Genomic DNA, 57,671 nt, shown 5'->3' on the forward strand with positions numbered 1-57,671 from the left:
GTCGTCGCGGTCGTTGTGGTAGGCGGTGTCCACGCCCAGCAGGCGCAGGCGGCGGGCCAGGGTGCCCAGGTGGACGTCGAGGAGGAAGCGCACCGGGTCGAAGGGCACGGTCTGGGGCCACTGGTGGTCAGTCCTGCTGCTTGTCCGTCTCCTTGATCCGGTGCAGCGGGGTCCCGTGAGGCTCCTCCGACTCCACCCGGGGCGAGTCCAGGACGACGTCGCCCATCATGTCGAAGGCCAGGGCCACGGTGACCGCCGCGACCAGCAGGACCCCTCCGATCACCAGCAGGGGAACGGACATCCCCAGGACGATGCCGACGCCGCCCGCGATGAACCCCGCACAGGCCAGGAGCACCGCTACCCAGGAGCTCGGGCGCCCCCGGTGACTGCTGCTGGGGGCGACGCTGCCGCCCTGGCGCTGGAACCCGCGGATGCGGCCGAACCGACTGTCGCCGTCGGGGTGCTCCCGTTCCCAGGCCAGCCCCGGATCCTCCTTGTCGTTGGGGTCGGGAGTCGGGTGCTTCCTGCGCTCGATCATGTCGTCGAAGACCTCGACCGGGGTGCGGGGAGGAGGCGTCTGCCCCCGGTTGGTTTTTGCTTCTGCCTCACGGGCCCCAGTGGCCTCCTCAACCCCAGTAGTTTCAGGGGCCTCAGCGGTCTCGGGGTCCCTCTTCCGCTTGTTCGCTCGCATGGTGATCCCCCCGGGAACACGTTGGCGTTCGACGGACCGCGGCCGTCCGCCGCGGTATGAACCTCCTACGACCTGCCTACCCAGGAACGGAGGGAGGCATCAGCGCGGGTGCGAAACGGCCGGGCGGCCCGTCCCCGCGAGGCCCGACCGCCCCGGTCGCGGCGCCTCGGGGAGCACCTCCGGGGCGCGGCCGGGGAAGGGGTCGCGGACCCGCGGGATCCGGTGGCGCCCGGTCCGGGTCCCGGCACCCGGAGTGAGCGTTCCGGGAATGTTTCCCGCGCCCGCTCCCGTCCGCATCAGCGGTGTTCTTCGCCGGGTTTCGGCTGGTATTTCCCATCAAGGCAGAGTGACGTGCGGGAACATATCGGTCGGTTTTATTCGTTTTCCAGGGGGAAACGTGCGGGCGGACCCCTCGCCTCAGAGGGCGGGCGTATGGTTCCGGTCCTCTAGGATGTAGCCCCGAGGGCCCAGGAACCCCCGCAGTCCCCCGCGGCCACGGGAAAGCGGTCAGCGGGCCTAGATCTGATCTCCACGTGCGTGGAGCCAACCGCGATCTGCGAGGAGCGCATAGGAAGTGCCAGGGATACTCAACAAGCTCCTGCGCGCGGGTGAGGGAAAGATCCTGCGCCGGCTCAACAAGCTGAAGGACCAGGTCAACTCGCTTGAGGACGACTACGTCGACCTCACCGACGAGGAGTTGCGCGACCTCACCCGGGAGTACAAGGAACGCTACGAAGAGGGCGAGTCCCTGGACGACCTGCTGCCGGAGGCCTTCGCGACCGTTCGCGAGGCCGCCAAGCGGACCCTGGGCCAGCGCCACTTCGACGTGCAGATCATGGGCGGCGCCGCGCTCCACCTCGGCAACATCGCCGAGATGAAGACCGGTGAGGGTAAGACCCTGACCGGAACCCTGGCGGTCTACCTCAACGCCCTCGCGGGCAAGGGCGTCCACGTCATCACGACCAACGACTACCTGGCCCGGCGCGACGCCCAGAACATGGGCCGCATCTACCACTTCCTCGGCCTCGAGGTCGACGTGATCAGCCCGCAGATGACCGCGGTCGACCGTCGCAAGGCCTACCAGGCCGACATCACCTACGGTACGAACAACGAGTTCGGCTTCGACTACCTGCGCGACAACATGGCGCTCTCGCTCAAGGACACCGTCCAGCGCGGGCACTACTTCGCCCTGGTCGACGAGGTCGACTCCATCCTCATCGACGAGGCCCGTACCCCGCTGATCATCAGCGGCCCCTCGGAGCAGAACTCCCGCTGGTACGCCGAGTTCGCCAAGATCGCCCCGCGCCTGAAGCGCGACGAGGACTACGAGGTCGACGAGAAGAAGCGCACCGTCGGCATCACCGAGTCCGGTGTGGCCAAGGTCGAGGACTGGCTGGGCATCGACAACCTCTACGAGGCCGTCAACACGCCCCTGATCAGCTTCCTCAACAACTCGCTCAAGGCCAAGGAGCTCTACAAGCGCGACAAGGAGTACATCGTCAAGGACGGTGAGGTCCTCATCGTCGACGAGTTCACCGGTCGCGTCCTGGCCGGGCGGCGCTACAACGAGGGCATGCACCAGGCCATCGAGGCCAAGGAGCGCGTCAAGATCAAGGACGAGAACCAGACCCTCGCCAAGATCACGCTCCAGAACTACTTCCGCCTCTACGAGAAGCTCGCCGGCATGACCGGTACCGCCCAGACCGAGGCGGCGGAGTTCTCCCAGACCTACAACGTCGGCGTGGTGCCCATCCCCACCAACAAGCCGATGATCCGCCAGGACGTCAAGGACGTCGTCTACAAGCACGAGGACGCCAAGTTCCAGGCGGTCGCCGAGGACATCGCCGAGCGGCACGAGGCCGGTCAGCCCGTCCTGGTCGGTACCACCAGCGTCGAGAAGTCCGAGCTGCTGTCGCGGATGCTCAAGCGCGAGGGCGTCCCGCACGAGGTCCTCAACGCCAAGAACCACGCGCGTGAGGCCGCCATCATCGCCCGCGCGGGCAAGCTCGGCGCGGTCACCGTCGCCACCAACATGGCCGGTCGCGGTACCGACATCATGCTGGGCGGCAACCCCGACTTCCTCGCCGACGAGGAGCTCCAGGCCCGCGGCCTGAGCCCGCTGGAGACCCCGGAGGAGTACGAGGCCGCCTGGCCCGAGGCGCTGGAGAAGGCCAAGGCCGAGTACGAGGCCGAGCACCAGAAGGTCGTCGAGGCGGGCGGCCTGTACGTGCTGGGCACCGAGCGGCACGAGTCGCGGCGCATCGACAACCAGCTGCGCGGCCGTTCCGGTCGCCAGGGCGACCCCGGTATCTCCCGCTTCTACCTGTCCCTCCAGGACGACCTGCTGCGCCTGTTCAACAGCAGCCGTCTGGAGGTGTTCATGAACCAGCTGAACATCCCGGACGACCAGCCCATCGAGTCCGGCATGGTCAGCAAGGCGATCGCCTCCGCGCAGGCCCAGGTCGAGACCCAGAACTTCGAGATCCGCAAGAACGTCCTCAAGTACGACGAGGTCCTCAACCGCCAGCGCAAGGTCATCTACGCCGAGCGCCGCAAGGTCCTGGAGGGCCAGGACCTGCGCGACCAGGTCCTCAGCATGCTGGACGAGGTCCTGCGCGGCTACGTCGTGGAGGAGACCGCCAACGGCGACCCCAGCGACTGGGACCTCGACAAGCTCTGGCGGGCCTTCAAGCAGGTCTACCCGATCAGCTTCACGGTCGACGAGTTCATCGAGGAGAACGGCGACCTGCACACGCTGACGCCGGAGACGATCGCCGACGCCGTCGTGGAGGACGCCAAGACCGCCTACGAGGCCCGCGAGGCGGAGCTGGGCGAGGAGGCCATGCGCGAGGTCGAGCGCCGGGTCATCCTGCAGGTCATGGACCGCAAGTGGCGTGAGCACCTCTACGAGATGGACTACCTCCAGGAGGGCATCGGCCTGCGCGCCATGGCCCAGCGCAACCCGCTGATCGAGTTCCAGCGCGAGGGCTTCGACATGTTCCAGCAGATGCTGGAGGCCATCAAGGAGGAGTCGGTCGGCTACCTCTTCAACGTCGAGGTGCAGGTCCGCAAGAAGGAGGAGCCCGCGCTCACCTCCGCCTCCGCCGCGCAGACCGCCGCCACCGTCGGCGGGGGCGCCAGCGCCACGGCCGTGGCCACCGCGGTGGAGGAGGACGAGGAGGCCGAGGACGCCGCCCCGCCCGCCGACGAGGCCGAGCCCGCCGAGGACGTGGTCGTCCCCGGTTTCGGCGAGGGGCAGCCGAACAGGCTCCAGTACTCCGCGCCCAGCGAGGACGGCTCCGTCGAACGGCACAGCGAGGCGAACGACGAGTACGCCGGGACGCCGCGCAACGCGCCCTGCCCGTGCGGCTCCGGCAAGAAGTTCAAGAAGTGCCACGGTGACCCGGCGGGCAGGTAGCCCGAGGCGCCCGGCCGCTCCGCCGGCCGGGCACCGGTAGCCGAGAACACGCGCGTGGGCGCGGCCCGAGGGCCGCGCCCGCCGTCGTTCCCGGGTGACCCGGGGAAGGGCTCAGAGCTCCACGGGCGCCGAGCCGAAGGCCACCGAGAAGCGGTCGCACCAGATCACCACGCTGGCCATCCCGTCGAGTTCGGCGTCGGCCGGGATCTCGTAGTTGGCGTCGCCCTCGTTGCCCTTGAGCGGACCGAGCGCCACGTAGCGCCCGTCGCGGTACTTGGACCAGTCGCCGCCCGCCTCCTGGTCGGTGATCCACACGTGCAGGTCGGGACCGTCGCTGGTGGCCAGGTCCGTCAGGCGCACGTAGCGCGATCCGTCGGCCAGCTCCAGCACCGTGGCCGTGCCCGAGGTCGCGTGCTCCTGGGTGAGGAACCCGCCCTCGCCCAGCACCACGGGTTCGTCCGGAGCGGACTCCCCGTCCTCCGGCCGCTCCTCCCCGGCGGCCGGATCCGCCTCCCGCTCCGCGGCCGGGGGCGCGGCCCGAGGAAGCGCCTCCTCCACCGCGCGGGTCGTGAACAACCGCCAGGGCTGGAAGGCCCACAGGCCCGCGGCCGCCAGCAGCAGGGCCAGCCCCGCCGCCGCCCACAGCGGCCCGGAACGCCGCCACCCGGGTGTTCCGTCCGTCATCGTCTCTCCTCCCTCGTCGGTGGACTCACTCCTTCCGGGTTCGGAGCCGAGGCCGCGGGGGCGACCCGCGAACGGCGGTTCCCTGTTCCCGGGCCGAACCGGACCGGGACCGGGGGGCGCTGTGTCCGACAGGGATCTGTACGAACTCCGGCTGGGCGTCTTCGCCGAGCCGGCGGAGGCGGACCGGATCGTGCGCGGGGTCGACGCCATGCTCGCGGCCTCGGGCCTTCGCGCCCGCCCGGCGAGCGTGGCGGAGGCCGGAGAGGAGGTGGACCCCACCGGTACCTCTTCGGGGGAGGAGCCGTTGAGCATGAGCGTCGACGAGTTCTACGACGAGCTCCCGTACCAGTGGCGCAAGGAACATCCGGGAAGGCGGCCGGGAGAGCGACGCGTGTTCGAGGTGAGGGCGGGTGTGCTCACCGACCGCCCCCGGGGCCCGCAGGAGGCCCTGGGGCGGCTCCTGCGCCCTGACGAACTGCACGACGGCCCCTGCCCCGTTCCTTGGTCCTCCGGTGTCCACGAACCCGGCGACGAGACACGGGAGTACCCGGAACTCCGCTACGGCGCCCTGCGCGGCGCTAGGAGGGGCCGTTGCGGAGGGCGAGGGCGGCCAGCGCCTCCGCGCCGTCCTCCCACGGGTCGCCGTGCCCGACGAGCACGGTCCGCGCTCCGGTCCCCGCGATCGCGTCCAGGGAGGTCAGCGCGCGCTCCTCGTCCACCGTCGCCGCTCCGGACACGATCTGCGGGCCGTACGTGCCGCGGTACGGATCGAAGGTCACCACGGCGTCACCGGCGATGACCGCCCCGCGGTCCGGGAAGTGCAGCACGCAGTGGCCGAGGGTGTGGCCCGGTGTCGGGACGGCCCTCGGCGCCCCGGGCACCGGTAGCTCGCCGCCCTGGAAGCGGTGCACCTCCCTGACCGGTGTGGGCCACCACGCCCGTCGCCACAGGAACGACGTGACCGCGGGCAGGGCCTTCGGCTGCGTCAGGAGGTAGGGGGTGCGCGCACGTGCGTGCCCGTACTGGCGGGGGTGCCGTGTGAGCGGGACGTCGTTCTCGTGGATGTGGACGGGGACGCCCAGACGTGAGCGGAGCTGCTCGGCGAACCCCAGATGGTCGAAGTGCCCGTGCGTCAGCACCAGGGCGCGGATGTCCTCGGGGCGCCGTCCGAGCAGACGCGTGGCTCGCTTCAGGGAGCCCCACGAGCCGGCCACCCCGGCGTCGACGACCGTCAACTGCCGACCGTCCTCGACGATGAACCAGTTGACGTATCCGTCCCTCACGCAGTGGATGCCCTCCGCCACGTCCTTCCTGAACATCGCTCACCCCACACGGAACGGTGAACCTGCCCCAAAACCTCCGGATGCCCTGGTGTGAGCTGTCCCAAACACAGACGGTTCGGCACCCGTCCGCGCCGCGTCCGCCGCCGCGGCGCGGGGCCCGCCGCACCCGTCGGGCGGGACCCCGCGCCGCCGGGCCCCTCCGGGCCCGGAGCGGGGACGGAGGGTCAGCCGGAGGAGCCCTCCCCGGGCCCGCGGTCCGCCCGGCCCCCGGCCTCCGGGTCCGGTTTCCCACCGGTCGCGGTGCGCGCGGGCTCGCCCGGCTCGTCCGGATCCAGCTCCCGCCCCGGGGTGGGCAGGTCGAACCGGGTGATGAGCACGTAGAAGATCCCGAAGTAGAGACCGAAGTACACGAGTCCGAGCAACAGGATCAGTCCGAGCCCGGTCGTGTTGTCCTTGGTCGCGTTGAGCAGCAGGTCGATGAGTCCGGCGGAGAAGCCGAAGCCCAGGTGGGCGTCCAGTGCGTTCAGGACCGCCATGGAGATCCCGGTCAGCACCACGTGCACCGCGAACAGCACCGGGGCCACGAAGATGAACGCGAACTCCACGGGCTCGGTGATGCCCGTCGCGAACGCGGTCAGCGCCGCCGGGATCATGATCGACCCGATCTGCGTCCTCCGCTCCTTGGGCGCGGCCAGCCACATCGCCAGTGCCGCGCCGGGCAGGCCGAACATCAGCACCGGGAAGAACCCGGACAGCAGTCCGCCCGCGTCCGGGTCGCCGGCGAAGTAGCGGGTGATCTCGCCGTGCGTCACGGTGCCGTCGGGGGCGGTGTAGGTGCCCGACACGAACCAGATGAACGAGTTCACCACGTGGTGCAGGCCCATCGGCAGCAGCAGGCGGTTGATCACCCCGTACAGGCCCGCGCCCAGCGCCCCGGCGCCGATGATGCCCTCGCCCATGCTCTGGATCCAGCCGCCCACGACCGGCCACACCAGGCCCAGCGCCACGCCCATCAGCAGGCCCGCCAGCGCCGTCACGATCGGCACGAACCGGCGTCCCCCGAAGAAGCCCAGCCAGGACGGCAGCTTGATCCGGTGGTAGCGCTGCCACAGCAGGGCCGCCACCAGGCCCACCGCGATACCGCCGAGCACGTCGGTCGGGTTCTTCACCGCGTGGTTGATCATCGGCATGACCGCGTTGACGGCCTCGGGGTCGGTCAGGGGCTCCCGGGTCACCGGGTCGACCGGCAGGGGATAGGTGGTCAACCGCGAGCCGAGGTCGCCCGTGGGACCGTCGAAGGCCACCATGGTCCAGGTCGCCACCCGGTTGAAGACCACGTAGCCGACCACCGCGGCCAGCGCGGTCGACCCGTCGGAGCGCTTGGCGAAGCCCAGGGCCACGCCGACCGCGAAGAGCAGGGGCAGGGCCTCGAAGACCGCTTCGCCCGCCGTTCCCACGGCGCCCGCGACGGGCTGCATCCACCCCATGCCGGGGAGTCCGGCCAGGCCGTCGGCGCCGAGCAGGTCGTCCTGCCCCAGGCGGAGCAGGATCGCCGCGGCGGGCAGCACCGCGATCGGCATCATCAGGCTGCGGCCCAGCCGTTGCAGGACGGCGAACACGGAGGAGGAGCGCTTTCTCCGCTCCGGCTTCCCCTCGGTGGCGGTGCCGCCGCCCGACGGCGGCGGGGCGGACGGGGCGGGGGTCTGGTCCGAACTCATGGTGGGGGTTCCTCCCTCGGACACGCGCCTGGTGGGCGCGGGGCGTCAGTCGCCGTGCCGCCGGGGGTCCAGCCGGGAATGCAGCTGGTAGCGGTCGGCGCGGTAGGTGGACAGCGCGAGTTCCACGCACTGTCCCTTGGCGAAGCTGCGGCGCTGCATCACCAGCACCGGGCTTCCGGCGGGCAGGCCAAGGAGCCGGGAGTCGGCCGAGTCGCAGATCCCGGCCTCGATGGTCTGTTCCCCGGAATCCAACAGGATGTCGAACTCGTTTTCCAGAACCTCGTAGAGGGAGCGTTCGGCGAGGTCGAAGTCCTCCAGGCCCGGGACCATCGCGGCGGGGATGTTGGACCTCTCCACCGCCATGGGCTCGTCGTCGGCGGTACGCATCCGCTCGATGTGGTGCACCAGGGTGCCCGGCGCGATGTCGAGCATGCGCGCGGTGTGCCCGCTCGCCGGGATGACCTGGCGGATCAGCTCGCGCGCCCCGGGCTCGAAGCCGCGGGCGCGCATGTCCTCGCTGAAGGAGGCCAGGACCAGGGACATCTCGATCTTGGGCCGGGCGATGAAGGTCCCCTTGCCGGGGACCCGGTACAGCCGCCCCTCCGCCACCATCAGGTCGATGGTCTGCCGGACGGTCATCCGCGAGAGGCCGTAGGTGGCGCTGAGCTCGCGCTCGGAGGGGATCATGTCGTCCACACCCAGCCCCGCCTCGGTGATCCAGTCCAGGAGCAGGTCGCGTAGTTGGCTGTACTTGGGTAGCGGGTTGCTGGGGTCGATCGACATGGGTCGGGTGCCTTCTGGATCGGCGGGTGGAGTCGGCGTCAGACCCTAGCGCGACGGGAGCGCCCCGGGGAGCCGCCGGCCCTGCCCCAGGACCGGAGCAAGCTGGACATGACTGGTATAGTCCGGACTAGACCACACCTCCGTTCGTGTGTCAATCCACCCAGGCGCAGGCGGTTCGCGGCCTCCGCCTCCGACCCCTCCGCCCGCCGCCCACCGCCCGCCACACACAGGGGAAGGCCCTCCATGACCACCACGACGAGCGTGATGCGCTCCGAGATCGCCGAGCAGCCCGAGGCGCTGCGCCGCACCTTCGCCGAGCTGCTCCCGCTGCGCCCCGAGATCGAGGCCCTGGGCCGCTCCACCCGGCACGTGCTGTTCATCGCGCGCGGCTCCTCCGACAACGCGGCCGTCTACGGCAGCTACCTCCTGCAGGCCCACACCGGCCGCCTGGCCACCCTCGGCTCCCCCTCCATCGCCACCGCCTACGGGGCCAGGATCGACCTGTCCGACGTGCTGGCCGTGGCCATCTCCCAGTCGGGTGAGACCGAGGAGATCGTCGAGACCATGCGCTGGGCCGCCGACTGCGGCGCGCGCACCGTCGGCGTCACCAACGGCGCGGGGTCCCCGCTGGCCCTGGAGGCGGACGTCGCCCTGGTCACCCGGGCCGGGAACGAGGTCGCGGTGCCCGCCACCAAGACCTACAACACGCAGCTGGCCGCCCTCGCGGTCCTGGCCCTGGGTCTGGGGGCCGCCCTGGACCCCGGCGACCTGGGCCGGGTGGCCGAGGGCATCGAGGAGACCCTCGCGGCCCCCGCCGACGCCCTGGAGGAGATCGTCGAGCGGATGGTCGCCGTGCAGGGCGCGGTCATCTCCGGGCGCGGCATGGCCTTCTCGACCGCCCTGGAGGCCGCCCTCAAGCTCAAGGAGGCCTGCTACCTGCACGCCATGGGCCTGTCCTACGCGGACCTGCTGCACGGTCCCATCGCCGTGGTGGACCCGCGCACCCCCGCCCTGCTGGTGGCGGCTCCCAGCGGTCCGACCCTGACCGGCACCGTCGCCCTCGCCGAGCGCGCGCGCTCCGCCGGGGCTCCGGTCTTCGGCTTCGGCGGCGGCGCGGCCCTGGCCGGGGCCAGCGACCTGTCGGTCCCCGTGCCGGAGGTTCCCGAGTGGGTGGCGCCGATGAACCTCATCGTCCCCGCGCAGCTGCTCACCGAGCGCCTGGCCCGCCGCCTGGGCTACAACCCGGACGTGCCGCGCGGTCTGAACAAGGTCACGCAGACCGTCTGAGGCGGGGCGGCGCCAACACCCCGTTCGACCGCTCTCCCTGGTGCACGCGCCGTCACAGCCCTAAGCTCACCCCAAGCCCCGGGGAACCCCCCGTTTCCACGGCAGATCACGGAGGACACATGTCGGACAAGGCAGCGGCGATCGTCGCCGGACTGGGCGGTGCGGACAACATCGAGGACATCGAGGCCTGCATCACCCGCCTGCGCACCGAGGTGGGCGATCCCGGACTGGTGGACGAGAAGGCCCTCAAGGCGTCGGGCGCCCACGGGGTCCTGGTCTCGGGCAACGTCGTCCAGGTGGTGGTCGGCCCCGAGGCCGACGCCCTCACCGACGACATCCGGGACCTGATCGACTAGGGCGCTCCTCGCGCGGGCGCCCGTCGGGCCGGAGCGCGTGTGCGCAGGTCGGGCGGGCGGTGCCACAGCGGTGCAAGCACGGGGAAAGGTGCGGGAAAGGGCGCTCGGGCAGCATGCCCACGACACGGAACGGCTGCCGGGCGCGCCCCGGCACACCGTCCTTCCTCCTCACCCAAGGGAACCGTCTTGGTACACGCACTCAAACGCTCCGCCACCGCCCTGGCCGTCCTGCTGGCCGTGGTGTGCGCGACCGCCTCCCCCGCCTCCGCGCACACGCTCGGGTCGGCCGTCACCTCCTCGACCGGGTGCGGCTGGTCCAACGGCGCCTACACGATCCTGCACTCCTCCACGATCTCGGTCGTCGAGGAGGGGCGGCAGGGAACCGTCTATCTGCTGTGGAACGGCACCTACGGCCAGAACTGCGTCGTGACCCTCAAGACCGGCCCCTCCCACGGCACGCAGACCTGGACCTGGGCCAGGCTCTACATCAGGACCGCGAGCGGCGGTTACGAGACGCGCTACGACGAGGGGGATTACGCCCACTACGCGGCCAAGTCGGCGTCGACCCGGGGGGTGTGCGTCGCCTACCAGGGCGGCATCGAGGGGCTCAACGGCCAGGACGGCTACGCCGGCCGGACCGAGTACGGCAACTGCGGCTGACACCGCCGCCCCCGCGGCCCGGGGCGGCGGTACCGGGCCGCGGGGGCGGTCAGGAGCGGTCGACCCACGCGCTCCGGCCGCCCCCGGCAAGGTCCGGTGCACACAACAGGTTTTCGGTCCTGAACTGGACGGATGAAGCTCCGACGAACGGGAAGACCTCCCCCCATGTCAGACGCAACCAGCCCACTGCGCGTGCTCTCCCCCGTGTCCGGAACGGCGCTTCCCCTCGACACCGTGCCCGACCCGGTGTTCTCCCAGTCCATGGTCGGCCCCGGGGTCGCCGTCCATCCCGAACCCGGCCAGGAGGGCGGGCAGGAGGGCGTCCAGGACGCCGTGTCCCCCATCGCCGGAACCCTCGTCAAGCTGCACCCCCACGCCTTCGTGGTAATGGCGCCCGACCACCGCCGGGGCGTCCTGGTCCACCTGGGCATCGACACCGTCCAGCTGGCGGGGGAGGGGTTCACCCTCCTGGCCGCCGAGGGCGACGAGCTGGAGGCGGGCGCCCCCGTGGTCCGCTGGTCGCCGGGCACCGTGGCCGCCCAGGGCAGGCCGTCCGTCGTCCCCGTGGTCGCGCTGGACGCCTCCGCCGACGCTCTCAGCGACGCCGCCGACGGAGCGGTGGAACACGGTGACCCCCTCTTCACCTGGGCCTGACCGGGGGCGCGGGCCCGCGCCCCCCGGACGGGCGCGGACGGCGCGCGCACCGGGACCGGAGCGGGGCACGTGAACGGATTCCCCGGGTCGCATCGGCGGTTACGGGTCCCCTGACCTGCCGGAAACGGTATCCTCCGGCGGCGAACCCACGATCACCCGCCAGAGATGAAGTCCCACATGAGACTGTCCGTTCCGCGTGCCCTGGCCCCGGCCTGCGCCGGGCTCGCGCTGATCGCCACCGGATGCACCAACGAGGAGGTGGGTTCCTCGCAGGAGGACCGCGAACCCCAGCCGTCGGCCAGCGCCGAGCCCTTCGAGCCCGTGCTCGCGCCGCGGCTGCTCGCCGAGATGGACCTGGACGACAAGATCGGCCAGCTCCTCGTCCTGACCGCCCAGGGCACCTCGGCCGCCGACAACGCCGCCCAGATCGAGGCCTACCGGCCCGGCGGCCTCATCTACTTCGACGCCAACCTCGGCGACGCCGAGCAGATCGCCACCATGTCGACGGAGCTCCAGGACCTGGCGGCACAGCAGGGGCAGGGCGTGCCGCTCTTCCTCGGCATCGACCAGGAGCAGGGCATCGTGGTCCGCCTGCCCGTGGGCACCCGCTTCCCGGACGCCATGGCCGTCGGCGCCACCCGTGACACCGACCTGGCCGCGCTGCGCGCCTCCACCACCGCCGAGGAGCTGACCGCGCTCGGCATCAACCTCAACTACGCGCCCGACGCCGACGTCAACACCGACCCGGACAACCCGGTCATCGGCATCCGCTCCTTCGGGTCCGATCCCGACCTGGTCGCGGAGATGGCCGTCACCGAGGCGCTCGCCTACTCCGAGGGCGGCGTGGCCTCGGTGGCCAAGCACTTCCCCGGCCACGGCGACACCGACGTCGACAGCCACACCGGGCTGCCCGTCATCGACCTGGACCGCCGGACCTGGGAGGCCGAGCACCTGCCGCCGTTCCGGGCCGCCGTCGACGCGGGCGTGGACGCCATCATGACCGCGCACGTGCTCATGCCGGGGCTGGAGGGCACCGAGGACCCCGAACCCGCCACGATCTCCCCGGCGCTCATCGACGGCATCCTGCGGGACGAGCTGGGCTACGACGGCGTGGTCACCACCGACGCCCTCAACATGGAGGGCGTGCGCCAGAGCCACTCCGACGGCGAGGTCGCGGTGCGCGTCCTGGAGGCGGGCGTGGACCAGCTGCTCATGCCGCCGGATCCGGCCGCGGCGGTCTCCGCGATCCGCGAGGCGGTCGAGCAGGGCCGCCTGACCGAGGAGCGCCTCGACGAGTCCGTGCTGCGCGTGCTGACCCTCAAGGAGCGGCGCGGCGTCCTGGAGGCCGAACCCGTGGACGTCCAGGGCGCCGCGGCGGTCCTGGGCGACCCCGGGCACGCCGAGGCGGCCCAGCGCGTGGCCGACGCCTCGGTGACCCTGGTCCGCAACGAGGGGGACCTGCTGCCCCTGGACGAGGGAAGCAGCGTGAACGTGCGGGGCGAGGGCGCCGAGACGCTGACCGCCGCGCTCACCGAGGCCGGGGTGAACGTGGTGGACGGGCCCGCCGACGCCGTCGTCGTGGGCACCAACGGCGCACGGAACTCCCAGGAACAGCGCGGCATGGTCGAGTCCGCGCGCGCCCAGGGCCTGCCGGTGGTCGTGGTCGCCCAGGGCGGCCCCTACGATCTGGAGGCCTTCCCCGAGGTGGAGGCGTTCCTGGCCGTCTACTCCTCCGTGGACGTCTCCCGCACGGCCGCCGCACGGGCGATCGCCGGTCAGGTCAACCCCTCCGGCACGCTGCCGGTGGACATCCCCGGGGCCGGTGTGAAGGCCGGAACCGGCCTGTCCTACTGACCCGTGCCGGGGCCCGTGCGGGGCCCTGAGCTGGTCGCGGTGGTTGAAACGGGCGGGGAACGGGAAGAACCGTTGCCCGCCCGACCCCTCGGGCGACCGGGGGCGGGGCGGCGGTCCGAACGGACGCATGCGACCACCGACACCAAGGAGGGGATCGGATGGACGGCAACCCGGGAGTGAACGGCAGCCGTTTCGCGAACGGCGGGTACTCCGCCGACGGGAACCGGCGCGGAGTCATCTGCGACTGGGGCGGTGTGCTCACGCCGCCGCTGGTCGACGGCATCCTGGCCTGGCTGGAGGACGACCGCATCGACGTCGACCACTACCGCGAGGTCATGCGGCCCTACTTCGAGGACAGCTGCCAGGGCGAGAACCTCGTGCACGCCCTGGAGCGCGGTGAGATCGACCGATGCGAGTTCGAGCGCGAGCTGGCGGCCATGCTGCGCTCCACCCACGGCGGCCCGGTGGTGGCCGACGGCCTGATCGACCGCATGTTCTGCCGGTTCGACCCCGTACACGACATGTACGAGGCGCTGCGCGAGGCCCGCCGGAGCGGGGCAAGCACCGCCCTGCTGTCCAACTCCTGGGGCAACTGCTACCCCCGCGAACACTTCGACACCACCTTCGACACCGTGGTGATCTCGGGCGAGGTGGGGATGCGCAAGCCCGACCCGGACATCTACCTGCACACCTGCGAGCGGATCGGCCTGGGCCCCGAGCACTGCGTGTTCATCGACGACCTGGAGCACAACGTCCTCACCGCCCAGGAGCTCGGGATGACCGGCATCCTGCACACCGACGTGGACACCACGCGGCTGGAATTGGAGCGGTTCCTCACCCCCGACGGCGACGGCGCGCCCCCGGCCCCCGACCAGCGGGCGGCCTGACCCGCCCCGGCCCGCCCCTCCCCGGTCCCGCGCCGGGGCGCCGGGGCGGCCGAGCGGCCCGGCTTTGGCACACTTGACGTGTTCGCACCACGTTCCGGAGAGCCGCTCGCATGTACGTCTTCCTGCCCAGCACCATCCCCGCCCTGGCCCGCCTGCTGGAGGAGGGGCGGCTGGAGGGCGCCCCGCTGACCGCCTTCGCGGCCGACCCCGGGCCGGGCGAGGACGCGGAGGAGGCCGAGTACGAGGCCATGTACACCGCCGCGGAGGAGTCCCTGACCCTGTTGGCCGCCGATCCCGACGCACCCCGCCGCAGGGTCGTGCTGGCCGCGAACATGCCCGACCACGTCGTGGAACGCGCGGGCCGCACGGGTGAGGGCGTGGTCCGGGTGCGGGTCACCGGCGCCGTCCCCTACAAGAAGCTGGCCTCGGCGCACGTGGACGACGACGCCGCCGCCGGGGACGTGGCGGAGGCGGTCAGGGACCGGGCCTCCGGCGCCGCCGAGGAGCACGAGCTGATGTGGTTCGCCGTGCAGGAGCTGCGCCACCTCGTCCGGGAGGCGGGCGCCTGACGCCGGGCGCCCACAGGGAGGGGAGGGCGCTTCCGGCGGACCACCGGCCAACCCGTCACCGCCGTGCGCTCCCGTGCCGAACCGGGGGCCCTCGGGGGCGCGTTATCTCCGGGGACACCGCGTCCCGGAGGTCGGGGCGGCCGACGAGGAAGGCGTGAAGCACCATGGACGAACCCGTGACCGGCGCACCCACGGATACGCGGACCCGGGCGCTGGCCCCCTGGCCCGGCGTGGGCGTCGCCGCGGCGGCGGGGCTGGCCGTCGGCGCGCTGACCTCCGTGGCCCAGGGGGTGCTGCCCGGCCTCCTCGCGCCCCTGGCCAACTCCGCCGGTTCCTGGAGTCTGGCGGCCTTCCTGCTGGCGGCGCTGTGCCCCCGCCCCTGGACCGCGGCACTGGCGGGGGTGCTCTCCCTGTCCGCGATGGTGCTCGGGTACGACCTCGCCTCCCTTGCCCGGGGCTATGACGCGTCCCTGGTCTTCACGGCCTTCTGGCTGGTCGCGGCGGTCACGGTGGGGCCCTTCCTGGGCCTGGGCGGCGGTGCGCTGCGCGCCCGCTCCCGGCTCGCCCCCGCGGGTGTCGGGGCGATGAGCGGAGTCCTGGTGGGGGAGGGCGTCTACGGGATCGCCTTCATCTCGGACACCACCCCGGCCGTGTACTGGGCGGGGTCGGTCGCCGTCGGCCTCGGTCTGCTGGCATGGGCGATCGTGCGGGCCTTCCCGCGGGTGCGCCCGGCCCTGGCGGCGGTCGCGCTCGGTGCCCTGGTGGCCGTGTCCTTCGTCGCGGTCTACTCGTCCAACCCCCTCGCCCTGTTCACCGCCCTCTGAGGTCCGGGCGCGGCCGTGCCGCCGGGCGGCGCACCACAAGGTGACGGTCCTTGCGGCGCCTGGGGAAGCAGGAGCCCACCCCGCCGTCGACGGGGCCTTCACCTTGCTCGATCTTCCCCGGCCGGAGCCGGGCACAGCGCCGGCTCCGGCCGTGGTCGAGGCGCTGTAGGTTGAGGACGAGGACTGCTCCGATCAGCACGCGCCGGTCGTCGACGCCGTCCGTAACCCGGCTCCGGACCCTCAGGGCTCCCTCGCCTCACCCGGCTGGCCGCGGGATCCCGACCACCGTCCGTCCGGGGCCGCTGGCCGGTCCCGGACGGAGGTTTCCTCCCGTATCCGCTGATACGGCAAGATGGAGTCGTCCCCGACCGGTCCGTCTTTCGAGGAGTTCGCCATCAGCCGCCTGGTGCTATGGAACATCGACCTCACCCTCCTCGACGTGGGGAAGGTGATGAGGGCCGCCTACGCCGAGGCCTTCGAGAAGGTCACCGGTGAGCCGCTGGTCTACCTGACCTCGGCGGCCGGGCGCACCGACTCGGAGATGTTCTTCGAGTTCTGCGCCCGCAACTACGTGGACGTCGAACCGGACAACGACACCCTGGCCGACTTCCTCTCCACCCTGGAGGAGTCCTTCGCCCGCCGGTCCGACGAACTGCTCTCCAAGGGCCGGGCCATGCCGGGGGCGGCGGCTTCGCTGGCCGCCGTGGCCTCCCTGCCCGACACCGTGCAGACCGTGGTCAGCGGCAGCACCCGCGCCAACGCCGTGGCCAAGCTCGCCGCCTTCGGGCTCGACGCCCACCTGGACCTGTCCATCGGCGGGTACGGGTCGGTCAACTACCCCAAGTCCAGCCTGATCCAGTCCATCCGGCTGCACGCCGCGGGCGAGGGCGGGCGCCCCTACACCGAGCAGGAGACGGTGTTCGTCACCGACTCCGCCCCGGACGTGCGCGCGGCCGTCATCGGCGGCGCGGTACCGGTCGGGGTGCTCAACGGCCCCGCCACCGAGGGCCAGCTGCGCGAGGCGGGGGCCGTGCACGTCCTGCCCGACCTGACCGACCCGCGCGCCGTGATGGCGGCGGTGCACCAGGCGACGGCGGGCTGACGGGAACACGGGCCGCGGGGAGGACACGTTAACCACCGGTTCGACGGGTAGGTCCCGCCGTGTGTATCGCCGCAATCTGGTTCTTACGGTAAGCAACCTGCCTGTAACGGTGTTGGTCCTGTTCCCGGGGGCAAAAGGCAGTAGCCTGGTCAGCGGACGGGGCCGGGACAACGAGGTCCGCAGCCCCGTTCCCCTGCCGCCTGTGCGCACAGGTACAACCCCAACCACTGACGCCGTGGCCTTCTTGCGCCCCAAGGGGTTCACGGAACATCACACATCGGCACACAGGATCACAGGTCATATGACCGGGTGTTCCGCCAGCCCTCGTGCGACGTTGCTCACAAAGGAGTGAGAGATCCCTATGTCCGGGCAATCCGACGTCCATCTCCAGCAGCTGCTCAGCGACGCGGCCGCCAGGTGGTCCCCCGGGGAGCGCATCAGCCCCGAGGAGGCCGACGCGGTCAGGCGCTTCCTCCCCGTCTACTACCGGCACACCGACCCGGACGAGCTGAACGGGCGCCCGCCCGAGCAGATCTGCTGGGCCGCCGCCGCCCACAGGTCCTTCGGCGCCGAACGCGTCCCGGGACGGGCCAAGGTCCGCGTCTACACCCCCGACGCCGAGCGCGACGGCTGGGACCAGCAGACCAGCGTCGTGGAGATCGTCACCGACAACGCGCCCTTCCTGGTCTCCTCGGTCACCATGGCCCTGTCCGACCTGGGCGCGGGTGTCCGGTTCATCGTCCACCCCCAGATGACCGTGGGCCGCGACCTCAACGGTCGCCTGTCCCGGGTGGACCCGGAGATCGGCGGCGACGGGCTGCTGCCCGTCGACGAGTCCTGGATGCACATCGAGATCGACCCCCAGAGTGATCCGGCGCGCTTCGAGGAGATCACCGCGCGCCTGGAGGGGGTCCTGGACGACGTCCGCTACGTGGACGAGGACGCCGCCAAGATGAGCGACCGGGCCATCCGGATCGCCGACGAGCTGGCCGCCTACCCCGACCGCCTGGTGGCCGGGGGCGTCGACCCGCGCGAGATCGGCGAGAGCGTCGACTTCCTGCGCTGGGCCGCCGGACGCAACTTCACCATCATGGGCTACCGTGAGTACGCCCTGGTGACGGACGAGAACGGCGACGACGCCCTGCGCCCCGAACCCGGTTCGGGCCTGGGCATTCTGCGGATGGACTCGCCCGCCTCCACCAGCTTCGCGGCCCTGCCCCCCGAGATCCGCGCCAAGGCCCGCGAACCCTACATCCTGGTGCTGACCAAGGCCAACTCCCGAGCCACCGTCTACCGGCCCAAGTACCTGGACTACATCGGCGTCAAGAAGTTCGACGCCCAGGGCAACATCGTCGGCGAGCGCCGCTTCGTGGGGCTGTTCACCTCCCAGGCCAACACCACCAGCATCGCCCAGATCCCCATCATGCGCCGCAAGCAGGCCGAGGTGCTGGCGCTGGCCGGGTTCGAGGCCGACAGCTACGACGGCAAGGACCTCATCGAGCTGCTGGAGACCTTCCCCCGCGAGGAGCTCCTGCAGATCCCCGTGGGCGAGCTGTACAACATCGTGCGCGGCGTCCTGCGCCTGCGCGACCGCCGCGGCACCAAGCTGTTCATGCGCCGCGACCCCTACGGCGGACGGTACATGTCCTGCTTCGTGTACATGCCACGCGACCAGTACAGCACCCGGGTGCGCCTGGACATCCAGAAGGTCCTGGCCAAGGCGTTCCACGGCGCCACCATGGACCACAACGTGCTCATCGGCTCGGCCCCCATGGCCCGCCTGTACCTGGTGGTGCGCGCCCAGCACGGGCAGACCCTCGCCGACATCGACCAGGTGGCACTGGAGGAGGAGGTCCGCCGGGCCGCGCGCTCCTGGGACGCCGACTTCGACGAGGTCCTCACCCAGGCCTACGGGCCGGTGCACGCCACCTCGCTCCGGGACCGCTACGGCAGCGGGCTGACCGAGGCCTACAAGGTCGACAACAGCCCCGCCACCGCGGCCGCCGACATCGAGGAGCTGGAGCGGCTCCTGGCCCGCACCGACCCCGACCGGCGGCACGGCGAGTTCTCCGGGGTCCTGTACCAGCGCGAGGACGCCGACCCCGGGTGCTACCGGTTCCGTCTGTACCGGATCGGCGAGCCCATCTCCCTGTCGCGGGTCCTGCCCGTCCTGGAGAACCTGGGCGTGGAGGTCATCGACGAGTGGCCCTACGACATCACCGTGCGCGGCGTGGGCCGCGTGTGGGTCTACGACTTCGGACTGGGGCCGGTCCCCGACTCCGACCTGGCGCCCGGGCGGCTCAAGGAGCTCTTCGAGGAGGCCTTCGACGCCTCCTGGCGCGACCTGGGCGAGAGCGACCGGTTCAACGCCCTCGTGGTGCGGGCCGGACTGGACTGGCGCCAGCTCACCGTGCTGCGCGCCTACGCCAAGTACCTGCGTCAGACCGGGTCCACGTTCACCCCCGAGTACCTGGCCGACGTCCTGGTGGCCAACGTCGGGATCGCCAACCTGCTGGTCGAGCTGTTCGAGACCCGCTTCGACCCCGACCTGCCCGGTGAGGGCCGCGACGAGCGCTCCGAGGTGCTGGTCCGCAAGATCGAGGGCGAGCTGGAGTCCGTGGCCAGCCTGGACCACGACCGCATCCTGCGCTCGTTCCTGGCGGTCATCCGCGCCACCCTGCGCACCAACCACTACCAGCGGCACCCCTACCTGGTCCTCAAGCTCAACCCCGAGCAGATCCCGGACCTGCCGCACCCGCGGCCCCGGTACGAGATGTACGTCTACTCCCCGCGGGTGGAGGGCGTGCACCTGCGCTTCGGCGCGGTCGCGCGCGGCGGACTGCGCTGGTCGGACCGCTTCGAGGACTTCCGTACCGAGATCCTGGGCCTGGTCAAGGCCCAGATGGTGAAGAACTCCGTCATCGTCCCCAGCGGCGCCAAGGGCGGCTTCGTGTGCAAGCGCCTGCCCCAGGGCGGGAACCGCGAGGAGATGATGGCCGAGGTCGTGGCCTGCTACGAGCAGTTCGTCAGCGGGCTGCTGGACGTCACCGACAACCTCGTGGACGGGCGCGTCGTGCACCCCGAGCGCACCGTCCTGCACGACGGCGACGACTCCTACCTGGTGGTGGCCGCCGACAAGGGCACCGCCACCTTCTCCGACACCGCCAACGCCATCTCCACCGAGCGCGGCTTCTGGCTGGGCGACGCCTTCGCCTCGGGCGGCTCGGTCGGCTACGACCACAAGGCCATGGGCATCACCGCCCGCGGCGCCTGGGAGTCGGTGCGCTACCACTTCCGCGAGATGGGCGTGAACGTGCAGGAGGAGCCGTTCACCGTCGTCGGCGTCGGCGACATGTCCGGCGACGTGTTCGGCAACGGCATGCTGCTGTCCAAGCAGATCAGACTGGTGGCCGCCTTCGACCACCGCCACGTCTTCCTGGACCCCGACCCCGACCCGCACACCTCCTGGGCGGAGCGCAGGAGGATCTTCGACCTGCCCCGCAGCACCTGGGAGGACTACGACCCCAAGCTGATCTCCGAGGGCGGCGGCGTGTACCCGCGCACCGCCAAGTCCGTGCCCGTCACCCCGCAGGTGCGCGCGGCGCTGGGCATCGAGGACGAGGTGGAGACCCTCACACCGGACGAGCTGATCCGGTGCGTGCTCACCGCCCCCGTGGACCTGCTGTGGAACGGCGGGATCGGCACCTACGTCAAGGCCAGCACCGAGACGCACGCCGACGTGGGCGACAAGGCCAACGACCAGCTGCGCGTGGACGCCGCCGAACTGCGCGTGAAGGTCGTCGGCGAGGGCGGCAACCTGGGCCTGACCCAGCCCGCGCGGATCGAGTTCGCCCGTGAGGGCGGCCGGGTCAACACCGACTTCATCGACAACTCGGCCGGCGTGGACACCTCCGACCACGAGGTCAACATCAAGATCATGCTCGACCGCGAGGTGCGGGCGGGCAAGCTCGGCAAGGCCGACCGCGACCAGCTGTTCATCGACATGACCGACGAGGTCGCCGAACTGGTCCTGGACAACAACTACGCGCAGAACACCGTCCTGGCCGCCGCGCGCAAGCAGGACCACCAGATGCTGCACGTCCACGGCCGGTACATGCGCTACCTGGAGCGCAACAAGGTCCTCAAGCGCAAGCAGGAGGACCTGCCCTCCGACAAGGCGATCGCCGAGCGGCGCGCGGCGGGCCGGGGCCTGACCAGCCCGGAGTTCGCGACCCTGCTGTCGTACACCAAGATCAACCTCAAGGAGCAGATCGGCCTGTCCAACCTGGCCGATGACCCCTACCTGGCCCAGTGGCTGACCGACTACTTCCCGACGCCGCTGCGCTCGGGGCGCTTCGCCGCCGGGGTGGACTCGCACCCGCTGCGCCGGGAGATCATCGTCAACCAGGTGGTCAACCAGATGGTCAACCGCTCCGGGGTGACCTTCGCCTTCCGGCTCAACGAGGAGCTGGGCTCGGAGGCGGCCGACATCGCCCGCGCCTTCCTGGTGGTGCAGGACGTGCTGCGCCTGCGCCGGTTCTGGGGCCGGGTGGAGGAGCTGGACCACCAGATCTCGGTGGACAGCCAGCTCCTGCTGCTGCTGGAGACGCGCAAGCTCGCCGAGCGCTCCGCCCGGTGGCTGCTGCGCAACCGCACCTTCCCCTTCGACATCAGCAGCGAGATCGGCTACTTCTCCGACGGCGTCGGCGAGGTGCTGCCGCGCCTGGACGAGCTGCTGCGCGGCCGCGACCGCGAGGCCTACGTCGAGCGCCGCGACCGCTACACGTCGATGGGCGTGCCGACCGAGCTCGCCGAGCAGGTGGCCGTGATGGTGCCCGCCTACTCCACACTGGACCTGGTGGAGATCGCCCACCGCACCGGGCGCCCCGTGGAGAAGGTCGCCGAGCTGTACTTCGAGCTGGCCGACCGGCTCAACATCAGCTGGTGGCGCGAGCGGATCATCGACCTGCCGCGTGAGGACCGCTGGGCCACCACCGCGCGGGCCTCGCTGCGCGACGACCTCTACGCCGCGCACGCCGACCTCACCGCGCGGGTGCTGGAGAGCGGCCGGGCCGAGGCACCCGAGGAGCTGATCGCCGCCTGGCTGGAGCAGAACCAGGACCGGGTGCAGCGCGCCGGGATCACCCTGTCGGAGATCCAGGAGAACGAGCGCTTCGACCTGGCCACGCTGTCCGTGGCGCTGCGCTCCTTCCGGAGCCTGGTCGACTAGGCGGTGTCCCCTGTGGACCTCCGCTTCGCTCCGGTCCGTGTTCGGGCGCCCTAACGCGCGGGAATCCTCGGCGCCTACGGCGGGTCGGCTCGTCCCCCGCGAACCCGCCTTCGGTACCTCCAGAACCCCGCGGGTGCCCGAACACACCGCGGGGGCGGCGCGGACGCGCCGCCCCCGCGGTCACCGGGCGTCCCGTCCGTGCCACGGGCCCTACACTGGGGTCCGTGGCAGAACTGGACCCAGCAGAGAAGATCAAGGACCTCGCGGCGACCCTGGCGAGCGTCTCCGCCGTGTTGGACCTGGAGGCGATGCACACGCAGATCGCCGAACTGCGTGAGCAGTCCGCCGACCCCGAGCTGTGGGCCGACCAGGACAACGCGCAGAAGGTGACGCGCCGGCTCTCCTCGTTGGAGTCCATGGTCAACAAGATCAACGGCATCAGCCAGCGGCTCGACGACCTCGGCGTCCTCTACGAGCTGGCCGAGGCCGAGGAGGACGCCGACACGCGCGCCGAGGCCGACCGCGAGCTGGAGCAGCTGCGCAAGGAGATCGGCGAGCTGGAGGTGCGCACGCTCCTCAACGGCCCCCACGACGAGCGCGAGGCCATCGTCACGATCAACTCCCAGGCGGGCGGCGTGGACGCCGCCGACTGGGCGCAGATGCTCCAGCGCATGTACCTGCGCTGGGCGGAGCGGCACGGCTACCCCACGGAGATCTACGAGACCTCCTACGCGGAGGAGGCGGGCATCAAGTCCACGTCCTTCGCGGTCAAGGCCCCCTTCGCCTACGGCACCCTGCGCGGTGAGCACGGCACGCACCGCCTGGTGCGCATCTCGCCGTTCGACAACCAGAACCGGCGCCAGACCTCCTTCGCGGGCGTGGACGTGGTCCCCGTGGTGGAGCAGAGCGACCACATCGAGATCGACGAGGGCGACCTGCGGGTGGACGTGTACCGCTCCAGCGGCCCCGGCGGCCAGGGCGTCAACACCACCGACTCGGCGGTGCGGATCACCCACCTGCCGACCGGCATCGTGGTCTCCTGCCAGAACGAGCGCTCGCAGCTGCAGAACAAGGCCACGGCCATGTCGATGCTCCAGGCCAAGCTGCTCGCCCGCAAGCGCGAGGAGGAGCAGGCCGCGCTGGACGAGATCCGCGGCGACTCGGTGAGCAGCTGGGGAACCCAGATGCGCAACTACGTGCTGCACCCCTACCAGAGCGTCAAGGACGTGCGCACCGGAGCGGAGACCGGCAACACCTCGGGTGTGCTGGACGGCGACATCGACGAGTTCATCGACGCCGAGATCCGCTGGATGCGCAGCCGCGAGCGTTCCGAGGACTAGACCGGGGGACCGGTGCACGCGCGGGCCCGCGGGCCGGGCGGGACTCCCCCTCCGGGTCCGCGGCCGGCCCGGCCCGAGAGCCCTCCGGCGGCGAGCCGGCCGCCCGGCGCGGGCGGGGGAGGGACCAGAGGAGACGCGCCCGAGACACGCCCGGTGGTAACGCGCGCACCCCTCGTGAGACTGGTGGGACACATGTGAAGTTTGTGTCCCAATGGTGATGCTCACGACTCCACAGTTTTACCGAAACGACTATATGTGAACGTTATCATCGGTTGACACCTCCGATATGCTCGTGGCTGTTGTCCGACTAGTGCACCTTCAGGGCGTGACGCGACCTGGACAATCCGGGCCGCTCCCCCCTCTAAACTGTCGGTGGCCACGCGGCCGGTACGATCCCGCGCGGAGAGCCCTCCACTGCGGGTGCCCATACCTTCGAGAACCTTGTGATGCGCCTGTGATCCACTTCGACAACGTCACCAAGGTCTACCAGACCCAGAAGCGCCCCGCGCTCGACGGCGTTTCCATTGACGTAGACAAGGGCGAGTTCGTCTTCCTCGTCGGCCCGTCCGGCTCCGGCAAGTCGACCTTCCTCCGCTTGGTCCTCAAGGAGGAGAAGCCCACCGAGGGCCGTGTCCACGTCGCGGGCAAGGACCTGGCACGCCTCTCCAACTGGAAGGTGCCCCACCTGCGCCGCCGTATCGGCTGTGTCTTCCAGGACTTCCGGCTGCTGCCCAACAAGAACGTCTTCGAGAACGTCGCCTTCGCCCTGGAGGTCATCGGCAAGCCGCGGCGCTTCATCAAGAAGGTCGTCCCCGAGGTCGTGGAGCTGGTAGGCCTGGAGGGCAAGGCCGGACGCATGCCCAACGAGCTCTCCGGTGGTGAACAGCAGCGCGTCGCGATCGCCCGCGCGTTCGTCAACCGCCCGCAGATCCTGCTGGCCGACGAGCCCACCGGAAACATCGACCCCGCGACCTCCATCGGCATCATGAAGGTGCTGGACCGAATCAACCGCACAGGCACCACAGTCGTCATGGCGACCCACGATGCCGCCATCGTCGACTCGATGCGCAAGCGCGTGATCGAGCTGGAAGAGGGCCTGGTAGTGCGCGACCAGACGCGCGGCGTCTACGGCCAGGCGTACTGACCTCGTTGCCGTGAGGACCGGCGCGGCAAAGCCCCGAAGGATGGACCTTTAACAGATCATGCGAGCACAATTCGTTCTCTCCGAGACGTGGATCGGCCTCCGCCGCAACCTGACGATGACCATCGCGGTCATCACGACGGTGGCCATCTCCCTGACCTTGTTCGGCGCCGGTCTCCTGGTCAACCAGCAGGTCTCCGAGATGCGCAACTACTGGGACCAGCGGATCACGTTGACCATCTACATGTGCAACGAGATCTCTCCGACCCAGACCTGTCAGGAGAACGGCGCGGCCACCGAGGAGGACCGCCAGGCCCTGGAGGACACCCTGAACGGCCTGCCCCAGGTCGCCGACGTCAGGTACCTCACCGCGGCCGAGGCCTGGCAGGACTTCCAGGAGCGGCTGGGCTCCTCCAACGAGGCGCTGGCCAACGCCGCGCAGGAAGGTGACATCCCGGACAACTACCGGGTGCAGCTCACCGACCCCTCCCACTACGACACCGTGCGCAACGCGGTCGAGGGCTCCCCGGGCGTGGACACCGTCTCCGACGACCAGCGCGTACTCGAACAGTTCTTCGGGCTGCTCGACGGGCTGCGGGCGGCGGCGCTGGTGCTGGCTGGCGTGCAGCTGGCCGCCGCGGCGCTGCTCATCGGCAACACCATCCGCCTGTCGGCCTACAGCCGCCGCCGGGAGACCGGCATCATGCGGCTGGTCGGCGCGTCCAACTTCTACATCCAGCTTCCCTTCCTCCTGGAGGGCGCGGTCGCCGGCCTCATCGGCGGCCTGATCGCCGCCGGATTCATCGTGGCCACCCGGTACACGCTGCTCACCCAGATCGAGGACTGGTTCCAGTTCGACGTCGCCCTGGGCACGGGGTCGCTGCTGTACGTCATCGGGGTCTCGCTGATCCTCGGCGTCCTGCTGTGCACCATCACCTCGTTCCTCACCCTGCGCCGGTACCTCAAGATCTGAGCCGGGCCCCGGGAGCGGGAGGAATCGTCAGCCGGGGGGCCTCGTGCCCCCCGGACGTATGAAGGGACACACCTGTGGCACGGGAAACCGGGCGCAAGCTCATCGCGCAGAACAAGCGGGCCCGGCACGACTACCACATCGACGAGACCTACGAGGCCGGTCTCGTCCTCACCGGCACCGAGGTCAAGTCGCTCAGACAGGGCCGGGCCTCGCTCGTGGACGGGTTCGCCCACATCGACGGCGGTGAGGTGTGGCTGATGAACGTGCACATCCCCGAGTACTCCCAGGGCACGTGGACCAACCACGCCGCCCGGCGATCACGTAAGCTACTCCTGCACCGCGAGCAGATCTCCCGGCTGATCGGCAAGACCCGGGAGCCCGGACGCACCCTCGTCCCCCTGTCCCTGTACTTCAGCGACGGTCGGGCCAAGGTCGAGATCGCTCTGGCCCGCGGTAAGCGTGAGTACGACAAACGCCACGACATCGCCGAGCGCGAGGCGAAGCGGGACATGGAACGCGCGCTCCGCCGCCGCCGATGAGGCGTTCGAAAGGAACACACACGGTGTCCCCCCGTCCCCTTGGCCGGATCACGGCCGCTGGCAGCGGCCTGCTCCTCGCCGTCACCCTGGCCGCGTGCACTCCGAACCCCAGTCCGGAGGTGGCGGTCAGGTCCTTCCTGCTCGCCTGGCAGGGCGGGAACCACGCGGAGGCCGCCACCTACACCGACGGCGATCCCGCCCAGGTGGAGGAGGCGCTCACCGACATGCGCGAGCAGTTGGACCTGGCCTCCCTGCGGTTCGAGCTCGGGCCCATCACCCGCGAGGGCGACTCCGCCGACGCCGAGTTCGGCGTGCACGCCGACCTCGGCATCGGTGACCCGACCTGGAACTACACCGGCCGCATGCCCCTGGAGTGGGGCCCCGACGGCTGGCGGATCTCCTGGTCGGCCAGCGTCCTGCACCCCGACCTGAGCGAGGACGAGCGGCTCGCGGTCAGCTACGAGAGCCAGGAGCGCGGGCAGATCCTCGACCGGGAGGGCCGGCCGCTGGTCACCGCCGACAAGGTGACGGCCTTCGGCGTCTACCCGGCCGAGATGGAGGACAAGGAGGCCGGGGTCACCCAGCTCGCCGAACTCCTCGGCGAGGACCCCGACCCGCTGCTGAACCGGGTGCGCTCGGCGCCGCCCGAGCAGTTCCAGCCGCTCGTGCTCATGCGCGACTCCAGCGTCGACCAGAACCTGCTGAACCAGGTGGGCAAGGTCTCCGGCGTGGACACGCAGGAGGTCGAGGTCAACCTCTCCCCGGCGGTGGCGCCGTTCCTCCTGGGCGAGGTCGCGGGTACCGCCGAGCACAAGGTGTCCTCCCGGGTCCCCGGCTCCTACCAGGCGGGCGACACCGTCGGCCTGAGCGGCCTGCAGAACATCTTCCAGCACGAGCTGGCCGGATCGGGCACCACCCAGGTGGTCTCCCTGGACCGGTCCGGCGACATCACCGACGTCCTGGAGTCCTGGGAGGGCGACCGCAGCGGCGTCATCGAGACCACCCTGGACACGGGTGTGCAGCGCGCCGCGGAGTACGCCCTGGACCCGCTGCCCGGCGACGGCTACCTGGTGGCCGTGGACACCGCCAGCGGCGAGGTCCTGGCCGCGGCGAGCTCCTCCGACAGCACCGCCGACGACGCCGCGCTCACCGGCTCCTACGTCCCGGGCGGCGCCTTCACCCTCGTCTCGGCCCTGGCCGCCCTGGAATCGGGCGCGGTCCGGCCGGACAGCGTGGTGCCCTGCGGGTACTCCACCGACATCGGCGGGCAGACCTTCACCAACCCCAGCGCCGGGTTCCTGTCAGGCGAGCCGGACCTGGCCCGCAACCTGGCCTTCAGCTGCAACGTCGGGTTCGCCGACCTGGCCTCCCAGGTGGGGCCGCAGGCCCTCACCGAGACCGCCGAGCGGCTGGGGATCGGCGCCGAGTGGCAGCTGCCGGTTCCCTCCTCCCCCGGCGAGGTCTCGATCGGCGGCGGGGACGCGGACGTGGCCTCGGCCATGATCGGCGAGGCAGGCGTCCGGGTGAGCCCGCTGTCGATGGCCCTGGTCGCCGCGGCGATCGCGGACGGCGGCTGGCACGAGCCCGCCCTGGTTCCCGGCGAGGCCTCTGCCTCCGAGGGCTCGGTCCCGCTGGAGCAGACGCACCTGGAGGTGGTCCGCCAGGGTATGCGGGACGCCGTGATCAACCGGATGCCCGAGCTGCTCGCCACCGGGGGAGAGGTCTACGGGCAGGCGACCCGCGCCGAGCAGGGCGACACCTCCCTGCACTGGTTCGTCGGCTACAAGGACGGCGTGGCCTTCGCCGTGCTGGCCGAGGTGGAGCCCGACCGGACCATGTGGACGCAGTACGCCGTGGAGTCGGCCAGCACCTTCCTCGCCTCGATGGCCAACGGGGTGCCCGCCGAGGAGACCGGCGTCCCCCCGGAGGAACAGGGCCTGGCGGACGCCGAGGCCGACCTGACCGGCGTCGAGGGCGCGACCACCGGGGAGACGGGCTGGTAGCGGCCTCCGCGGTCGTTCACCGTTCTCCCCCGATGCGGCAAACAACGGGTCTCCGGGCAACCTCCCGGGGGCCCGTCCGCGTCTTTCCCTATGACTGGGCCGCGACAGGGGGTTAGCGGACCAGTATGAGGGACAGGACCTCATCTCGGGGGAGATCCTGTCGTTTCCCTAGGTCGGCCCGACCCTGCCGACCGCCCCTGCGGGCCGCGTCGACCGCCTCTTGAGTCCGCGCCCGCGGGGGTTTCTCCCTGTCCGGGCGAATCCGGCAGATTCATCCGTCCGAGCGGGAATCAGCTTGGCCCCCAACCCGTTGAACAGGTAGAGTGGCGGACGCGCAGCGTTCACCGCTCGCATGCCGGCCCTCCCGCCCCGGCGGGGAGGCCGTGACAATTCCACAGGGGGTGATCGGTTTCGACTTCGGTAGTCGTTCCAGGGGAAGCGGGTCGAGGGTTGCGTTTGTGACCTCGTTAATCCTGCATTCGCATAAACACAAGTGCCAATTCTAAGCGCACTGAGTTCGCTCTCGCTGCCTAAGCGATAGCGTCTCTGTCGGCCTGGGCTCGTCATCGGCCCAGATCCCGGCATCAGCTAGATGACTTACCGCTCAGATCAGGCCACGGGGCCTGAGCGGGACATCTACGTGGCTGGGCCTGTCAGCGATGTGTCCGTGCAAGCGCTGGGGCCGAGTAGAACGACAGCGCGGACTGCACCCGGAGAAGCCCTGGCTCGGTGCTGAAGGACGCGGGTTCGATTCCCGCCACCTCCACCTCACTCCGGAACGGCCTTGCTCGGGGGACTTCGTCCGCCCCGCAGGGCCGTTCCGTTGTTTTCGGGGGGCGACCCCCGAGTCGACGAGGCGACCCTGCCCGCGCGTGACCGCGCTCGCAGGGTCGCCTCGTCGTTTTTTCGGGGGACGGCCCCCGGGCCCCCTGTGCCGCTCGGCCGTCGCGCTCCGCGGCACGGCCTCCGTGGCCGTGCGCCACCTGGGGGCCTCCGCGGCCCGCGTTTCCTTTGTGGAACTCGCGGACAGCCCCCGGAAAACGGTTCGACGGCTTTGCGGGGGTCTGGCACAGTGACGCGGTATGACGGACCCCGAGTTTGTGACCGCCGAGGACCTACATCTCATGCAGGGTCTGGCGCAGCGCGTCACCGCCACCCGCCCGGAGCTGGTGAACAGCGACGCGGCGTTCGGTGAACTGGCCTGGAACTGGGGCAGGGGGCACGCCAGCGACGGCGGGAGCTGGTCGCGTCGGCTGTGGTTCTCCGGCGGCGAACTGGTGGCGTGGGGCTGGGCCAGGCTTCCGCGCCGTGTGAGGCTGAGCGACGGGTCGGTGAAGGAGGTCACCGGCGCCTACCTGGCGTACCAGGTCCACCCCGACCACGCCGGGCTGGTCGACGAGGTGATCGACTGGTACGACGACACGGCGGCGGGCCTCGAGCGTACGGTGCTGCCGAGCGCCGCCGACGAGTTCGCTCTGGGGCGGTGGGCGGCGCACGGCTACGGGACCGACCCCGCCTCGCTCGGCGACACCGGGGTCTGGACCCAGCTCAACGAGCGGGACCTCACCGACGTGGAGCAGCCGGTACTGCCGGACGGATTCCGGTTCCGCACCGCCGACGAGGTCGGGCCGGATGCCGTGGTCCAGGCCCACCTGGACGCCTGGGCCCCCTCGGCGTACACGGTCGAGAGCTACCGGGGCGTCCGGCGGACGAACGCCTACCGCGGCGACCTGCACCTCCTGGTGGAGGCCCCGGAGGGGACGATGGCGTCCTCGACGATCATGTGGCTGGACGAAGCGAACAGGACCGCCGGGTTCGAGCCGGTCGGTACGCACCGGGACTACCGGCGCCTGGGACTGGCCAGGGCGATGCTCCTGCACGGGATGCGCCTGGTGCGCGCGGCCGGGGCCACGCACGCGACGGTCGCCTGCCTGGGCGCGCCGGGGCACCCACGGGCGCGCGGGCTGTACCACGGTGTCGGGTTCCGGGAACTGGTGCGGGACGCGCCGCTCATCAAGACGGGGACCGCGGACTGACGCTCCGGCGGCCCGAAATACCGGGCCGTGTGGTGCTGGTCCGGTTATGGTCGGACCGATACGGATACCGACGGGTTCCGGGTGCCCCGGACAGAAAGCCGTTCCGATGCCGAAGAAGACAGCCGCCTCGCTCCGCGCCGACCGCTCCTCGCTGGCGCACAAGGTCGGCTACGCCCTGAGCAACCCCGCCCGTGTGGTGCCCTACGCGCGCCGCTGGGCCCGGGACCTGCGCCTGCGCCTGGCCCACCGCGACCACGTCGACTACTACCGCGCGGTGATGGCCTCCGACGCCGCCCGGGACCCCCGGGCCGCGGTGGGCAGCCGCAGCGAGGAGCGCTGGCTGGCGCTGGGGCAGATGCAGTTCGACTACCTGCTGCAGCACGGGCTGCGCCCCGAACACCGGTTGCTGGACATCGGCTGCGGCAACCTTCGCGCGGGGTGGCGGCTGATCGACTACCTGGACCCGGGCGGCTACTACGGGATCGACATTTCCCCGGACATCCTGATCGCCGCCAAGTCCGTGCTGGTCGAGCGCGGCCTCCAGGACAAGCTGCCGCACCTGGCCCTGACCCGCGACCTCACGTTCTCGTTCCTGCCCGAGGGCCACTTCGACGTGGTGCACGCGCACAGCGTCTTCTCCCACTCGCCGCTGGAGGTCATCGACGAGTGCCTGGCCCACGTGGAGCGTATCCTGGCACCGGGCGGGTTCTTCGACTTCACCTACGACCGGACCGAGGGCGCCGAGCACCACGTGCTGCGCGAGGACTTCTACTACCGGACCCGGACGCTGGTGGGCCTGGCCCGGCGGCACGGTCTGGCGGCCCGCTTCATGGAGGACTGGGAGGAGCTGCCGCACGGCCAGTCCAAGATCCGCGTCACGGCGGACTGAACCGGGCGAGCACGGCGGCCAGTCGCCGGCGTGCGGCCGTCATCGAGGGGCCGTACCAGGTCAGGTCGGCGCCCTCGACGAGGACGGAGGGCAGTCCGGGGAAGGCCTCCGGGCCGTCCTCGGGGGTGAAGCGGTAGGGCTCGTCGGGCAGTAGCACGAGGTCGGGCCCGTGTGCCGCGGCCCCGTGCGGGGACAGCGCCGGATAGCGCTCCCCGTGGTCGGCCAGCACGTTCACCGCGCCCAGCCGGGTCAGCACGTCGTGGGCGTAGGTGTCGCCGCCCACCCACATCCACGGGTCCCTCCATATCGGCACCGCCACCCGGGGACCCGCGGGCGCGGGCGCCGACCAGGCGGTCCCGGCCTCGGCCAGCCACGCGGGGCAGGGGAAGCCGCAGGCCGAGAACAGGCGGCCCAGCGATGCGAGGGCGCCCGCGACGGTACGGATGTCGGTCACCCACACCGGGATCCCGGCCTCCCGAAGCTGCCGTACGTGCCGTTCGCGGTTCTCCTCCCGGTTGGCCACCACCAGGTCCGGGGCCAGTTCCACGATCCGCCGCAGGTGCGGGTTCTTGGTGCCGCGCAGCCGTTCGACGTCCAGGCCGGGGGGGCGCGTGCACCACACGGTGGCCCCCACCAAGGTGTCGGGGGCGGTGAGCGCGAGCGCCTCGGTCAGGGAGGGCACCAGGGACACCACGCGCCGCACCGGTCGCGGTGGCGTGACGGGGTGCCCCAGGTCGTCTGTGGCCACGGGTCAGAAACCGGCCACGGGACGCGGGGCGTAGGGGCGCTCCAGTTCCTCGACCTCGTCGTCGGTCAGCTCCGGGGACAGGGAGGCCAGCGCGTCGTCCAGGTGGTGGGGCTTCGTGGCGCCGATGACCGGCGAGGTCACCGCGGGGTGGCGCGACACCCACGCCAGGGCGACCTGCGCACGGGGCACTCCGCGTTCGTCGGCGACGCGGCCGACGGCCTCCGCGATGGAGCGGTCCGCCTCGTGGTAGAGCCGCGAGCCGAAGGCGTCGCCCCGGGTGCGCGCGGTCTCGGTGCCCCACTCGCGGGTGAGGCGGCCGCGGGCCAGCGGACTCCAGGGGAGAACGCCGATCCCCTCGTCCAGGCACAGCGGCAGCATCTCCCGCTCCTCCTCGCGGTAGAGCAGGTTGTAGTGGTTCTGCATGGTGGCGAACCGGGTCCAGCCGTTGACGTCGGCCACGCGCAGCGCCTTGGCGAACTGCCAGGCGTGCATCGAGGAGGCGCCCACGTACCGGGCCTTGCCCGCCTCGACCACGTCGTGCAGCGCCTCGACGGTCTCCTCGATCGGGGTGGCGGGGTCCCAGCGGTGGATCTGGTAGAGGTCCACGTAGTCGGTGCCCAGGCGGCGGAGGCTGTGGTCGATCCCGGTCATGACGGCCTTGCGGGAGAGCCCGCCGCCGTTGGGTCCCGGGCGCATGCGGGCGAACACCTTGGTGGCCAGCACGATCTCGTCGCGGTCGGCGTACTCGGCCAGTGCCCGGCCCAGGATCTCCTCGCTGGTGCCGTCGGAGTAGGTGTTGGCGGTGTCGAAGAAGTTGACGCCCGCCTCGACGGCCCGGCGGATGAAGGGCCTGCTGGCCTCCTCGTCCAAGGTCCAGTCGTGGCTGCCCCGGGCGGGGTCGCCATAGCTCATGCACCCGAGGGCGAGGGGTGAGACCTCCAGCCCGGTCCGGCCCAGCCTGACGTAGTCCACGGGTCCGCCTTCCGTCGAGGGGTGTGCGCTCCCGACTCTAGGGCGGTGCGGGCGACTGGGTGGACACGCAGAGTCAGCAGAGGTGGAGTTTCGGCTGTCCTGAAGACGGGCGATCAGACGGCTTGCGCTACCTATGTTCCCCTTGTCGGAAATGTGAATCTACGTCGTAAGGCAGGAGGGGGTACGGAGAGCGGAAACGGACGGGGGCGGTGCCGACCGGCACCGCCCCCGTCCACGCGGACGTCAGGCCTCGACGGCTCCGACGAGCCAGGCGACCTTGTGGGCCGTGACCCCGAGGCTTCCGCTGCCGCCCAGATGGACCCCGAAAGAGGCGATGAACGCGTAGTCGTGCTCTCGTCGCTCACAGATCACGTCCTCGACCGCGCACGCGGATGACGGATTGCTCACTCGCAGGCAGGGCGACTCGCCTTCGACCACGTCCGCCCGCACGTCGTAGCGGGACAGTTCGTCGGCGAGTTTGCCGAGGTGTTCGTGTTCCTCGGAGGGCACGCGGGTCGGCTGCTCGTCCTTCGTCTGTCTCGACTCGGCCATGGCGCAGATCCTTTCGTGTCGAGCGTGGTGGCTCTCCTCGATTGCCCTGCTACCATTGTCACTCAGCGTTATATTACTAGTCCGTAACGAGGTTACGACACGCCGTTACGCCAGCCAGGAACCTGCGAACACCACCTCGCGCACCGCGAGGTCCTCGCCGAGCACGAGCAGGTCGGCGCGGCTCCCGGGCTGGATCCGACCCGTGTCCAGGCCCAGCGCCGCCGCCGGGACGGAGGTCGCCGAGCGCACCGCCCCGGGCACGTCCACGCCCAGCCCCTCCACGGCGTTGCGCACGGCCTGGGGCAGCACGATCGTGCTGGAGGCGATCGCCCCGTTCTCCACCAGCCGCGCCTCCCCGCCGCTGACCCGCACCCGCAGGTCGCCCAGCGTGTACTCGCCGTCCCCCAGGCCGGTCGCCGACATCGCGTCCGTCACCAGCGCCACCCGGTGCGCGCCCGCGGCGTCGAACACCAGCCGCGCCGCGCCGGGGTGGACGTGCACGTTGTCCAGGATCAGCTCGACCGTCACCCGCTCGTCCCCGAGGGCCGCGGCGATCGGCCCCGGGTCGCGGTGGTTCAGCGGGCGCATCGCGTTGTACAGGTGGGTGGCCACCGAGGCCCCCGCGTCGAAGGCGGCCAGGGTCTGCTCGTAGGTGGCCTCGGTGTGCCCCACCGCCGCCACCACGCCCGAGGAGGACGCGGCGCCGATCAGCTCCAGGGCGCCCGGCAGCTCCGGCGCCACCGTGATCATGCGCACGTGGCCCCGCCCCGCCTCGAGCCAGCGGTCGAACTCGGCGGTGTCGGGGTCCCGGAGCAGATCCGGATCGTGCGCCCCGCAGCGGGCGCGCGCGATGAAGGGGCCCTCCAGGTAGATGCCCGCCAGATCGCCCGCCTCGCACAGCTCGGCCAGCGCCGACACCTGGCGGACGGTGTCCCCGGGCGTGGCCGCGACCAGGCCGCCCACCAGCGAGGTCACCCCGCGGGCCCGGTTGAAGGCCACGATCTCCCGGACGCCCTCGGGGTCGGCCTCGGTGAAGGAGCGCCCGGCGCCGCCGTGGACGTGGGTGTCGACCATCCCCGGGACGACCCAGGCGCCCCCCGTGTCCCGGACGTCGCCGCCCGGAGCGGGTTCCCCGGTGCCGAGCGCGGCCACACGGTCGCCCTCCACCCGCAGCCATCCCTCGTGGACTCCGTCGGGGGTCACGACGCGCGCGTTGGTGAGCGTGACGGGGCTCTGGACCATGTTCGGGCTCTCTCCCTGGGTTCGGGCCGGGCCGGGGCGGTTCCGCGGGGCTCCCGGGCCGGGCGGGCCCAGGCGGTCCGGCCGCTTCCTGGCGGTGTGTGTCGCACATTACACAGGCGCTCGCGGTGCGCCCGGAAAGGGGTGCCGGGGCCGCCGAGGGCGTCCGTTTCCCCTGCGCAGTCGGGCGATCCCGTCCCCTGAGACGGCTGTCCGCGAGCCGGACGGCCCCCGCTCGGGCGCGGCCGGGCCGGGGAAGGCCCCCGCGTACGCATTGACGATAGCGGCCGGGGCGCCGCATCATGGAGGCATGTCCGCCGGTGAGCTGCTTGTCCAGCGCCTGCATGTCGATCTGAGGCAGCAGGCGAGCGCGCTCTGTCGTAGCTAGCGCCTTGCGGGGCCGTGCCCCGCGCCACGGGTGTACCCCGTGCCCCGATTCGCAGACACCGGACGCGCATCTCCCCTCTGGGTCCCGGGCCTCTCTCAGGCCCGAGCAGCGCCCCTGCCAGGACCGACACACCCCGTTGCGGACGACGAGGTCCGCTCTCCGTGTCGGTACGAGGAACGACGTCCTCTCCGGTGTCCGTCCCGATCACCGCCCCCCGACGTTTCTTCCTCCGGTCGAACCCGGCTCGCACTGACCGAACCCAGGAGTTCTCGCATGACCCGCTTCACCGTGCTCGTCGCCGCTCCCCAGACCCACTCCTCCGTGCGCACCGCCGCCCTGCGCGCCGCCTCCGAGGTGGCCCTCCGTGCCGGAGTCGACGCCCAGCCCGATGTCGTCGACATCGCCGAGCTGGGGGCCGAACTCCTCACCGACTCCTCCGCCGCCGTGGAGGACGCCCTGGACCGGGTGCGCCGCAGCGACGTCCTGCTCGTGGCCTCCCCCCAGGTGCACGGCACCTACAGCGGCCTGCTCAAGGTCTTCCTGGACCGCCTGCCCGAGCTGGGCCTGGGCCACACGGTCGCGGTGCCGCTGGCCGTCGTGGAGGACCTGCGCAACAGCCGGGGCATCGAGGAGGACCTGCGCGTGCTGCTGGCCGACCTGGGCGCCTGGGTGGCCGAGCCCGGCCTGATCCTGGCGGAGGAGGAGACCGGCAGGCCCGGCAGCGTCGTGCGCGCCTGGGCCGACGTGGCCGCTCCCGGCCTGCGCCAGGCGGTGTCGGTGGCGGTCTGAGCCGCGGCCTCCCGGTGACCGGGGCCCGTACCCGTCGCGCCACGGGTACGGGCCCCGGTCACCGGAGCGCGGTGCCCGCCCGGGCGCGCCGGGTCTCGGCCTCGGCCTCGGCCTGGGCGACGTTGCCGCGTACCAGGGCGATCACCGCCAGGGTCAGGACGAATCCGCCCACGCGCAGGGCCAGCATGGCCGGGTCCTCGGGCAGGCGCTCACCGAACAGCGCGGTGCCCGCCACCACCATGAACACGTTGCCCGCGACGTTGGCCACGGGTGCGGTGACCGAGGCGCGCGACCGCTGGAGCGAGGTCTGGAAGAGGACGATGCCCACCGCCCAGCCGACGGCGTACAGGTAGGGGTAGGGGGACAGCAGCGCGGGGACGACCGCGCCCCACAGCCCGTGGTCGGCCAGCAGGCCGCCCAGGCCCTTGCCCTGCAGCCCCGCGCTGCCCTGGGCGAACCCGGCGGCCACGCCCATGGCGGCGGCGGACATGTACCTGCCCCGGCCTCCGGCCAGGCCCACGACGGCCAGGCAGACCGCCACGGTGGCCAGGCTGACCAGGACCAGGCCGGGGGTGTGGGCGGTGGTACCGGTCTCGGCGCCGCCGGCGGTGGACAGGCTGAGCAGGCCCAGGGCCACCGGCATGACGCCGAGCGCCACGTACTCGCCCCGGGTGAGGCGCTCGCCCAGCGCGAGGGTGAGGACGAGGATGCCGCAGGCCACCCCGGCGGCGAAGGCGGGTTGGACCACCGACACCGGGGCCAGGCCCAGCGAGACGACGAGGCCGACGCTGCCCAGGGCCGCGAAGGCGCACCCTGACACCCAGCGGGGGTTGGTGAGCAGGACCCGCGCCAGGTGCAGGGGACGGTGGACCGAGATGGACTCCGCACCGTGCAGCGCGCGCTGTTCCACGGTCAGGCCGGCGGTGTAGACCAGGGCGGACAGCAGGGCGACCAGGAGTCCGATCACGGGGCGGGCCTGCTTTCTTGTCGGGGGTCGCGTCGGGGCCGTTCCGGGGGTTCGGGACGGGGCGGGGAGGCGAGAGGCCGGGGAGAGCGGTTAACGTCGTTGTGCGCGGCCCCGCCCGCCTGAGGCGGTCCGGGGTTGACGGTTTCCATATAACCAGTTCTAGTGTGGTCGGTGGAAGTCCGGGCCTGTGCCGGTTGAGTAGCAGGTCGCGGCGTGTGGATCAGGTCTGGAACCTGTTCTTGTAATGGTGCGCAGAGCGCGACGGCGAGGGATGGGGCACGGTGCAGGACCCGCGTGAGCCCGATGAGGAGGCCTCCGGGCCCGGGGCCGGGGAACCCGAGGGGCCGTATGCGACGCAGGAGACCACTGAGACGCCTGGGAGTTCTAGAAGACGTCGGCCGTTCGCGGAGCGCATGGCCGCCCGCTGGCGCCTCTCCCGCTGGAACTGGCGCACCTGGCCCGACCCGCGCGACCTGACCTGGCACGACCTCGTGCCGCGGCGGTACCGTTCCGCACGCTTCGAACCGGGCCCGTTGGGGTTGCTCGGCGTCATGCTCGCGGCGATGGCCGTCACCCTCCTGCTCGTCCAGACCGGTTCCGGGGAGCCCGGCGGCCGCACCGAGGAACTCACCGACGGGCCGGTGACCGTGCCCGGCCCGCCCGAGGGCGAACTGCGCGTCATGCTCGTGGGCGACTCGCTGACCCAGGGCAGCAGCGGCGACTACACCTGGCGCTACCGACTGTGGTCCCACCTGCGCGAGTCCGACGTGGAGTTCGACTTCGTCGGCCCCTACGACGACATGCGCGCGCTCGGCGAGCCGGGCTCCGCCAGCCGGGCCTACGCCGACCCCGGCTTCGACGCCGACCACGCCGCCCGCTGGGGCGCCTCCGCCCGCGAGCTGGCCTCCGACGTCGCCCAGGTGGCGGCCGAGCACGAGCCGCACTACCTGCTGCTCCTGGCCGGAACCGAGGACATCCTCGCCGGGGGCGGCGCCGACCGGGCGCTGGAGGGCGTCGGCGAGACGGTGTCCACGGTGCGCGTGGTGCGCGGACAGGCCCGCTTCGTCCTGGGGGAGCTGCCCCCGGTGGAGGGCACCGGGGACGACGACCGGATCAACGCCGAGATCGACCGCTTCAACATGGGGGTGGTCGACCTCGCCGACCAGCTGACCTCCGCGGAGTCGCCCGTGGTGGTCGCCCGAGTCGCCGACGGCTACGTCCCCTCCCGCGACAACTGGGACGAGGCGCACCCCAACGCGCGCGGGGAGGTGCGGATCGCCGCCGCCTTCGCCGACGCGCTCGCCGAACCGCTGCGGGTCGGCCGGACCTACCGCCGACCGCTCCCGGAACCGGAGGTCGGTCCGCTGACCCGGGCCGAGCCGGTGGCGGAGGAGTCCGACGAGGGCCTGCTGCTCAGCTGGGACGCGGTGCCCGGGGCGACCGACTACCGGGTGGTGCAGCGCCGGGTCTCGCCCGACCCGGACCAGCCCGGCGTGCTCCCGGTGGAGGTGGACACCGGCGGCGAACGCCCGTCCGCGCTGGTGGAGTCGCTCTTCAGCGGGGCCAGGTACGAGTTCGTGGTGCGCTCGCTCAAGGGCCGCGACGAGGGGGCCGAGTCCGAGCCCCTCCAGGTGGTCTGGGACGACGATCCTCCACCGGGGCCGTCCTGGGTGAGGGTCCTGGACGGCGGGGCCGCCGTGGAGTGGGAGGCGGTGGAGGAGGCCTCCCACTACGAGGTGTGGGTGCGCCCGCTGGACTGCTCCGTGACCGAGGAGCGGCGCTGGGACGTCGGCACGGCGGACGGCTCCGGTCCGCCGGAGCAGCCGGACCACGGGGACCGGCCCGACCAGGGGCACGGGAGGGAACCGGACCGCGGCGACCCCGAACCGCCCGCCCCCGACCCGGGGGAGGAGCCCGGGCCGGAGCCCGAGCCGACGACCTCGGCCGCCCCCGAGCCCGATGCCCCGGAGCCCGCCCCGGGCCCCTCTCCCCGCTGTGAGCGGCGCGACGGGCGCGGCCCCGGCGACGGGCGGGGGTGGCACTCACTGGGCTCGGCGGGCCGGGACCCGCGCTGGTCGGCGACCGTGTCCGGAAACTACGAGGTGGTGGTCCGCTCCTACCGCGACTACGTCGAGGGCGGCTACTCCGACAGCGTCCTGCTCTCGGAGGGCTGATGGCCCCCCTGCGCGCGGCGGCGGGCCGGTGGGCGGTGCGGCTGCTGCCGTGGGCGGCGGGGCTGCTCGCCGGGGTGCTGGCGCTCGGACCGGCGCTGGGGCGCGGGTACGTGCTCCGCTACGACATGGTGTTCGTGCCGGACCTGCCGCTGGGCACGGTGCTGCGGGGGGCGGACGGGTTCCCCCGGGCGATCCCCAGCGACGCCGTGGTGGCGCTGCTCTCGACCGTGCTGCCCGGGGACGTGGTGCAGGCGCTGGCGCTGCTGGCGGTGTTCACTCTGGGCGGCGCCGGTGCCGCGCGCCTGGCCGCGCGCGCCCTGGGCGGGGCGGGGGCGCGGGGCTGCGCCGGGGCGTCGGAGCGGGAGGGGCCCCCGGCCGTGCTGGCGGCCTCTGTCGCGGCGGGGGTGGCCTACGTGTGGAACCCCTTCGTGGCCGAGCGCCTGCTGCTGGGGCAGTGGGCGGTGCTGTTGGGCTACGCGGGGCTGCCGTGGGTGGTGGGGGCCGCCGCGCGGCTGGCCGCCGTCCGGCCCGCGGCGGGTGCGGCCGGTCTGGTGCGCGCGCTGGTCCCGGCCGCCGTGGGCGGGTTCTCCTCGGTGGTGCTGAGCGCCCTGACCGCGGGCCCGGTCGCGCTCCTGCGCCCCCGGTCGCGTGTGCCGGGCGGGCCGGGGGCGCCGCGCTGGTGGACGCGCGCGCTCCTGTTCGCGCTGGCGCTGGTGGTCGTCTCCCTGCCGTGGCTGCTGCCCTCCCTGGTCAGCGGCGCCGACACCGACCCGGCGGGGGTCGCGGCGTTCGCGGCCCGCGCGGACACACCGTTCGGTGCCCTCGGTTCCCTGGTGCTGCTGGGCGGGGTGTGGAACTCCGGCGCGGTTCCGGCGGGCTACGGCGAGCCGGTGACCGCGGCGGTGCGGCTGGCGCTGTGCCTGGCGGCGTTGGCGGGCTGGGTGTGGTGGCTGCGCCGCGAGCGACCGGAGGTGGGTCCCGGGCTGTCGGCGGCCGCCCTGGGCGGGCTGGGGATCGCCCTGCTGGGCACCACCGAGTCGGGCCGTGCCCTGCTGACCTGGCTGATCACCGCCTGGCCCGGGTTCGGGCCGCTGCGCGACGGTCAGCTGTACGTGGCGCCGCTGGCGCTGGTGCAGGCCCTGGGGCTGGCGGTGCTCGTCCGGGGGCTGGCCGACACCCGGGTCGCGCGCCCGGGCGCGGAGGCGGCGCGGGAGCCCTCCGGGGGCCTGTGGCGGATGGGGCTGGCGGTGCTTGTGGCGCTCCTGCCGGTCGTGGTCCTGCCGGGGCTGCTGTGGGGTGCCGCGGGGCGACTGGTCCCGGTCTCCTACCCGGCCGAGTGGCGGACCGCCCAGGCGGAGGTGGCCGCCGACGACGTGCCCGGCGCGGTGCTCGTGCTGCCCTGGAGCGCCTACCGGGGCCCGGACTGGTCGGGGAGCCCGGTGGTCGTCCTGGACCCGGCGACCAGGTTGTTCGACCGGCGCACCCTGTGGAACGACGACCTCAGGGTCGGCACCCCGGACGGGGGCGCGGTGGTGGTGGCCGGAGAGGACGCCCGCTCCCGCGAGGCCGCCCGGGTGCTGTCGCCCGATCCCGCCACGGGGCTGCCCGAACGGCTCGACGCCGCCGAACTGGGCGCTATGGGCGTGCGCCACGTGGCGGTCTCCGCCCCTGTCGATAACCCGTTCTGGTTCGGTGTGGAGGGCTTGTCCGTGGTGGTGAAGGGGGCGGACATGGTCCTTCTCAGGGTGTCGGACCAGCATGTAAAGGCTAATAAAGCTGACATTCCGGGGTTGGAAGTTACCAGCGGGTTAGTTACAGTTGGGGCAATCATCTGGTCTATGGCTAGATCAGGTTCTAGTCTCGTTTTCCAGCGCTTCGGACCCAGCGCGGGACCGGGCGCGCGGAAGGAGATCCCCAAGTGATCAAGGTAATCGCCGCCTGCGTGATCGGTGCGGCCCTGGCGGGTGGCCTGACCTTCGTGGCCACCAGTCTCGCCACGGACTCCACCGCCACCGCGGAACCGGTGAACGAAACCCTCTACAACTACGGCGACCGCTAGGCCGGCCGTAGGCGGAGGACGGCGGGCGCCCCACTCCCCGGCGGGGCGCCCCGCTCCCCGAACCCCCCGCGACCCCGGGTCCCGCACCGGGCCGCGTACCACCACTGACGTCCTGTCCACGGGCCTCGTCGGCGTGCGCTCCACCCTTCTCCAGGGCGGTCGCCCTCCGCCACGGCGCGAGTACCGGAGGTGCTCGCCGCCCGTTCGGACACCGCGGAAAGGAGAGCGTGTGGTCTTCCCGAAGGTCCACAGGGCCCGCCAGGGGGCGGGGCCCGTCGCGGCCACCGCGATCCCGGCCGCCGTCCACGCCCCGGCGGCCGCGGGAGACGGCGCGGGCGCCGCCCCCGCCGACCCGGGGCCGCGCCTGGACGGCGTCCGCCTGGTCATGGTCAACTGGCGCGACCCCTGGCAGTCCACGGCCGGGGGAGCGGAGGAGTACGCGTGGCGGATCAGCCGCCACCTGGCCGAGCGCGGTGCCATCGTCACCTTCCTCACCAGCCGCGAACCCCACCAGGCCCGCGTGGAGACCCGGGACGGCGTCGTCATCCGCCGCATGGGCGGCCGCTTCACGGTCTACCCGCGAGTGCTGGCCTGGCTGGCCCTGTGGCGGCGCGAGTACCAGCTGGCCTTCGACTGCATGAACGGCATCCCCTTCCTGTCCCGGCTCGTGCTGCGGCGCCGCACCCGGGTCGTGAGCGTCGTCCACCACGTCCACGACCTGCAGTTCAACGCCTACTTCCCCCGGCCGCTGGCCTGGCTGGGCCGCTTCGTGGAGTCGTCCGTGGCCTCGCGGGTCTACCGCCGCTGCACCACCGTCACCGTCTCGGAGTCCTCACGCCGGGCCATGCGTGACAAGCTCGGCTGGCGCGCCCCCATCGAGATCATCCACAACGGCGGGCTCCCCGGGGAGCGAAGACCCCTGGACGACGCCCCGGCCCGCGCCGAGATCGGCGACCCCGCCGTGGTGAGCCTGGGCCGCCTGGTGGTGCAGAAGCGCGTGTACCAGGTGGCCGACCTCGCCCACCAGCTCCGCGACGAGCACCCCGGCCTGAAGGTGCACATCATCGGCCGCGGCCCCGAGGGCGAGCACCTGGAGGAGCGGATCGCGCGCGAGGGAACCGGCGACCGCGTCGTCCTGCACGGCTTCCTGCCCGAGGAGGACAAGAACAGCGTCCTGGCCGCGTGCCACCTGCACGTCACCGCCTCGCTGTTCGAGGGCTGGGGGCTGACCGTCATCGAGGCGGCCCGGCTCGGCGTGCCCACCGTGGCCTACGATGTGGACGGACTACGCGACTCGGTCCGCGACGGCGAGACCGGGTGGCTGGTGCGCGAGGGCGAGGAGCTGCCCGACGTCGTCGTCCGCGCGCTCAGGGAGCTCTCCGACCCCCGCCGGGCCGAGGCGGTCCGCCGCGCCTGCCGCGCCTGGGCGTCCCGGTTCACCTGGGAGGCCAGCGGGGCCCGCATGGCCCGGCTCGTCGCCCGGGAGCTGGACCTCCCCGGCGGCACGAAACCCCACGACCCCTCCGCCCCGGGTGCCTCGGAGGCCCACGCCGCCCCCGGAGCCCCGCACACGCCACCAGGTAGGAAAACGACACGGTGACCCCGACGGAATCCACCGCCAGGCGCGAACCGGAGGATTCCCGCACACCGCCCCCCGCGGGGCTGGACCAGCGGCTGCTGGCGCGGTTGAAGGTCCTCACGGTGTGCCTGCTCCTGGGCGCCCTCGCGGCCAGCATCGACCCCGGCCGGACCGTCAGCGACACCAAGCTCGACCTGACGGCCAACCCCCTGGGGTTCCTGGAACGCGCCCTGCACCTGTGGGACGCCTCCTACTTCGGCCAGATCCAGAACCAGGCCTACGGGTACCTCTTCCCCAACGGCCCCTTCCACCTGCTGTTCGACCAGCTCGGCATGCCCGACTGGCTCCTCCAGCGCCTGTGGATGGCCGTCCTGCTCATCGCCGCCTTCACCGGCGTGTACCGGGTCGCCGGGGAACTGGGCATCGGCACCGTCAACACGCGCATCCTCGCGGGGCTGGCCTACGCCCTGGCCCCGCGCGTGCTGACGCTGCTGTCCTACAACTCCGCCGAGCTGCAGCCGATGCTGCTCATGCCGTGGGTGCTGCTGCCGCTCGTCCTGGGCGCCCGGCACGGCCGCTCCCCCGCGCGGATGGCCCTGCTCTCCGGGCTGGCCTTCCTGCTGTGCGGCGGCACCAACGCCGCCTCGGAACTGGCCGTCCTGGTCGTGCCCGGCCTGTACCTGCTCACCCGGGCGGGCGGCCCGCGCAAACGGCGGCTCATGGCCTGGTGGGCGGTCGCGCTGGTCCTGGCCTCGTTCTGGTACGTGGTGCCGCTGCTGCTCATGTCGCGGTACGTGTTCTCGTTCATGCCCTACACCGAGGACGCCGCCGTCACCACCGGGGTCACCTCGCTGCTCAACGCGCTGCGCGGCACCTCCAACTGGATGGGCTTCCTGCCCGACCAGGGCAACACCGCACTGCCCGCGGGCGCCGAGCTGTCCACGACCCCCTGGCTGATCGCGGTCACCGCCCTGGTCGCCGGGCTGGGCCTGGCCGGTCTGGTCAACCGGCGCACCCCCGAGCGGCTCTTCCTCGTCACCAGCCTGCTCACCGGTACCGCGATCATCGTCGCGGGCTTCACCGGAGACCTCACCGGCCCCCTCGCCGGGACCATGCGCGAACTGTTCGACGGGGCCCTGTCCCCGTTCCGCAACGTGCACAAGTTCGACGCCCTCGTGCGCCTGCCCGTGGTCCTGGGCCTGGCCCACCTGCCCGTGGCGGTGGCCCGGGACCGGGCCGACCGGGAGGGCGCGCCCGTCTCCGGCCGGGTGCGCCGCGCCCTGGCGGGCGCCACCGCCGCAGCCTTCCTGGTCACCCTCGTGCCCGTGGCCACGGTCGGGATCGCCCCGGCGGGCGCCTTCACGCAGATCCCCGACTACTGGTACGAGGCCACCGACTGGCTGGAGGAGCGCTCCGGCGAACGCGGCATGACCATGGCCCTGCCCGGCTCCGCGCGCGGCGAGTACGAGTGGGGGCGGCCCCTGGACGAGCCCCTGCAACCACTGCTGGAGGGAGCCTGGACCAACCACCAGATCATCCCGTGGGGGTCGGCGGGCGTCTCCCGCCTCACCCACGAGATCGACCAGCGCGTCTCCTCGGGCCGGGGCTCCGCCGGGCTCTCCGCAACCCTGGCCCGCATGGGGGTCACCCACCTCCTGGTGCGCAACGACCTCCAGCGCGCCGCCAACAACGGCGGCTGGCCCGCCCGCGTCCACCAGGCGCTGCGGGACTCGCCCGGCATCACCGAGGCGGCCGAGTTCGGCCCGGTGATCGGCTCCCTGGACCACCAGTCCGCCTCCCAGTGGTTCGACCAGCCCTACCGTGCCCTGACGGTCTACGAGGTCGAGGGCGCCGCCCCCGTGGTGGGCACCGTGCCCGCCGACGGGGTGCTCCGGGTCACCGGCGGCCCCGAGTCCGTGCTCCACCTGGCCGAACAGGGCCTGGTCCGCGACGACCGCCCGATCCTGCTCGGCGACGACCCCGGGGCCGACCGGGTCCCCGCCGGGGACACCGTCGTCACCGACACGGCCCGCCGCCGCGAGGTGGTCTACCCCGACGTGCGCCGCAACGTGTCGGCCACCCTCACCGAGGACGAGGAGCTCGAACGCGACGTTCCCGCCCCCGACGTCCTCGACCCGGCGTGGGAGGGCTACGTCGCCCACGCCGAGGACCTCGGGATCGCCTCGGTGCGCGCCTCCTCCGCCGAGAGCGGGGCGGGCGCGCGCGCCGCCGACCGCGACCCCGGGCACGCCCCGCACGCCGCCCTCGACGACGACCTCGCCACCTCCTGGCGTTCCAGCGCCTTCACCGGCGCTCTGGGCGAGTGGATCGAGGTCGAGTTCACCGAACCGCGGGACCTGACCGGGCTCAGCATCGCCTTCGAGCAGCTGCCCGACGAGCCGCCGCCCTCACGGGTCACCCTGGCCACCGACAACGGCGAGGTGGAGGTGCCCGTGGCCGGGACCGGGGACCCCCAGGAGCTGGCGGCCCCGCCGGGGGAGACCACCACGCTGCGCGTGCGGGTGGAGGAGCTGGCCTGGGAGCCCGTGTACCGGTTCGGCACCCGGGTGGGCGTCGCCTCGATCTCCGTGCCCGGCCTGGAACCGGCCCGCACGCTGCGGGTACCCGGCCCGGCCGACACCGGGACCCTGCTGTTCACCGGCTCCACCGGAACCGCGCCCGGCTGCATGGAGGGCTCCCACGTGTGGGTGTGCAATCCGGGCCTGCGGGTGCAGGGCGAGGACGCGCACCGTCTGGACCGCACGTTCGCGCTGTCCGCGGAGTCGGCCGCCGCGTCGCACACGGTCTCCGGCGAGGTCGTGCTCACCGACCCCCGCGAGGCGGAGAACGCCGCCAACCGGGCCAGCCCGTACCCGCACGTGACCGCCTCCTCCACCGCCGTACAGCACCCCGCCGCGATGGGCCGCGGCGCGCTGGACGACGACGAGAGCACCGTCTGGTACCCCGACCCGGAGGAGAAGGAGCCCTGGCTCGACGTCGAGCTGGGCGCCCCCGCCACGATCGGGTACCTGGAGGTGGACTTCCCCCGCGCCGACAGCGTGCTGCGCCCGATCCGGGTCAGGGTCGAGGGCGGGGACACCGTCCGCGAGGGCTGGCTGGACGGCAGCGGCCGGGTCGACTTCGCCGAGCTGACCGCCGCGTCGCTGCGGATCACGTTCGAACGCCCCGAGGGCCAGGCGCTGGAGGTCGGCACCATCACCCTGCCCGGGGTGGCCCCGGTGGAGCCGTTGCCCGAGGGCGAGGCCGCCACCGCCTGCGGTCTGGGGCCGACCCTGCGGGTCAACGGCCAGCGGGTGGAGTCGCGGATCAGCGGGGGTACCCTCGCCGACCAGCTCACCGGCCGACCGGTGCGCTACGAGAGCTGCACCGCCCTGGACCTGGTCGAGGGGGAGAACCGCCTGGTGGTCGACCCCGGCAACCGCTATGAAGTGCGCTCGGCCCTGGTGGAGTCCGCCGACCCGGTCGGGGACCGGCCCGAGGTCGCCATGGCCGGGGTCGGGGCCGTGCACGCGTGGGGTCCGGGCGAGCGCCGCCTCGACGTGGACGTGGCCGAGGACAGCCTGCTCGTGGTCAACGAGAACTTCAACGAGGGCTGGGAGGCCCGCCTGGAGGGAGCGGACGGGCCGCTGGAGCCGGTCCGCCTGGAGGGGTGGAAGCAGGCCTGGGTGCTCCCGGCCGGAAGCGCGGGAGAGGTGACCCTGACCTACACGCCCGACACCGCCTACCAGGGGGCCCTCGCGATTGGCGCGGTGCTGGCCGCGCTGCTGGCGGTGCTGGCCCTGTGGCCCCGCCGCCTGCTGCCCGGACGCACGCCCGAGCCGCGCGGCGCCCGGGCCCTGCCCGAGGCTGGCCCCGGGTGGCTGGGGCGCTGGGCGGTGCTGCCGCTGGGCCTGGCCTACGGAGTGTGGGTGGCCGGGGCGGCCGGGGCGGCCCTGTTCGGCCTGGTCCTGCTGTGCGTGTGGTGGCTGGGCCGCCGCGCCCCCGGTCGCCTGCGGCACGCCAAGCCGGGGCGGCCCTCCCTGGGCGGACGGGCGCTGCCGCACCTGGCGGGGCCCTGGCCGGTGGTCGTGTCGCTGGCGCTGGCGGGCCTGGCCATGGCGGGGGGCGTCCACCTGGCTCTGTACATGCCCTTCCACGACCTCACCCAGGTGTTCGGGGGAGCGCTGCGCGGCTGGGTCACGCAGCTGCTGTGCCTGCCCGCGCTGGCCCGGCTCGTCCTGGCCCTGGGGCAGCGGGGCGACGGTTCCCCCGCCGACGCCCACCCGCCGTCGGTGCGGGCCCGGGAGACGGAGGGCCGCGGAGTGACCGGCGGGGACACGGCGCCGGGGGAGTTCGCCGGCGGCGGCCCGGTCGGTGCGACCGCCGGACCCGGGACGGCCCCGGCGGGTGGAGGGGGCGGCGCGGTCCCGGTCGGCTCCGGAGCCGTGCGCGGAGCGGCCGTGGACGCGTCCGGCGGCGGGGACCTGGGGGAGGCCCCTCCGGGGGATCCGGCCGGGGGCGACGACCAGCGGGAGAACGACGCCGAGGAGGCCCGCGCATGAGCGCGCCCACGACCGCCGGGCCCGCCGCCGAGCGGGGAGCGGACGGGGAGCCGAAGGCGCGTTCCGCCTCCCCGGGCACACTGCTGGTGGCGGCGGGCGCCTTCATGCTCACCCTGGCCGCCCTGCTTCCGCTGTACGTCCACGAGCGGGTGGCCCTGCTGCCCGCCCGGGCGGAGTTCGACATCCGCATGGTGGACGAGGGCGCCTGGTACCTGGACACCTCCACCTGGTCCTGGCGGGAGGCAGAGGAGCTCATGCGGGTCACCCGGGTGGACGCCGCGCCGCACGGCTCCTGGTCGGCGTGGGAGGTGTCCGTGGACACCTCCGTGCCGGACCGGATGATCGACCACTGGAGCAGGCGGGTCATCGTCGACCGGGAGACGGGCCGGGCGGTCAACTGCTGCGGCGAGCACGTGGACGGCGACCGCGGCGTCCGCCAGGCCGGACTGGTCCTGTTCTGGCCGCCCGGCGCGGAGGAGGGCGACCACTCCCTCTACGACGCCGAGGTGCGCTCGGCTCCGTCGGTGCGCTTCCAGGGCGAGGACGAGGTGGCCGGGGTGCCGGTCCGCCGCTACACCCAGCGGATCGAGGCCACCCAGGTGCCGGACTCGGCGCGTCCGGTGCCTGCGGAGCTCTTCCGGGAGGGGGCACCGGGCACGGTCACCGCCACCCGCTGGCTGGAGGTCGACCGGACTTTCTGGGTCGAACCGGTCAGCGGAACCGTCGTCAACGCCCACGAGGTCCGCTCCGAGACCCTGCGCCCGCAGAACGCCTCCGGCGGAGTGCCGCTGCTGTACGCCGAACTCGCCATGGCCGACCAGCAGGTCTCGGTCTACGCCGAACAGGCCCGCGTCCGCTCGGTGCTGCTGCGCGCCCTGGACACCTGGGCGCCGTGGACCCTGGGGCCGCTGGGCGCGCTGGCCGTCCTGACCGGACTGGTCCGGGCCTGGCGCGCGCCGCGCCCCGAACCGGGCGGGGAGGCGGGCGCCCCGGGGGAGGAACGCGCCGCCACGCCGTAGGATCACCCCCATGTGCGGTCGCTATGCCCAGTCCCGGAACGTGCACCAGTTGCAGCTCGCCTTCGGCCTGCCCGAACAGGCCGTGCCCGAGGAGGCCGACCCCCGGGCCTGGCCCCCGCTGGAGGAGCTGGAGCCCGACTACAACATCTCCCCGGGCAGGCCCGTGTACGCGGTGCTCGGCCCGCCGCCCCAGGGGCGGGACCGGAGCGAGCCGGGGCCGCGCTCGCTGCACACCCTGCGCTGGGGGCTGGTGCCCTCCTGGGCCAAGGACCGCAACGTCGGCTACCGGATGATCAACGCGCGCAGCGAGACGATCGCCGACAAGCCCGCCTTCCGCACGGCCTTCCGGCGCCGCCGCTGCCTGCTGCCCGCCGACGCCTACTACGAGTGGCAGCTGGTCGGCCGGGACGGGACGGTGCAGGCGAGCACCTCGCCCGTGACCGACCCCCACCACAGGAAGCGCAAGGCCAAGGCGGACAAGAAGCCCTATTCCATCCACTACCACGATGACCGGCCGCTGGCGATGGCGGGGATCTTCGAGCGCTGGCGCGACCCCGAGGTGGCCGAAGACGACCCCGCCGCGTGGCTGTGGAGCTGCGCCGTCATCACCACCGAGGCCGCGCCCGAGCTCGCCCACATCCACGAGCGCATGCCCGTGGTCGTGCCCGCCGAGGACTGGGCGGCCTGGCTGGACCCGGACACCGGCGCCGAGGAGCTGGTCCACCTGCTGGAGGACACCCCAGCCGACAGGTTCGCGGTCGACGAGGTCTCCACCGACGTCAACAGCATCAAGAACAACGGCCCCGAACTGCTCACCCCCGTGTCCGACACCGGGGGTGGCGAACCGGAGACACTTTTCTGACCTTCACCCGGGTGGACAGGCCGGGGAGGTCCCGGGGTATCGTGTCCGAGGCCACACGCCCGCTGACCGGTGCGTGTGCGCCCCGGGCGCGCTCCGTGCGCCCGCACATCTTCATACGCAACGCGGGAGCTCGCGCCATGGCGGGCTGAGAGGGCGGCTCAACGGTGTCGCCGACCGCAGAACCTGTTCGGGTAATTCCGACGTAGGGAGGCATGCCATGACGGCTCTCGACGGCCGCGACGTCAGTTCCGCCCAGGAGCACCGGGTGACCACTGGTCCCATCATGGGATCAAAAAAGGTCTACCAGGAGGTTCCCACCCCCGAAGGGCACACGCTGCGGGTTCCGCGGCGCCGGGTGGAGCTCAGCAACGGCAGCCATTTCGACCTGTACGACACCTCGGGACCGTACACCGACGACACCGCGGACATCGACGTCCACCGGGGCCTGGCCCCCACCCGCCAGGAGTGGATCCGGGCGCGCACCCCGGTCGGCGGCGCGGTCACCCAGCTGGCCCACGCCAAGGCCGGGACCATCACCCCCGAGATGCGCTTCGTGGCCGCCCGCGAGGGCGTGGACCCCGAGTTCGTCCGCCGGGAGGTGGCCATCGGACGGGCGGTCATCCCCGCCAACCGGTGCCACCCCGAGTCCGAGCCGATGATCATCGGCAAGAACTTCCTGGTCAAGATCAACGCCAACATCGGCAACTCCGCAGTCACCTCCTCCGTTCCCGAGGAGGTGGAGAAGATGGTGTGGGCCACCCGCTGGGGCGCCGACACCGTCATGGACCTGTCCACCGGCAAGCGGATCCACGAGACCCGCGAGCGCATCCTGCGCAACTCGCCGGTGCCGATCGGCACCGTGCCCATCTACCAGGCGCTGGAGAAGGTCAACGGCGACCCGGCCGAGCTGAGCTGGGAGATCTACCGCGACACCGTGATCGAGCAGTGCGAGCAGGGCGTGGACTACATGACCGTGCACGCGGGCGTCCTGCTGCGCTACGTGCCGCTCACCGCCCGCCGGGTCACCGGCATCGTCTCGCGCGGCGGCTCCATCATGGCGGCCTGGTGCCTGGCCCACCACAAGGAGAGCTTCCTCTACACCCACTACGAGGAGCTGTGCGAGATCCTGCGGGAGTACGACGTCACCTTCTCCCTGGGTGACGGGCTGCGCCCCGGGTCGATCGCCGACGCCAACGACGAGGCCCAGTTCGCCGAGCTGCGCACCCTGGGGGAACTCACCCACATCGCCCGCGCGCACGACGTGCAGGTGATGATCGAGGGGCCCGGCCACGTGCCCATGCACAAGATCGCGGAGAACGTGCGCCTGGAGGAGGAGCTGTGCGGCGAGGCGCCGTTCTACACGCTCGGCCCCCTGGCCACCGACGTCGCCCCCGGCTATGACCACATCACCTCGGCCATCGGCGCCGCCCAGATCGGCTGGCACGGCACGGCGATGCTGTGCTACGTCACGCCCAAGGAGCACCTGGGGCTGCCCAACCGGGACGACGTCAAGACCGGCGTGATCACCTACAAGCTCGCCGCGCACGCCGCCGACCTGGCCAAGGGCCACCCCCGGGCGCAGGAGTGGGACGACGAGCTGTCCAAGGCGCGCTTCGAGTTCCGCTGGCAGGACCAGTTCCACCTGTCGCTGGACCCCGAGACGGCGCAGTCCTTCCACGACGAGACCCTGCCCGCCGAACCGGCCAAGACCGCGCACTTCTGCTCGATGTGCGGGCCCAAGTTCTGCTCCATGAAGATCACCCAGGACGTGCGCAGGTACGCCGAGGAGAACGGACTGGAGACGGTCGCGGCCATCGAGAAGGGCATGGCCGACAAGTCCGCCGAGTTCACCGAGAGCGGCGGCCGCGTCTACCTGCCCATCGCGGACTGACCCTCCGTCCGACGGCCGCGTGCCGCCGGTCCCGCAGCTCCGGCGGGACCGGCGGCGCCGTTTCCGCGAGCGCCTCCCCCGGCCGCGCCCGCGCCACCCGCGCTCCACCGCGCGGTTCCCCTCCGGACGCCCCGGCACCTCCTTCCCCGTGTCAGCGACACCGTTCACCTGACGGCGATCGGCTCACCACTGGTATCGAAACCGCGGGTTCACGAAATGCCGGTCGTCTCTGAGGCGTCACACCCCCGACTCCCGCGAGGAGCGGGGGCGCGCACCGCCTCCCCCGATCCCCCGCCGTCCTGCCCGTCCTCGGACCGGCCGCCTGCGCGTCCGCCCCGAGACCGCGCTCGCCCTCTGGCGGATCACGGGGGAGCGGCACGGTTCCCCGCCCGGAGGACCGCGCGCGGCCGGGCTGGGGCGAGGACGTCGTGCCACGGCTACGCGCGCGTCCCGTCCAGGACGCCTGACGCTCACCCGGGGCCGGTAGGGTCCTCCGGTTCGCTCCGGGGGGAGGTGCTCCGGCCCCCGGCGCCGGACCCGCTTCTCCGGGCCCGGAGCCCGAACCGCCCAAGGACGACCGAGACCCTGAGGACGCCCATGCCCACGCAGTCGGTACGCGGCCCCGGACGGCCGCGCGAGGAGGCCGCCGGGCGCGTACTACTGGACGCGACGGTGGAACTGCTGCTCGAACACGAGGACCCGGGAAAGGTGACGGTGGCCGCGATCACCGAGCGGGCCGGGGTGGCCCGGGCCACCCTCTACCGCCGGTGGGAGTCGCGGGAGGAGCTGATCGCCGAGGCCCTGGACACCGTCCGCGAGGTCCCGCGCATCCCCGACACCGGGGACCTGCTCGCCGACCTCGACCCGTGGTTCGGCCCGGAGAGCGTGGACGGCGACCCGCGCACCCACCGGCTGATCCGGATCCGCCTCGTCCAGGCCCTCGGCGACCCCGAGCTGCGCCGTGTCTACTGGGAGCGCCACATCCTCCCGCGTCGCGAACCGGTCATGGCCCGGCTGCGCGCGGAGGTGGCCCGGGGCGGGCTGCCCGAGGACACCGACGTGGAGATGCTCGCCGAGCTCCTGGCGGGCGTGGCGTACTACCAACTGCTCGTGCGCCCCGACGACGGCCGCTATCTGGAGCGGATGCGCCGCGCGGTGCGCCTGCTCCTGCGCGGCCGGACCGGCGCGGCCCCCGTTCCGCTCGCCCCGGCGCCGCGCCCCGGGCGCTTCGACGTCGACACCGACGGCTGAGTCCGCGACCGCCCGGCCGCCGGCGGAGCGGAGCCACCGCCCGGGACGCACCACGGGTACGGGTGAGCCGGGCCACAGGTGCCTCCCGTGACACGGGTGGCGCTCCGGACAGGGCGGGCGGTCAGAGGGGTTTTCGCGCGCTGGCCACCAGGTGCACCCCCACGTAGTCGTCGGACTCGGTGGCCCGCAGCTCCATCTCCACCAGACGCCCCATCGACCTCGGATCGCGCGCCAGCATCATCTCCACCGTGGAGGCGGACAGCACCGTGCGGGGTTTGAGCCACTCCAGCTCCAGTCCGGCGTCGGTGAGCGTCTCGGTGAGCTGCTCGGCCGTGAAGCAGCGGGTGATGGAACCGTCCGGCCAGGGCACCAGCAGCACGTCGGCGGTGGGAGCGTAGCTCAGCTCGGGCCAGCAGTCCTGCTCGGCCAGCAGCGCCATGCCCAGGACCACCGAGTCCACGCACAGCAGCGTGCGCCCGCCCGGCCGCAGCACCCGGGCGACCTCGGCCAGCGCGGCCTCGGTGGCCAGGTTGCGCGAGAGCACCCGGTTGTCGGCGATGACCCCGTCGAAGGCCTCGGGGGCGAAGTTGCTCAGGAACACGGGGTCGCCCACCACGTGCCGCAGCCGGCCGCGGCGGGCCGGGGGCGGGACCACGGCGCGGCCGTTGACCAGGGTCAGCGGGCGGCGCACCGCGGTGTCGGCGGAGGGAAGCAGGGTGACCACGTCGTGCCCGGCGGCCACCGCGCGCTCGGTGCCCTGGAAGTCGGGGCTGGAGAGGTCCAGCAGGCGGGAGGGGCTGCTGGGGAGCCACCGGGCCAGCTGTGCCTCGGCTACCGCCCAGTAGAACCGCCAGTAGTCCGACAACCGGTCGGGGGTGGCGAACTGGGCCGCCGTCGACCGGGGGCGGTCGGAGGCCGGGGTTGGGGACGGTCGCACGTGCACTCCTCTCCCATCCTTCAAGTGGTCTTACCCGCACTCTGCCATGCCTCACCTTTGATGACGCAGTCGAACGACAAAGTTCGCCCGCCCGGGAGGTCCCGGGCTTCGCCGAAGGCGGAATCAGCGCGCGGGGAGCGTTGTTGTTGCCCACATCGCGTTCGTCGGGTCGGGGATCCGGGCGCGGAACACACGACTGATGGGGAGGACCACCAGACCATGCCTACTGCCGGGGCGTGCCTTGCGCGCGAGGAAGCGGTGTCGGCGCCACGCGGTGCCGGTGCGCGGCTCCGTGCCACGGGACCGTATCGTTGGGGCATGGATGCCCCAGCTGGGACCAGCGCGAGGAGGCCGACGGGCTTGGAACAGGGTCAGGATACGCAGGAGACAGCCGAGGAACGGGACGAGCGGTTCGAGAGGGACGTGCTTCCCTTCCTCGACCAGCTCTACTCCGCGGCGCTGCGGATGACCCGTAACCCCGCCGACGCGGAAGACCTCGTCCAGGAGACGTTCGCCAAGGCGTTCGGTTCGTTCCACCAGTTCAAACAGGGAACGAACCTCAAGGCATGGCTCTACCGCATCCTCACCAACACCTTCATCAACTCCTACCGCAAGAAGCAGCGTGAGCCCAAGCAGGCGGGTACCGAGGACGTCGAGGACTGGCAGCTGGCCCAGGCCGCGTCGCACACCGCGGCGGGCCTGAAGTCGGCCGAGGCCGAGGCACTCGAGCACCTCCCCGACACCGACGTCAAGCGGGCGCTCCAGGAGCTGCCCGAGGACTTCCGTATCGCGGTCTACCTCGCCGACGTCGAGGGGTTCGCGTACAAGGAGGTCGCCGAGATCATGGGGACGCCCATCGGGACCGTCATGTCCCGGCTGCACCGCGGGCGCCGCCAGCTCCGGACCCTGCTGGAGGAGTACGCCGTGGAGCGGGGGTTCCTGTCGTCGGACGCGGTGGCCGAGGCCGCCGGGGTCGGTTCGGGAACGTCCGCGCGCGAGCGTGGGAAGAACGGCTCGGATCGAGGAGACCGGTAATGGGCGGCCACGACAAGCACAGCGGCACTCCGTGTAGTGAGGTGCTCGACAAGCTCTACACCTACATCGACGGTGAGCTGGAGGAGCCCAACTGCGAGGTGATCCGCCAGCACCTGGACGAGTGCGGCCCCTGCCTGGAGGAGCACGGTCTGGAGGAGGCCGTCAAGAGGCTCGTGGCCAAGCACTGCGGCTGCGACCCGGTGCCGATGGACCTGCGGGACAAGGTGCTCGGGCGCCTGGCCCGGGCCCGCACGGAGCAGTTGGCCCGCGAGGCGAGGGCGGAGTCTCCCGGTACGCCGGCCTGAGGGCGGTAATACCCGCGACCTGGGGTACACGGTGGCGGAGGCTGGAATTCCAGCCTCCGCCGCTTTTGTGTGCTCTTGCGAGCCAAGATCCTTAATTGATGAATTATGGCGGCCTCTGCGAGTTTTGTAGTATTTTGCGGGAATGTGTCATCGAACCTCCCGCGCCTGTCGGGGTTTTGGTCAGGTGCCTTCCTCGGGGGCGCGGGGAGAGCTCTTCGACACGCCCGGGCGCGCCCGGGTCCCTGTTGGCTGTAATCGACTCGGAATGATTTTTCCTGCGGCTTCCAGGACGTGTTCCATGCAGTTACTATCTGTAGTCATACCTGGTGGTCACGGCCGGTGGAGAGTGGGGTGGGGGCATGCCCAGGGAGGTCCGGCGTCCGGCCCCCGGCGCGGTGTCCTCACGTAGAGTAATAAAATAGATCCACTAATTGAATTCGTAATTCCATAGTCCGGAACTTGGCGCTGCTTCGGGTGTCCGTGTCGAGGGTAGTTCGGGTTGTGGGCAATCGGGTTGCCGCCGTGGCCCGTTAAACTGGACGCCATATCCAACGAATGGGGTAATTTACGCGGCGTGCCCGGGGAAATAGCGGTGCGTCTGCGTTGGGGAGAGGGGACAACGATGTTCGTTAGTATGCTCTACGTCGCTATGGCAACTGTTTGGGTGGTATCCGCCTTCACGGGATGGTCCTGGTGGTAGAACAGAACCGGTGAAATCATGACAGTCCGGTCGTTGTCGGCGGGGGGTGAACGGGGGTGCGGGCTCTTCCTGGGGGCGCGCGTGTCTACGTCGGAATCATCGTGGTCAGTGCTGTCACCGTCATGCTCATCGGTCCCTACGCGGGACTGGATCTGCGCACGCTGGCCCTGATCGCGATTCTGTTCGTGGTCGCCGAGTCGATCAGCACCGCCGTGCTCACCGGCGTCAAGGCGGGCATCTCACCGAGCTCGGCGGTCTCCCTCGCCGCGGTCGTCCTGGTGGGGCCCGTCGGAGCGGCGGTGGTCGGTTTCGCCTCCTGCCTGTCCATCCGCAGGCAGAACCTGGTCAAGCGGGTCTTCAACGGCGCGCAGTTCGCCCTGGCCGCCTACGCGGCCGGACACGTCTACCTCTTGCTCGGCGGCACGGTGGGCGAGCCGGCCCGGGAGGACTTCCCGGCCATCGTCTTCCCCTACGTGGCCGCGGTCCTGACCCACTCCCTGGTCAACTCGGTGCTCATCGCCGTCCTGATGTGGACGCTGGGCGCCGTGCGGTCCGACGGGCCCCGGAGCAGGTTCCACTGGCGACCCCTGGTGGCGGTCGAGCTGTCCTCCATGGGCTACCAGATGCTCGGTCTGGCCATCGCGGCGGTCTGGGGCGGGGTCGGCCTCGTCGCCCCCCTGCTCGTGCTGCTGCCGCTGTTCATCGCGCGCTGGACCTTCGCCCAGCAGCTGAACGAGACCCGAGCGCACGAGGCCACCCTGGCCACCCTGTGCCAGGCGGTGGAGACCAAGGACTACTACACGCGGGGCCACTGCATGCGCGTCGCGGAGGCCGCCGCCATGATCGCCCGCGAACTGGGTATGCCCGCCGAACGGGTACAGAAGATCCGGTACGCCGGGATGCTGCACGACATCGGCAAGCTCGGAGTGCCCACGAAGGTGTTGCAGAAGACCGGAAGACTCACCGACGAAGAGTACGCGGCCATCAAGCTCCACCCCACGCGCGGCTACGAGATCGTGCGCGAGATCAGCTTCCTGGACGAGGCCCTGGCCGGGATCCGGCACCATCACGAACGGCTCGACGGGCGCGGCTACCCCATGGGGCTGGTGGGGATGGAGATCCCCGAGTCCGCACGGGTGATCAGCGTCGCCGACGTCTTCGACTGCCTGACCTCCACCCGCTCCTACCGCCAGGCGTGGTCGGTGGAGGACGCCATCGCCGAACTCCGGGCCTGCGCCGGGACCCAGTTCGACCCCAGGATGGTCGAGGCGCTGGTGCGGGCCGTGGAGCGCGAGGGCTGGGAGACCCCCGACATCGTCGAGCCGCCGGGCGGCTGCTACGGCTCCGAGGCCGCCGAGGAGTCCGCGGCCAGGGCCGCCGCGTCCGCGGAGGGCGCCGGGGAGGCCGAGCTCCCCGCGGCCGACGGGCACGCGGAGCAGGAGCCCGCCGCCTCGGCCGAGGCAGTTCCGGGTGGGCGTGACCGATGATGACACAGAGACAGTCGGACGGTTCCCGGGCCGTCGGCCCGGCGCTCAGCGGACCCGAGGGCGGCGCCCTGAGCCACCAGCGCCCGCGCGGGCCCCTCTGGCGCACCTCCCGTCCGGTACGCGCGGTGCTGGTCTCCTCGGTGGGGGCCGTGGCCCTGGCCGCGCTGGTGTGGACCGCGGCCACCGGCTTCGTCGAGCCCTACGTCGCCCTGTCGTTCTGCCTGGTCATCGCGGCCGGTGAGCTGGCCCGGATCACCCTGCCCGGACACCGCGAGGCGGCGCCGATCGCCTCGGCCGGGGCGATCAGCTACGCGTTCCTGCTGACGCTGGGCTCCGGACCGCTGCACCACTCCGCCTGGCAGGTGGTGGCGGTGGTGGCCCTGGGCGTGGCCCTGGGCGAGCTGCCGCACATCGCGGTGGGGCGCAGTCCCCGGGTGGAGGACGTGGCCCGCCGGGTGCTCGTGGCGGCGCTGCTCGCCGTCGCCTTCCGGCCCATGGCCGAACAGTGGGACCTGGTGGGCCCCTCGGTGACGGCGACCCTGCTGATGGCCGCCCTGGTCCTGGTCACCTGGGCCCTGGACGCGCTGGTGGCGGCCGTGCTGCGGGCCGAGCGCCTGCGCACCCGCCTGGGCGTGGCGGTCCGCGACGAGCTGCGCGCCCAGTTCGCCACGGGGGCGGCGATCGGCTCCAGCGGTGTGCTCATCGCCCTGGCCTGCACGGTGACCGGCCTGGCCGGACTGCTGGTGTTCACCGCCCCGCTGCTGGTCTCGCAGGTGGCCTTCCGCCGCCACGCGGAGGTGCGGCGGACCTACCTGGAGACGGTGCGCGCGCTCTCCCGGGTGACCGAGGTCGGGGGGTACGTGGAGAACGGGCACTCCCGCCGGGTCAGCCACCTGGCGCACGGCATCGCCTGCGAGCTGGGCCTGGCCGAGGCCGAGCTGCTGGAGCTGGAGTACGCGGCGCTGATGCACGACATCGGCCAGCTGTCCCTGCGCGAGCCCATCGCGGGCGGGGCCACCGTGCTCGCCTCGCCGAGGGAGCAGCGGCGTATCGCCGAGCTCGGCTCGGCCATCATCCGCGAGACCGGGGTGCTGGACAACGTGGCCGAGATGGTCCGCCGCCAGTGCGAGCCGCTCGCCGGGGACGGTGACGAGGGAGTGCCGCCGCTGGGCAGCCGGATCATCAAGGTGGCCAACGCCTTCGACGACCTGGTCGGCGAGAACGGCGACGAGGA

At 72.2% G+C, this 57,671-nt stretch carries 43 protein-coding genes, 1 other RNA gene, 1 pseudogene and 1 riboswitch (1 of these 46 running past the window's edge); of the genes and pseudogenes, 33 read left to right on the top strand and 12 right to left on the bottom strand.

Annotated features, from left to right (window positions below):
• Together FYW95_RS13185 and FYW95_RS13190 are read right to left on the bottom strand one after the other, a co-directional pair.
• Positions 1-123: pseudogene (locus FYW95_RS13185) on the bottom strand (Mut7-C RNAse domain-containing protein); the annotation flags it as partial.
• 4 nt (positions 124-127) lie between these two features.
• Positions 128-691 carry a hypothetical protein gene (locus tag FYW95_RS13190; protein ID WP_370462347.1) on the bottom strand — a complete coding sequence of 188 codons (564 nt, stop codon included), beginning with the start codon at positions 689-691 and terminating at the stop codon, positions 128-130.
• A 574-nt stretch (positions 692-1,265) separates the two neighbouring features.
• Between FYW95_RS13190 and secA the strand changes: the two genes are divergently transcribed.
• Complete coding sequence (gene secA, locus FYW95_RS13195) at positions 1,266-4,109, top strand: preprotein translocase subunit SecA (protein WP_159940608.1); 2,844 nt, start codon at positions 1,266-1,268, stop codon at positions 4,107-4,109.
• Positions 4,110-4,220: 111 nt separating this feature from the next.
• Here the strand turns inward: secA and FYW95_RS13200 are convergent, their stop codons facing one another.
• The 4 genes from FYW95_RS13200 to FYW95_RS13215 all read right to left on the bottom strand — a co-directional run bounded on the left by FYW95_RS13200 (position 4,221) and on the right by FYW95_RS13215 (position 8,577).
• The gene (locus tag FYW95_RS13200) at positions 4,221-4,793 is read right to left on the bottom strand and encodes a DM13 domain-containing protein (RefSeq protein ID WP_236567608.1); all 573 of its coding nucleotides are present in this window, start codon (positions 4,791-4,793) and stop codon (positions 4,221-4,223) included.
• 578 nt (positions 4,794-5,371) lie between these two features.
• A complete protein-coding gene (locus tag FYW95_RS13205; RefSeq protein WP_159940610.1) occupies positions 5,372-6,112 on the bottom strand; it encodes an MBL fold metallo-hydrolase in 741 nt (246 codons plus the stop codon).
• 188 nt (positions 6,113-6,300) lie between these two features.
• A complete protein-coding gene (locus tag FYW95_RS13210) occupies positions 6,301-7,794 on the bottom strand; it encodes a PTS transporter subunit EIIC (protein WP_159940612.1) in 1,494 nt (497 codons plus the stop codon).
• A 45-nt stretch (positions 7,795-7,839) separates the two neighbouring features.
• Positions 7,840-8,577 (bottom strand): GntR family transcriptional regulator, encoded by a 738-nt coding sequence (locus tag FYW95_RS13215; RefSeq protein ID WP_159940614.1) that lies wholly within the window; start codon positions 8,575-8,577, stop codon positions 7,840-7,842.
• Positions 8,578-8,820: 243 nt separating this feature from the next.
• Here FYW95_RS13215 and FYW95_RS13220 point away from each other — a divergent pair, with 243 nt between their 5' ends.
• From FYW95_RS13220 to FYW95_RS13305, 18 genes are all read left to right on the top strand, one after another.
• On the top strand, positions 8,821-9,864 hold the full coding sequence (locus FYW95_RS13220) for an SIS domain-containing protein (RefSeq protein ID WP_160050373.1): 1,044 nt from the start codon (positions 8,821-8,823) through the stop codon (positions 9,862-9,864).
• Positions 9,861-10,220 (top strand): PTS sugar transporter subunit IIB, encoded by a 360-nt coding sequence (locus tag FYW95_RS13225; protein ID WP_305081018.1) that lies wholly within the window; start codon positions 9,861-9,863, stop codon positions 10,218-10,220. The genes FYW95_RS13220 and FYW95_RS13225 overlap by 4 nt, the downstream gene beginning before the upstream one ends.
• 186 nt (positions 10,221-10,406) lie before the next feature.
• A complete protein-coding gene (locus FYW95_RS13230; RefSeq protein ID WP_159940620.1) occupies positions 10,407-10,880 on the top strand; it encodes a hypothetical protein in 474 nt (157 codons plus the stop codon).
• Between the two features lie 165 nt (positions 10,881-11,045).
• Positions 11,046-11,534: a PTS sugar transporter subunit IIA gene (locus FYW95_RS13235; protein ID WP_159940622.1), complete on the top strand. Its 489-nt coding sequence runs from the start codon at positions 11,046-11,048 to the stop codon at positions 11,532-11,534.
• 177 nt (positions 11,535-11,711) lie between these two features.
• Positions 11,712-13,388 carry a glycoside hydrolase family 3 protein gene (locus FYW95_RS13240; protein ID WP_159940624.1) on the top strand — a complete coding sequence of 559 codons (1,677 nt, stop codon included), beginning with the start codon at positions 11,712-11,714 and terminating at the stop codon, positions 13,386-13,388.
• Positions 13,389-13,546: 158 nt separating this feature from the next.
• On the top strand, positions 13,547-14,275 hold the full coding sequence (locus tag FYW95_RS13245; protein ID WP_159940626.1) for an HAD family hydrolase: 729 nt from the start codon (positions 13,547-13,549) through the stop codon (positions 14,273-14,275).
• Between the two features lie 110 nt (positions 14,276-14,385).
• A complete protein-coding gene (locus FYW95_RS13250) occupies positions 14,386-14,844 on the top strand; it encodes a DUF6912 family protein (protein ID WP_159940628.1) in 459 nt (152 codons plus the stop codon).
• 164 nt (positions 14,845-15,008) lie between these two features.
• Positions 15,009-15,668, top strand: coding sequence for a DUF6518 family protein (locus FYW95_RS13255; protein ID WP_159940630.1), 660 nt, complete (start codon positions 15,009-15,011; stop codon positions 15,666-15,668).
• Between the two features lie 352 nt (positions 15,669-16,020).
• Positions 16,021-16,770: an HAD family hydrolase gene (locus FYW95_RS13260; RefSeq protein WP_201294844.1), complete on the top strand. Its 750-nt coding sequence runs from the start codon at positions 16,021-16,023 to the stop codon at positions 16,768-16,770.
• 361 nt (positions 16,771-17,131) lie between these two features.
• Positions 17,132-22,000, top strand: a complete 4,869-nt coding sequence (locus tag FYW95_RS13265; protein ID WP_159940632.1) for an NAD-glutamate dehydrogenase — start codon at positions 17,132-17,134, stop codon at positions 21,998-22,000.
• A 224-nt stretch (positions 22,001-22,224) separates the two neighbouring features.
• Complete coding sequence (gene prfB, locus FYW95_RS13270; protein ID WP_159940634.1) at positions 22,225-23,340, top strand: peptide chain release factor 2; 1,116 nt, start codon at positions 22,225-22,227, stop codon at positions 23,338-23,340.
• A gap of 454 nt (positions 23,341-23,794) precedes the next feature.
• Entirely contained in the window at positions 23,795-24,484 is a 690-nt protein-coding gene (ftsE, locus tag FYW95_RS13275; RefSeq protein WP_159940636.1) for a cell division ATP-binding protein FtsE, read from the top strand.
• Between the two features lie 58 nt (positions 24,485-24,542).
• A complete protein-coding gene (gene ftsX / locus FYW95_RS13280; protein ID WP_236567609.1) occupies positions 24,543-25,454 on the top strand; it encodes a permease-like cell division protein FtsX in 912 nt (303 codons plus the stop codon).
• Between the two features lie 74 nt (positions 25,455-25,528).
• Positions 25,529-25,993 carry an SsrA-binding protein SmpB gene (gene smpB / locus FYW95_RS13285; protein WP_159940638.1) on the top strand — a complete coding sequence of 155 codons (465 nt, stop codon included), beginning with the start codon at positions 25,529-25,531 and terminating at the stop codon, positions 25,991-25,993.
• Between the two features lie 23 nt (positions 25,994-26,016).
• Entirely contained in the window at positions 26,017-27,996 is a 1,980-nt protein-coding gene (locus FYW95_RS13290) for a penicillin-binding transpeptidase domain-containing protein (RefSeq protein ID WP_159940640.1), read from the top strand.
• A 397-nt stretch (positions 27,997-28,393) separates the two neighbouring features.
• Positions 28,394-28,765: a transfer-messenger RNA gene (gene ssrA / locus FYW95_RS13295) on the top strand.
• Positions 28,766-29,078: 313 nt separating this feature from the next.
• The gene (locus FYW95_RS13300) at positions 29,079-30,032 is read left to right on the top strand and encodes a GNAT family N-acetyltransferase (protein WP_159940642.1); all 954 of its coding nucleotides are present in this window, start codon (positions 29,079-29,081) and stop codon (positions 30,030-30,032) included.
• A 106-nt stretch (positions 30,033-30,138) separates the two neighbouring features.
• A complete protein-coding gene (locus FYW95_RS13305) occupies positions 30,139-30,921 on the top strand; it encodes a class I SAM-dependent methyltransferase (protein ID WP_159940644.1) in 783 nt (260 codons plus the stop codon).
• On the opposite strand, the gene FYW95_RS13310 is transcribed toward FYW95_RS13305, so the two are convergent.
• The 4 genes from FYW95_RS13310 to nagA all read right to left on the bottom strand — a co-directional run bounded on the left by FYW95_RS13310 (position 30,908) and on the right by nagA (position 34,435).
• Complete coding sequence (locus FYW95_RS13310) at positions 30,908-31,669, bottom strand: helical backbone metal receptor (RefSeq protein WP_159940646.1); 762 nt, start codon at positions 31,667-31,669, stop codon at positions 30,908-30,910. The two genes, FYW95_RS13305 and FYW95_RS13310, sit on opposite strands and share 14 nt — an antisense overlap.
• Positions 31,670-31,672: 3 nt before the next feature.
• Positions 31,673-32,641, bottom strand: coding sequence for an aldo/keto reductase (locus tag FYW95_RS13315; protein ID WP_159940648.1), 969 nt, complete (start codon positions 32,639-32,641; stop codon positions 31,673-31,675).
• A 243-nt stretch (positions 32,642-32,884) separates the two neighbouring features.
• The gene (locus tag FYW95_RS13320) at positions 32,885-33,193 is read right to left on the bottom strand and encodes a hypothetical protein (protein ID WP_159940650.1); all 309 of its coding nucleotides are present in this window, start codon (positions 33,191-33,193) and stop codon (positions 32,885-32,887) included.
• Positions 33,194-33,298: 105 nt separating this feature from the next.
• Positions 33,299-34,435: an N-acetylglucosamine-6-phosphate deacetylase gene (gene nagA / locus FYW95_RS13325; protein WP_159940652.1), complete on the bottom strand. Its 1,137-nt coding sequence runs from the start codon at positions 34,433-34,435 to the stop codon at positions 33,299-33,301.
• Positions 34,436-35,093: 658 nt separating this feature from the next.
• Here nagA and FYW95_RS13335 point away from each other — a divergent pair.
• Positions 35,094-35,609: an NADPH-dependent FMN reductase gene (locus FYW95_RS13335; protein ID WP_159940654.1), complete on the top strand. Its 516-nt coding sequence runs from the start codon at positions 35,094-35,096 to the stop codon at positions 35,607-35,609.
• Between the two features lie 58 nt (positions 35,610-35,667).
• Here the strand turns inward: FYW95_RS13335 and FYW95_RS13340 are convergent, their stop codons facing one another.
• A complete protein-coding gene (locus FYW95_RS13340; RefSeq protein WP_160050374.1) occupies positions 35,668-36,576 on the bottom strand; it encodes a hypothetical protein in 909 nt (302 codons plus the stop codon).
• A gap of 413 nt (positions 36,577-36,989) precedes the next feature.
• Between FYW95_RS13340 and FYW95_RS13345 the strand changes: the two genes are divergently transcribed.
• The 9 genes from FYW95_RS13345 (at position 36,990) to FYW95_RS13380 (ending at position 51,973) form a co-directional block, all read left to right on the top strand.
• The gene (locus FYW95_RS13345; RefSeq protein ID WP_201294845.1) at positions 36,990-38,750 is read left to right on the top strand and encodes a GDSL-type esterase/lipase family protein; all 1,761 of its coding nucleotides are present in this window, start codon (positions 36,990-36,992) and stop codon (positions 38,748-38,750) included.
• Positions 38,750-40,672, top strand: coding sequence for an MmpA family trehalose lipid delivery protein (locus FYW95_RS13350; protein WP_159940660.1), 1,923 nt, complete (start codon positions 38,750-38,752; stop codon positions 40,670-40,672). The genes FYW95_RS13345 and FYW95_RS13350 overlap by 1 nt, the downstream gene beginning before the upstream one ends.
• Positions 40,669-40,809, top strand: coding sequence for a hypothetical protein (locus FYW95_RS27710; protein ID WP_201294846.1), 141 nt, complete (start codon positions 40,669-40,671; stop codon positions 40,807-40,809). Before FYW95_RS13350 ends, FYW95_RS27710 begins: the two co-directional genes overlap by 4 nt.
• A gap of 229 nt (positions 40,810-41,038) precedes the next feature.
• The gene (locus FYW95_RS13355) at positions 41,039-42,409 is read left to right on the top strand and encodes a glycosyltransferase family 4 protein (RefSeq protein WP_201294847.1); all 1,371 of its coding nucleotides are present in this window, start codon (positions 41,039-41,041) and stop codon (positions 42,407-42,409) included.
• Positions 42,406-46,950, top strand: a complete 4,545-nt coding sequence (locus FYW95_RS13360) for an alpha-(1->3)-arabinofuranosyltransferase (RefSeq protein WP_160050376.1) — start codon at positions 42,406-42,408, stop codon at positions 46,948-46,950. Before FYW95_RS13355 ends, FYW95_RS13360 begins: the two co-directional genes overlap by 4 nt.
• Positions 46,947-47,969, top strand: coding sequence for a cell envelope lipid trafficking protein PgfA (locus FYW95_RS13365; RefSeq protein ID WP_159940664.1), 1,023 nt, complete (start codon positions 46,947-46,949; stop codon positions 47,967-47,969). The genes FYW95_RS13360 and FYW95_RS13365 overlap by 4 nt, the downstream gene beginning before the upstream one ends.
• A 10-nt stretch (positions 47,970-47,979) precedes the next feature.
• Positions 47,980-48,831: an SOS response-associated peptidase gene (locus tag FYW95_RS13370; RefSeq protein WP_159940666.1), complete on the top strand. Its 852-nt coding sequence runs from the start codon at positions 47,980-47,982 to the stop codon at positions 48,829-48,831.
• Between the two features lie 112 nt (positions 48,832-48,943).
• Positions 48,944-49,055: riboswitch (TPP riboswitch) on the top strand.
• Entirely contained in the window at positions 49,049-50,722 is a 1,674-nt protein-coding gene (gene thiC, locus FYW95_RS13375) for a phosphomethylpyrimidine synthase ThiC (RefSeq protein WP_305081016.1), read from the top strand. Its footprint overlaps the riboswitch before it by 7 nt.
• Before the next feature lie 597 nt (positions 50,723-51,319).
• Positions 51,320-51,973, top strand: coding sequence for a TetR/AcrR family transcriptional regulator (locus tag FYW95_RS13380; RefSeq protein WP_159940668.1), 654 nt, complete (start codon positions 51,320-51,322; stop codon positions 51,971-51,973).
• A gap of 121 nt (positions 51,974-52,094) precedes the next feature.
• Here FYW95_RS13380 and FYW95_RS13385 read toward each other — a convergent pair whose 3' ends face one another.
• Complete coding sequence (locus FYW95_RS13385; RefSeq protein ID WP_159940670.1) at positions 52,095-52,916, bottom strand: class I SAM-dependent methyltransferase; 822 nt, start codon at positions 52,914-52,916, stop codon at positions 52,095-52,097.
• Between the two features lie 312 nt (positions 52,917-53,228).
• Between FYW95_RS13385 and FYW95_RS13390 the strand changes: the two genes are divergently transcribed.
• The 4 genes from FYW95_RS13390 to FYW95_RS13405 form a co-directional block, all read left to right on the top strand.
• Positions 53,229-53,945, top strand: a complete 717-nt coding sequence (locus FYW95_RS13390) for a sigma-70 family RNA polymerase sigma factor (protein ID WP_159940672.1) — start codon at positions 53,229-53,231, stop codon at positions 53,943-53,945.
• A complete protein-coding gene (gene rsrA, locus FYW95_RS13395) occupies positions 53,945-54,250 on the top strand; it encodes a mycothiol system anti-sigma-R factor (protein WP_159940674.1) in 306 nt (101 codons plus the stop codon). The genes FYW95_RS13390 and rsrA overlap by 1 nt, the downstream gene beginning before the upstream one ends.
• An 822-nt stretch (positions 54,251-55,072) precedes the next feature.
• Positions 55,073-56,437 (top strand): HD-GYP domain-containing protein, encoded by a 1,365-nt coding sequence (locus FYW95_RS13400; RefSeq protein WP_159940907.1) that lies wholly within the window; start codon positions 55,073-55,075, stop codon positions 56,435-56,437.
• Positions 56,437-57,671: the 5' portion of an HD-GYP domain-containing protein gene (locus FYW95_RS13405; RefSeq protein ID WP_159940909.1), read on the top strand. It continues 100 nt past the right edge of the window; the window shows 1,235 of its 1,335 coding nt (coding positions 1-1,235); it begins with the start codon at positions 56,437-56,439; its stop codon lies off the right edge, out of view. Before FYW95_RS13400 ends, FYW95_RS13405 begins: the two co-directional genes overlap by 1 nt.

The organism is Nocardiopsis sp. FR4, assembly GCF_009830945.1.
Classification (GTDB): domain Bacteria; phylum Actinomycetota; class Actinomycetes; order Streptosporangiales; family Streptosporangiaceae; genus Nocardiopsis.

What these genes read in the sequence shown, in the direction of transcription:
- FYW95_RS13190 (WP_370462347.1), bottom strand. Translation starts at nt 691, where the DNA reads ATGCGAGCGAACAAGCGGAAGAGGGACCCCGAGACCGCTGAGGCCCCT.
- FYW95_RS13200 (WP_236567608.1), bottom strand. Translation starts at nt 4,793, where the DNA reads ATGACGGACGGAACACCCGGGTGGCGGCGTTCCGGGCCGCTGTGGGCG.
- FYW95_RS13205 (WP_159940610.1), bottom strand. Translation starts at nt 6,112, where the DNA reads ATGTTCAGGAAGGACGTGGCGGAGGGCATCCACTGCGTGAGGGACGGA.
- FYW95_RS13210 (WP_159940612.1), bottom strand. Translation starts at nt 7,794, where the DNA reads ATGAGTTCGGACCAGACCCCCGCCCCGTCCGCCCCGCCGCCGTCGGGC.
- FYW95_RS13215 (WP_159940614.1), bottom strand. Translation starts at nt 8,577, where the DNA reads ATGTCGATCGACCCCAGCAACCCGCTACCCAAGTACAGCCAACTACGC.
- FYW95_RS13220 (WP_160050373.1), top strand. Translation starts at nt 8,821, where the DNA reads ATGACCACCACGACGAGCGTGATGCGCTCCGAGATCGCCGAGCAGCCC.
- FYW95_RS13235 (WP_159940622.1), top strand. Translation starts at nt 11,046, where the DNA reads ATGTCAGACGCAACCAGCCCACTGCGCGTGCTCTCCCCCGTGTCCGGA.
- FYW95_RS13240 (WP_159940624.1), top strand. Translation starts at nt 11,712, where the DNA reads ATGAGACTGTCCGTTCCGCGTGCCCTGGCCCCGGCCTGCGCCGGGCTC.
- FYW95_RS13245 (WP_159940626.1), top strand. Translation starts at nt 13,547, where the DNA reads ATGGACGGCAACCCGGGAGTGAACGGCAGCCGTTTCGCGAACGGCGGG.
- FYW95_RS13250 (WP_159940628.1), top strand. Translation starts at nt 14,386, where the DNA reads ATGTACGTCTTCCTGCCCAGCACCATCCCCGCCCTGGCCCGCCTGCTG.
- FYW95_RS13255 (WP_159940630.1), top strand. Translation starts at nt 15,009, where the DNA reads ATGGACGAACCCGTGACCGGCGCACCCACGGATACGCGGACCCGGGCG.
- FYW95_RS13260 (WP_201294844.1), top strand. Translation starts at nt 16,021, where the DNA reads ATGGAGTCGTCCCCGACCGGTCCGTCTTTCGAGGAGTTCGCCATCAGC.
- FYW95_RS13265 (WP_159940632.1), top strand. Translation starts at nt 17,132, where the DNA reads ATGTCCGGGCAATCCGACGTCCATCTCCAGCAGCTGCTCAGCGACGCG.
- ftsX (WP_236567609.1), top strand. Translation starts at nt 24,543, where the DNA reads ATGCGAGCACAATTCGTTCTCTCCGAGACGTGGATCGGCCTCCGCCGC.
- FYW95_RS13300 (WP_159940642.1), top strand. Translation starts at nt 29,079, where the DNA reads ATGACGGACCCCGAGTTTGTGACCGCCGAGGACCTACATCTCATGCAG.
- FYW95_RS13305 (WP_159940644.1), top strand. Translation starts at nt 30,139, where the DNA reads ATGCCGAAGAAGACAGCCGCCTCGCTCCGCGCCGACCGCTCCTCGCTG.
- FYW95_RS13320 (WP_159940650.1), bottom strand. Translation starts at nt 33,193, where the DNA reads ATGGCCGAGTCGAGACAGACGAAGGACGAGCAGCCGACCCGCGTGCCC.
- nagA (WP_159940652.1), bottom strand. Translation starts at nt 34,435, where the DNA reads ATGGTCCAGAGCCCCGTCACGCTCACCAACGCGCGCGTCGTGACCCCC.
- FYW95_RS13335 (WP_159940654.1), top strand. Translation starts at nt 35,094, where the DNA reads ATGACCCGCTTCACCGTGCTCGTCGCCGCTCCCCAGACCCACTCCTCC.
- FYW95_RS13345 (WP_201294845.1), top strand. Translation starts at nt 36,990, where the DNA reads ATGGCCGCCCGCTGGCGCCTCTCCCGCTGGAACTGGCGCACCTGGCCC.
- FYW95_RS13350 (WP_159940660.1), top strand. Translation starts at nt 38,750, where the DNA reads ATGGCCCCCCTGCGCGCGGCGGCGGGCCGGTGGGCGGTGCGGCTGCTG.
- FYW95_RS13365 (WP_159940664.1), top strand. Translation starts at nt 46,947, where the DNA reads ATGAGCGCGCCCACGACCGCCGGGCCCGCCGCCGAGCGGGGAGCGGAC.
- FYW95_RS13370 (WP_159940666.1), top strand. Translation starts at nt 47,980, where the DNA reads ATGTGCGGTCGCTATGCCCAGTCCCGGAACGTGCACCAGTTGCAGCTC.
- thiC (WP_305081016.1), top strand. Translation starts at nt 49,049, where the DNA reads ATGACGGCTCTCGACGGCCGCGACGTCAGTTCCGCCCAGGAGCACCGG.
- FYW95_RS13380 (WP_159940668.1), top strand. Translation starts at nt 51,320, where the DNA reads ATGCCCACGCAGTCGGTACGCGGCCCCGGACGGCCGCGCGAGGAGGCC.
- FYW95_RS13390 (WP_159940672.1), top strand. Translation starts at nt 53,229, where the DNA reads ATGGATGCCCCAGCTGGGACCAGCGCGAGGAGGCCGACGGGCTTGGAA.
- rsrA (WP_159940674.1), top strand. Translation starts at nt 53,945, where the DNA reads ATGGGCGGCCACGACAAGCACAGCGGCACTCCGTGTAGTGAGGTGCTC.
- FYW95_RS13400 (WP_159940907.1), top strand. Translation starts at nt 55,073, where the DNA reads ATGCTCATCGGTCCCTACGCGGGACTGGATCTGCGCACGCTGGCCCTG.